This window comes from Marinobacter sp. 1-3A, assembly GCF_016597775.1.
Lineage (GTDB): Bacteria > Pseudomonadota > Gammaproteobacteria > Pseudomonadales > Oleiphilaceae > Marinobacter > Marinobacter xiaoshiensis.
This window is the reverse complement of record NZ_VCGZ01000010.1, coordinates 57,672-115,342: the sequence shown is the minus strand read 5'-3', so window position 1 is coordinate 115,342 and position 57,671 is coordinate 57,672. Positions and strand designations below refer to the sequence as shown.

Annotated in this window: 53 protein-coding genes and 1 pseudogene (2 of these 54 cut by a window edge); 31 read left to right on the top strand and 23 right to left on the bottom strand. The window is 52.8% G+C overall.

Features of this window, described 5'->3' with window-relative positions; all coding sequences use genetic code 11:
- A protein-coding gene (locus tag FE848_RS15215; protein WP_200204707.1) for a phage portal protein crosses the window boundary here: on the top strand, positions 1–894 show its 3' portion. 96 nt of this gene lie to the left of the window's left edge; the window shows 894 of its 990 coding nt (coding positions 97–990); its start codon lies off the left edge, out of view; it ends in the stop codon at positions 892–894.
- A 1,256-nt stretch (positions 895–2,150) separates the two neighbouring features.
- Here FE848_RS15215 and FE848_RS15210 read toward each other — a convergent pair.
- From FE848_RS15210 to FE848_RS15200, 3 genes are all read right to left on the bottom strand, one after another.
- A complete protein-coding gene (locus FE848_RS15210) occupies positions 2,151–2,525 on the bottom strand; it encodes a DUF4870 family protein (RefSeq protein WP_227715383.1) in 375 nt (124 codons plus the stop codon).
- 291 nt (positions 2,526–2,816) lie between these two features.
- Positions 2,817–3,527, bottom strand: a complete 711-nt coding sequence (locus FE848_RS15205; RefSeq protein WP_200204706.1) for a PspA/IM30 family protein — start codon at positions 3,525–3,527, stop codon at positions 2,817–2,819.
- 4 nt (positions 3,528–3,531) lie between these two features.
- A complete protein-coding gene (locus FE848_RS15200) occupies positions 3,532–3,801 on the bottom strand; it encodes a YiaA/YiaB family inner membrane protein (RefSeq protein ID WP_200204705.1) in 270 nt (89 codons plus the stop codon).
- Between the two features lie 154 nt (positions 3,802–3,955).
- On the opposite strand from FE848_RS15200, the gene FE848_RS15195 reads away from it, so the two are divergent.
- Positions 3,956–4,720: a helix-turn-helix domain-containing protein gene (locus FE848_RS15195; RefSeq protein WP_200204704.1), complete on the top strand. Its 765-nt coding sequence runs from the start codon at positions 3,956–3,958 to the stop codon at positions 4,718–4,720.
- A 45-nt stretch (positions 4,721–4,765) separates the two neighbouring features.
- On the opposite strand, the gene FE848_RS15190 is transcribed toward FE848_RS15195, so the two are convergent.
- Positions 4,766–5,515: a CLCA_X family protein gene (locus FE848_RS15190; RefSeq protein ID WP_200204703.1), complete on the bottom strand. Its 750-nt coding sequence runs from the start codon at positions 5,513–5,515 to the stop codon at positions 4,766–4,768.
- Positions 5,516–5,953: 438 nt separating this feature from the next.
- Between FE848_RS15190 and FE848_RS15185 the strand changes: the two genes are divergently transcribed.
- From FE848_RS15185 to FE848_RS15175, 3 genes are all read left to right on the top strand, one after another.
- Positions 5,954–6,961, top strand: a complete 1,008-nt coding sequence (locus tag FE848_RS15185) for a hypothetical protein (protein ID WP_200204702.1) — start codon at positions 5,954–5,956, stop codon at positions 6,959–6,961.
- 251 nt (positions 6,962–7,212) lie between these two features.
- Positions 7,213–7,854 (top strand): FadR/GntR family transcriptional regulator, encoded by a 642-nt coding sequence (locus tag FE848_RS15180; RefSeq protein ID WP_200204701.1) that lies wholly within the window; start codon positions 7,213–7,215, stop codon positions 7,852–7,854.
- A 64-nt stretch (positions 7,855–7,918) separates the two neighbouring features.
- Entirely contained in the window at positions 7,919–9,658 is a 1,740-nt protein-coding gene (locus tag FE848_RS15175) for an N-acyl-D-amino-acid deacylase family protein (RefSeq protein ID WP_200204700.1), read from the top strand.
- On the opposite strand, the gene FE848_RS15170 is transcribed toward FE848_RS15175, so the two are convergent.
- Positions 9,642–10,691: a helix-turn-helix domain-containing protein gene (locus FE848_RS15170; protein ID WP_200204699.1), complete on the bottom strand. Its 1,050-nt coding sequence runs from the start codon at positions 10,689–10,691 to the stop codon at positions 9,642–9,644. The two genes, FE848_RS15175 and FE848_RS15170, sit on opposite strands and share 17 nt — an antisense overlap.
- Before the next feature lie 146 nt (positions 10,692–10,837).
- On the opposite strand from FE848_RS15170, the gene FE848_RS15165 reads away from it, so the two are divergent.
- From FE848_RS15165 to FE848_RS15145, 5 genes are all read left to right on the top strand, one after another.
- Positions 10,838–12,451, top strand: a complete 1,614-nt coding sequence (locus tag FE848_RS15165) for an FAD-dependent oxidoreductase (protein ID WP_200204698.1) — start codon at positions 10,838–10,840, stop codon at positions 12,449–12,451.
- A gap of 53 nt (positions 12,452–12,504) precedes the next feature.
- The gene (locus tag FE848_RS15160; protein WP_200204697.1) at positions 12,505–14,160 is read left to right on the top strand and encodes an acetolactate synthase large subunit; all 1,656 of its coding nucleotides are present in this window, start codon (positions 12,505–12,507) and stop codon (positions 14,158–14,160) included.
- Positions 14,088–15,785, top strand: a complete 1,698-nt coding sequence (locus FE848_RS15155; RefSeq protein WP_200204696.1) for a GMC family oxidoreductase — start codon at positions 14,088–14,090, stop codon at positions 15,783–15,785. Before FE848_RS15160 ends, FE848_RS15155 begins: the two co-directional genes overlap by 73 nt.
- Before the next feature lie 149 nt (positions 15,786–15,934).
- The gene (locus tag FE848_RS15150) at positions 15,935–17,440 is read left to right on the top strand and encodes a flavin-containing monooxygenase (RefSeq protein ID WP_200204695.1); all 1,506 of its coding nucleotides are present in this window, start codon (positions 15,935–15,937) and stop codon (positions 17,438–17,440) included.
- A 30-nt stretch (positions 17,441–17,470) separates the two neighbouring features.
- Positions 17,471–18,268: an alpha/beta hydrolase gene (locus tag FE848_RS15145; protein WP_200204694.1), complete on the top strand. Its 798-nt coding sequence runs from the start codon at positions 17,471–17,473 to the stop codon at positions 18,266–18,268.
- Positions 18,269–18,360: 92 nt separating this feature from the next.
- On the opposite strand, the gene FE848_RS15140 is transcribed toward FE848_RS15145, so the two are convergent.
- The 8 genes from FE848_RS15140 to FE848_RS15105 form a co-directional block, all read right to left on the bottom strand.
- Positions 18,361–18,609 carry a PcfJ domain-containing protein gene (locus tag FE848_RS15140; protein ID WP_320159520.1) on the bottom strand — a complete coding sequence of 83 codons (249 nt, stop codon included), beginning with the start codon at positions 18,607–18,609 and terminating at the stop codon, positions 18,361–18,363.
- Between the two features lie 374 nt (positions 18,610–18,983).
- Positions 18,984–19,436, bottom strand: a complete 453-nt coding sequence (locus FE848_RS15135) for a DUF302 domain-containing protein (RefSeq protein ID WP_200204692.1) — start codon at positions 19,434–19,436, stop codon at positions 18,984–18,986.
- Between the two features lie 99 nt (positions 19,437–19,535).
- A complete protein-coding gene (locus FE848_RS15130) occupies positions 19,536–20,807 on the bottom strand; it encodes a TRAP transporter large permease (protein ID WP_200204691.1) in 1,272 nt (423 codons plus the stop codon).
- The gene (locus tag FE848_RS15125; RefSeq protein ID WP_200204690.1) at positions 20,807–21,370 is read right to left on the bottom strand and encodes a TRAP transporter small permease; all 564 of its coding nucleotides are present in this window, start codon (positions 21,368–21,370) and stop codon (positions 20,807–20,809) included. The genes FE848_RS15130 and FE848_RS15125 overlap by 1 nt, the downstream gene beginning before the upstream one ends.
- A gap of 80 nt (positions 21,371–21,450) precedes the next feature.
- Positions 21,451–22,440, bottom strand: coding sequence for a TRAP transporter substrate-binding protein DctP (gene dctP, locus FE848_RS15120; protein WP_200204689.1), 990 nt, complete (start codon positions 22,438–22,440; stop codon positions 21,451–21,453).
- 47 nt (positions 22,441–22,487) lie between these two features.
- Positions 22,488–23,435, bottom strand: coding sequence for a hydroxymethylglutaryl-CoA lyase (locus FE848_RS15115; RefSeq protein ID WP_310966236.1), 948 nt, complete (start codon positions 23,433–23,435; stop codon positions 22,488–22,490).
- 11 nt (positions 23,436–23,446) lie between these two features.
- Positions 23,447–24,676, bottom strand: coding sequence for a CaiB/BaiF CoA transferase family protein (locus FE848_RS15110; protein WP_200204687.1), 1,230 nt, complete (start codon positions 24,674–24,676; stop codon positions 23,447–23,449).
- Positions 24,677–24,797: 121 nt separating this feature from the next.
- Positions 24,798–25,685 carry a LysR family transcriptional regulator gene (locus tag FE848_RS15105; protein WP_200204686.1) on the bottom strand — a complete coding sequence of 296 codons (888 nt, stop codon included), beginning with the start codon at positions 25,683–25,685 and terminating at the stop codon, positions 24,798–24,800.
- 193 nt (positions 25,686–25,878) lie between these two features.
- On the opposite strand from FE848_RS15105, the gene sstT reads away from it, so the two are divergent.
- From sstT to FE848_RS15075, 8 genes are all read left to right on the top strand, one after another.
- On the top strand, positions 25,879–27,102 hold the full coding sequence (gene sstT, locus FE848_RS15100; RefSeq protein ID WP_200204685.1) for a serine/threonine transporter SstT: 1,224 nt from the start codon (positions 25,879–25,881) through the stop codon (positions 27,100–27,102).
- 54 nt (positions 27,103–27,156) lie between these two features.
- Positions 27,157–28,089 carry an ROK family protein gene (locus tag FE848_RS15095; RefSeq protein ID WP_200204684.1) on the top strand — a complete coding sequence of 311 codons (933 nt, stop codon included), beginning with the start codon at positions 27,157–27,159 and terminating at the stop codon, positions 28,087–28,089.
- 98 nt (positions 28,090–28,187) lie between these two features.
- On the top strand, positions 28,188–28,436 hold the full coding sequence (locus tag FE848_RS18790; protein WP_227714938.1) for a hypothetical protein: 249 nt from the start codon (positions 28,188–28,190) through the stop codon (positions 28,434–28,436).
- 10 nt (positions 28,437–28,446) lie between these two features.
- On the top strand, positions 28,447–28,764 hold the full coding sequence (locus tag FE848_RS18785) for a sensor histidine kinase (protein ID WP_227715382.1): 318 nt from the start codon (positions 28,447–28,449) through the stop codon (positions 28,762–28,764).
- Complete coding sequence (locus FE848_RS18780) at positions 28,739–29,233, top strand: ATP-binding protein (protein WP_227715381.1); 495 nt, start codon at positions 28,739–28,741, stop codon at positions 29,231–29,233. The genes FE848_RS18785 and FE848_RS18780 overlap by 26 nt, the downstream gene beginning before the upstream one ends.
- Before the next feature lie 338 nt (positions 29,234–29,571).
- Positions 29,572–30,651, top strand: a complete 1,080-nt coding sequence (locus tag FE848_RS15085) for a hypothetical protein (RefSeq protein WP_200204683.1) — start codon at positions 29,572–29,574, stop codon at positions 30,649–30,651.
- A gap of 75 nt (positions 30,652–30,726) precedes the next feature.
- Positions 30,727–31,626 (top strand): DMT family transporter, encoded by a 900-nt coding sequence (locus FE848_RS15080; RefSeq protein WP_200204682.1) that lies wholly within the window; start codon positions 30,727–30,729, stop codon positions 31,624–31,626.
- Entirely contained in the window at positions 31,619–32,431 is an 813-nt protein-coding gene (locus FE848_RS15075; protein ID WP_200204681.1) for a thioesterase family protein, read from the top strand. Before FE848_RS15080 ends, FE848_RS15075 begins: the two co-directional genes overlap by 8 nt.
- Before the next feature lie 41 nt (positions 32,432–32,472).
- Here the strand turns inward: FE848_RS15075 and FE848_RS15070 are convergent, their stop codons facing one another.
- Positions 32,473–33,486 carry a c-type cytochrome gene (locus tag FE848_RS15070; protein WP_200204680.1) on the bottom strand — a complete coding sequence of 338 codons (1,014 nt, stop codon included), beginning with the start codon at positions 33,484–33,486 and terminating at the stop codon, positions 32,473–32,475.
- A gap of 15 nt (positions 33,487–33,501) precedes the next feature.
- Positions 33,502–34,143 (bottom strand): c-type cytochrome, encoded by a 642-nt coding sequence (locus FE848_RS15065; RefSeq protein WP_200204679.1) that lies wholly within the window; start codon positions 34,141–34,143, stop codon positions 33,502–33,504.
- Positions 34,144–34,443: 300 nt separating this feature from the next.
- Between FE848_RS15065 and FE848_RS15060 the strand changes: the two genes are divergently transcribed.
- Entirely contained in the window at positions 34,444–36,003 is a 1,560-nt protein-coding gene (locus FE848_RS15060; RefSeq protein ID WP_200204678.1) for a DUF4139 domain-containing protein, read from the top strand.
- A 56-nt stretch (positions 36,004–36,059) separates the two neighbouring features.
- Here FE848_RS15060 and FE848_RS15055 read toward each other — a convergent pair whose 3' ends face one another.
- From FE848_RS15055 to FE848_RS15040, 4 genes are all read right to left on the bottom strand, one after another.
- Complete coding sequence (locus tag FE848_RS15055; RefSeq protein ID WP_200204677.1) at positions 36,060–37,619, bottom strand: FGGY-family carbohydrate kinase; 1,560 nt, start codon at positions 37,617–37,619, stop codon at positions 36,060–36,062.
- Positions 37,609–39,246: a glycerol-3-phosphate dehydrogenase/oxidase gene (locus FE848_RS15050; protein ID WP_200204676.1), complete on the bottom strand. Its 1,638-nt coding sequence runs from the start codon at positions 39,244–39,246 to the stop codon at positions 37,609–37,611. The genes FE848_RS15055 and FE848_RS15050 overlap by 11 nt, the downstream gene beginning before the upstream one ends.
- A gap of 14 nt (positions 39,247–39,260) precedes the next feature.
- Positions 39,261–40,877 carry an FAD-binding oxidoreductase gene (locus FE848_RS15045; RefSeq protein ID WP_200204675.1) on the bottom strand — a complete coding sequence of 539 codons (1,617 nt, stop codon included), beginning with the start codon at positions 40,875–40,877 and terminating at the stop codon, positions 39,261–39,263.
- Between the two features lie 123 nt (positions 40,878–41,000).
- On the bottom strand, positions 41,001–41,654 hold the full coding sequence (locus FE848_RS15040) for a type II secretion system protein N (RefSeq protein WP_200204674.1): 654 nt from the start codon (positions 41,652–41,654) through the stop codon (positions 41,001–41,003).
- A 256-nt stretch (positions 41,655–41,910) separates the two neighbouring features.
- Here FE848_RS15040 and gspE point away from each other — a divergent pair, with 256 nt between their 5' ends.
- From gspE to gorA, 11 genes are all read left to right on the top strand, one after another.
- The gene (gspE, locus tag FE848_RS15035; protein ID WP_200204673.1) at positions 41,911–43,419 is read left to right on the top strand and encodes a type II secretion system ATPase GspE; all 1,509 of its coding nucleotides are present in this window, start codon (positions 41,911–41,913) and stop codon (positions 43,417–43,419) included.
- 3 nt (positions 43,420–43,422) lie between these two features.
- Positions 43,423–44,634, top strand: a complete 1,212-nt coding sequence (gspF, locus tag FE848_RS15030; RefSeq protein WP_200204672.1) for a type II secretion system inner membrane protein GspF — start codon at positions 43,423–43,425, stop codon at positions 44,632–44,634.
- A gap of 84 nt (positions 44,635–44,718) precedes the next feature.
- Positions 44,719–45,165 (top strand): type II secretion system major pseudopilin GspG, encoded by a 447-nt coding sequence (gspG, locus tag FE848_RS15025; protein ID WP_200204671.1) that lies wholly within the window; start codon positions 44,719–44,721, stop codon positions 45,163–45,165.
- A gap of 3 nt (positions 45,166–45,168) precedes the next feature.
- Positions 45,169–45,708, top strand: coding sequence for a type II secretion system minor pseudopilin GspH (gspH, locus tag FE848_RS15020; RefSeq protein ID WP_200204670.1), 540 nt, complete (start codon positions 45,169–45,171; stop codon positions 45,706–45,708).
- Positions 45,705–46,106, top strand: coding sequence for a type II secretion system minor pseudopilin GspI (gene gspI / locus FE848_RS15015; RefSeq protein ID WP_200204669.1), 402 nt, complete (start codon positions 45,705–45,707; stop codon positions 46,104–46,106). Before gspH ends, gspI begins: the two co-directional genes overlap by 4 nt.
- Positions 46,103–46,828 carry a type II secretion system minor pseudopilin GspJ gene (gene gspJ / locus FE848_RS15010; protein ID WP_200204668.1) on the top strand — a complete coding sequence of 242 codons (726 nt, stop codon included), beginning with the start codon at positions 46,103–46,105 and terminating at the stop codon, positions 46,826–46,828. The genes gspI and gspJ overlap by 4 nt, the downstream gene beginning before the upstream one ends.
- A gap of 6 nt (positions 46,829–46,834) precedes the next feature.
- Positions 46,835–47,845, top strand: coding sequence for a type II secretion system minor pseudopilin GspK (gspK, locus tag FE848_RS15005; RefSeq protein ID WP_227715380.1), 1,011 nt, complete (start codon positions 46,835–46,837; stop codon positions 47,843–47,845).
- A 2-nt stretch (positions 47,846–47,847) separates the two neighbouring features.
- Entirely contained in the window at positions 47,848–49,152 is a 1,305-nt protein-coding gene (gene gspL / locus FE848_RS15000) for a type II secretion system protein GspL (protein WP_200204667.1), read from the top strand.
- A 4-nt stretch (positions 49,153–49,156) separates the two neighbouring features.
- A complete protein-coding gene (gene gspM, locus FE848_RS14995) occupies positions 49,157–49,687 on the top strand; it encodes a type II secretion system protein GspM (protein WP_200204666.1) in 531 nt (176 codons plus the stop codon).
- Positions 49,688–49,742: 55 nt separating this feature from the next.
- Positions 49,743–50,405, top strand: a complete 663-nt coding sequence (locus FE848_RS14990) for a GNAT family N-acetyltransferase (RefSeq protein ID WP_200204665.1) — start codon at positions 49,743–49,745, stop codon at positions 50,403–50,405.
- Between the two features lie 26 nt (positions 50,406–50,431).
- Positions 50,432–51,793, top strand: a complete 1,362-nt coding sequence (gorA, locus tag FE848_RS14985) for a glutathione-disulfide reductase (RefSeq protein ID WP_200204664.1) — start codon at positions 50,432–50,434, stop codon at positions 51,791–51,793.
- A gap of 54 nt (positions 51,794–51,847) precedes the next feature.
- Here the strand turns inward: gorA and FE848_RS14980 are convergent, their stop codons facing one another.
- The 3 genes from FE848_RS14980 to FE848_RS18775 all read right to left on the bottom strand — a co-directional run bounded on the left by FE848_RS14980 (position 51,848) and on the right by FE848_RS18775 (position 57,004).
- Positions 51,848–53,791, bottom strand: a complete 1,944-nt coding sequence (locus FE848_RS14980) for a response regulator (protein ID WP_200204663.1) — start codon at positions 53,789–53,791, stop codon at positions 51,848–51,850.
- On the bottom strand, positions 53,784–54,728 hold the full coding sequence (locus FE848_RS14975) for an ABC transporter substrate-binding protein (RefSeq protein ID WP_227715379.1): 945 nt from the start codon (positions 54,726–54,728) through the stop codon (positions 53,784–53,786). Before FE848_RS14975 ends, FE848_RS14980 begins: the two co-directional genes overlap by 8 nt.
- 71 nt (positions 54,729–54,799) lie before the next feature.
- The gene (locus FE848_RS18775; RefSeq protein WP_200204662.1) at positions 54,800–57,004 is read right to left on the bottom strand and encodes a TonB-dependent receptor plug domain-containing protein; all 2,205 of its coding nucleotides are present in this window, start codon (positions 57,002–57,004) and stop codon (positions 54,800–54,802) included.
- A gap of 167 nt (positions 57,005–57,171) precedes the next feature.
- Between FE848_RS18775 and FE848_RS14965 the strand changes: the two are divergent.
- Positions 57,172–57,585 (top strand): annotated as a pseudogene (locus FE848_RS14965) (J domain-containing protein); the annotation flags it as partial.
- A 12-nt stretch (positions 57,586–57,597) separates the two neighbouring features.
- Here FE848_RS14965 and FE848_RS14960 read toward each other — a convergent pair.
- Positions 57,598–57,671, bottom strand: the 3' portion of a protein-coding gene (locus FE848_RS14960) for a bile acid:sodium symporter family protein (protein WP_200204783.1). It continues 925 nt past the right edge of the window; the window shows 74 of its 999 coding nt (coding positions 926–999); its start codon lies off the right edge, out of view — the gene reads right to left on this strand; it ends in the stop codon at positions 57,598–57,600.

The following is a 57,671-nucleotide window of genomic DNA, read 5'->3' as shown; positions in this document are numbered from 1 at the left end:
CAGGACTATTACGAACCACCGGTTGACCTGAGTGCTCTGGCAAAATCATATCGGGCTACTGCGCACCACGGCAGCGCGCTGCAGGTTAAGCGCAACATATTGGTGAAATCCTTCCAGCCCACTAAGTATCTCAGCCGTCAGGACTTTGCCCGCATGGCACTGGATTACCTGGTGTTCGGCAACCTTTACGGCGAGATGATTACCAACAGGCTGGGTGGATTGGTAAAAATCAAACCTGTACTAGCTAAGTATTGTCGCCGTGGAATCAAGCCAGAAACCTATTGGTGGGTGCATGGGTGGCTTCAGGCAGAGGAGTTTTCACAGGGCAGCATCATCCACCTGATGGAGCCCGACCTGGACCAGGAACTTTATGGGGTGCCTGATTACATCGGTTCGTTGCAGTCGGCCTGGCTGAATGAAAGCGCAACACTGTTCCGGCGCAAGTACTACCAGAACGGAAGCCATGCCGGATTCATCATGTACATGACCGATGCCGCGCAACAGCAGGGCGACATCGATGAACTGCGAACAGCTTTGCGCAACAGCAAAGGCCCGGGCAATTTCAAGAACCTTTTCATGTATGCACCGAACGGGAAAAAGGATGGTTTGCAGGTAATACCGGTCAGTGAGGTCGCCGCCAAAGATGAATTCTGGAGCATCAAGAACGCGACACGCGACGACCAGCTGGCAGGCCACCGTGTCCCACCACAACTGATGGGAATTATCCCAACCAATAGCAGCGGCTTCGGTGATGCTGAAAAGGCCGCGCGGGTGTTCGCTGCTAACGAACTGGAACCCTTGCAGGAGCGTATGCTTGAAATGAACGATATCGCCGGCAAAGAGGTGCTGAAGTTCAAGCCTTATTCTCTGGGGGAGGTTGCTCCAGAATCTTAGTTACTGAATAGCGTCAGCCTTTGCCCGCCTCGTGCGGGCTTTTTTGTGCCTGCAGATTGCTGCCCCAGACTCCAAAGCCCGGACACAGATCATGTCTTTGGCTGGCAACCCCTGGGTGGGGGGGGCATCGACCATGCCAGCGCGAACTCCCCCCCGCCTCCGGTGCTCGTCTACATATGTGTCTTTATCAAAGCAGAAGATAAAACGGGAATATGCGGTTCCAGCCGGTCAGATCCTTGGTTTTACGGGCAAATCTTCCAGAGATCTAGGGGGGTGCGCGGAAAAGTGTAATAACTGTAATCGGTCTTTTTTTGAATCGTAGGCTTATGATTTTTAACGGAAAGTGTGGTTACAGTCAAAACGTAATCTACAGTAATCAAAATGTCACGTTGTTGATTTATAAGGCTTTTAAAAGTGCCACTTGTGACAGTAGGCAAGTGTAATCGATTACAGTTATATAGTTAAAAGTGTAATTTAATATTTATATATAAAACATAAGGTTAGGTTAACTTATTACACTTATTGCAGTTATTACACTTTTCCGAAGCCCTCCCGGATTCTGAGCCAGACCGCCACGCACACACGCCCGCACACGCGTATGTCCCTTAAAAGATCTGAGCTTTTATAAACAGGAAACGCACATCCTTGGCTTCGTGACAATATGATGTGGAGGTAAGTGGCGCTGCTGGAAGAGGGATGGCTATTGCGGCTTTTCGATGTCGACAACGCTACCGTATGTTATTGATATTTCAAGGGCTGAATGTGCGCTTGTGAGCGGTGGGGAATTGCCGAGTAAAGCTGTAAGCTGTTGACTTGGGTGAGTTATCTTGGATCAGTGATGTGGCGCTGCAACTCCGCGTACGCCGGTTCGATTCCGACCCGCGCCTCCATTATTTCCCTTTGTTTTCAGTCGCTTAGCATTTTTCGGTCAGAGCCGGCGTATTAATGGCGAAATCGATTCATGTCGAAGGGTTGATCCTAGCTCGCCATTTAAATTAGGTTACAGTTCCTGATCAGCTTCACTACCGCATCCTCAAAGCCTCCAGCAGCAGTTGCAGAACTCTGTGGGCTATTCTGAACCACTTACTGCTAAATAGAGTGCGTATCCGAATGGACGATGGGATTGCCGCCGTAGTTAGGTGTTGACCACTACAATTGGAGTAGCTTCTCCGGGGTGGCCGCGGCGGGGTATTTGGCGGGGACTGAACCACTGACTCTTCGGGAATCAGTGGTTTTTTCAGGTCGGCTATTTCGTTTTAGATGGAGCTGCCTTCATTAAGGCGCAGGAGGCCTTTAACAACTCGGTAGATGTACCAGATAATGGGAACGAGGAACAGAATTGCGCCAATACCAAACGTGACTGTTGTCAGAATTATGCACAGTACGCTCCACAGGAACATCCACCAAAAAGTGCGAATCTGCCAGCTATTGTGGGATTTAACGACAGGGTCAGTTAATGAACCGCTTTTAACATGGTTCATAATCACCCCGACTATGCCTGTGATGCCGATAAAGATGCTGACAGCCTGCAGAATATAAACAATCAGTGCAAATTGCTTCTCGGACTCATTGATGCCGGTGGATGCCTGGGCTGTTTGAGTGCCGGCGCTTGTAACATTGGTACTTTCCATTTCGCTTCCTTTTTCAGTTGTGCTCTTTGTGAGCGTTTTGGTTCCGATCAAAAACTGGTCCCTGGGTGCCAATAAAGCCGGCCTACTTAAATCTTGTCCACATGTAGCCAAAACTGATTATTTTTCATTAAAATCAAGGGTTGTTCAAGATTAATAATCTGTCACTCAGTGTATGGGCAAGCGTCAGTTCTTTCATGCAAAGCTGTGTAATTTTTGTTATATTTTACAAGCGGGTGAGGTTGTGACTTTCTGCGGCGTCAGGCCGCCAATCGGAAGCCTGGCTCGATTCGTTCATGCTTGAGACTGGCTGTTGTCAGCCTGGGCAGCCCTTAATCGCTCCAGAACTTTCGCTCCATCGCTCACTCCGTTGTCGATGCCGGCGGCTTTCAAGCGGGCATCCAGGTCACCGTGCTGTTGTTCCTGGTCCAGCTTAGTCAAAGCGTCCTCTACGTCTTCCGCCTCGGTTTGACGGGCACGTATTCGATTGGCTGAAACGTTCAAGTCTTCCATGTGGCTGTGTAATCCGGTTGCGTGGCCCCGAAGCTGGCGGGTGACCTGTTCGGCGTGTCGGTTGGCTTTCGCCAGACGCATCTCACTGTAGAAGTGTTTCAGCGCACGGCCGGAATCCCTTAATTGGCGGCGCAGTTCGCTTTCCTGTTGCTGTAGCTTTGCGCGCTGTTGCTGCTGGCGTTGCAGTAGGGTTTCATCCTCTGCAATCAGGTTGGCTAGATCCAGCGCCAAGGTTTCTTCGTTTTGCGCCAATGCCTGGCTGGCTTGCTGTTCCCGTTTGTTAATAGCAGCTTGCAGGCCGGCGTTGTCGCGTTCCAGTCGCGTTTTCTCAGCCATCAGGTGCGCCAGCTCCCGCTTTGATCGGGCAATGGCTTGCTCGGCGTCCCGCAGTTCCTGTTCAAAGATACGCATGTCGTTAGCGTCCACCAACTTTGCGACCGGTTCGTGGGCCGATGCTCTGAATAGTGTGTTCAGTTTGCGCCAAATGCTCATGGTGTTACTCCCCGTATTCTTTTAGCAGCTGATGGGTTCTAGCCTCGGAAATGCGGTTCGCAATTCGGTGTTGCTCGTGTTCATCACGCAGGGTTTTCGACAAGGTGATGGTGGTGCTTACTAGAAAAAGAGCGCTGATCGCCATGTAGCCTTTTATCACGATATCAACGGGCGCAAGCACCACACCCGCGGCGGCGGCAAACAGTGCAATCGCAAACGAAACCTTTACAAAAAATACCCAGGAGTTTGAGTTGCTCTTCAGTTCGCTATCCATGATTTCTTCCTCTTTGGGTTTGTTGTTGGGACAGCCGAACTGTGCGCTATCGCTGGATACGCCGCGAGTGATTCCCAAAAAGTATCAGTGGTGTATATCTAAAGTATCGTTTGATGATACTTTTGTTGGCTGGAACTCAAAGAGAGGTGATTCCATGGCGCAAACCAGTGCCATTGTCGGTGAGCTTAAACGACAGCTACGGTCTCACGGCCTGACCTATCAGGACGTAGCTAATGCTCTGGATCTCTCAGAGGCGAGTGTTAAGCGCTTGTTTTCCGAGAAGCAGTTTTCCCTCAAGCGTCTCGACCAGATTTGTGCGCTGATGGGGATTGAGATCAGTGATGTTGTGCGCAAGCTGTCGCCAGAGCTTGAAGTCGAGCAACTGAGTCTGGAACAAGAGCAGGAACTGGTGTCGGATGTGCGACTGTTACTGGTGGCAGTCTGCGCCATGAACCGGTGGCAGTTTCAGGAGATCCATCAGGTTTACGATGTGTCTGAAACCGATTTGATTGGCTATCTCGCCAAGCTGGATCGTATGGGGGTACTGGAGTTGCTACCCGGTAACCGATTCAAGTTGTTGCTCAGTCATGATTTCGCCTGGCAGCCGGGCGGGCCTATACAGCGCTTTTTCGAGGCTGAAGTGCAGCAGGATTTTCTGAAGTGCCGGTTTAATCACCCCGGTGAATTGAGACTGTTTGTGAGTGGCATGCTGTCCGCTCAGTCCAACGAGGTGGTTCAGCAGAAGCTCAAACGCTTGGCTCTGGAGTTTAGGCACTGCCATGAGGAAGATCTTGCACTGCCCTTGGAGCATCGTTTCGGGGTGAGCCTGTTCATGGCCATGCGCCCATGGGAGATTGAGTCTTTTGACAGTTTCCGACGCTCCGAGGCGCGTAAGGACTACCCACCGTTTAGCCGTTGAGGACAGAGTGGGTAAATGCACTAGCGTGGTCGGGCCATGCGCGCTCTATCCCGCTTTCGCCTGTTCCCGATACAAGGCCGCACCCAGGGCAGAAAAATAGTCTTGAAATGCGTCGTTGATACGCTGGCGATGCACGTCATTTGGATAAAGGCCTGCACTAGCTTCATCGGAGTAAACAGTACCGCGCACCAGGAAAGAATTGTTGGGAGTGCTGTCTTCGATGAACGCCTCAAAAGCCCGGGCGCAAAGCTCTTCTGGCTTTGCGTAGTACAGCACCCTTAGTTGCTTGTCGGCTTCCTTGGATGCCTGAAACAGGGGGCTAGGTGCTGTTCCGTCTTCAGTCAGCAGAATTGTTTTAAGACAGGTGCACAGCAGGCTGTTTAGCGGGTGTTCTTTCTGCTTGGCGCTACCGAGCCAGCCGCTGGAGGCAAACGCAAACTTACCTAAACCCTGAAAGGCTCTATTCCCCATGTAATGATCAAACGCATGGAACCACTCATGCGCCAGGCTGCCGGCGCCGGCGTTCTTTGCGAGTGCCAGCTGACGGGTTGCTGGAATGTAGTGGGCGGATACCCCAGGCCGACCACCAATACCGTATTGCATGCCAAGAGATCCACGAAGTGATATCAGGCTCTCGGGCCCCTGCAGAATTGTCATAAGATCACACAGAGCTCGGTAAAACCGATCAGCAGCTCGATCCCGCTCTGCGGGTGTCACCCAGCGACCGACCTCTATGCTTCGGAAATCGAACCGGCGTCGAACCGTAGCAAAGGAAATGGGGTGAGACATCGTCATGAGTTTCCTCCACGCTTGAGCGAGCGACTTATGGTCGCCAAGAACTGTGACGGGCATATTACACCTAGTTACTGTTTTTATATACAGTACTCTGGTTTGGTTTCTCCGTCGGGTCAATTCTGAAAATGAAAATCCCTGTAAATTTTAGAGAGAGTGGGCGTAATGATCGAAAACCTTAAAACCGATCTAATAGTGCGTGTCCCCGCCATCCCGCTCGAGGTCAGTTAAGGCAGGTTGAAAGAAGCAAGTTTATAAAAAACAACCAGTTAAATGACAAACTTTTACAGAGTCTCCCTTTTCCCTCGAGTTAATCTGGCGCATGATCGTGCTCATAATTAGCCATATGAATCATGCGGCATCGGATCCCGGAGGCCACAGTTAGCATCCTGGCTGAAATATAACCTTCAAGTGAAAACACAAGCAAAGAGGAGTGGATGAGTGAGAACGGTTTTTTTACTTTCAATGTGTTTGTTGCTGGCTGGTTGCGCGAGCACAAAATCAATTTTGGGGGTTCACCCGGGCGTTGTTGAAAATGAGGATGGAGCAACAAAAATATATGACTTGGATAATATCGCTTTCTTGGCTCACAGCGATTCTTTTTGGCATCAGCTTTATTTGATTAAAGACGGCGACTCAGAATTTCGGCCCGATATTTTGGCCGATGTTTTTATTGACGTATCAGTTGATGAAAAGCGATGGGTAAATATCAATGAATTTGAAGGAATATCAGTAAGAAGCGCTATAATTGAAGATCTTAAAGAAAAACGTAAATCCCGGGAGTCATTGTTAGATAATGCCGTATTCGTTATCGAGGGATTCGCAGAGTTCAGTGATTACGATTTCGAAAGCGAGAGTTATAGCCTTGAAGAAGTTCGAGTGCCAAACACCGATGCGCTTACTTATTCAACCTACCGTGATAACGCAGGGTCCCTGCGTCGGTATAGAACGTTTTTCCAAGGCGCGCCGACGCCACCCATAATTGAACCGGTAAGGGATATGGTTCTCTTGAACCATACGACCTATCGGTCTTCCGATAGGTTTCTTTCAAAGCTATCCGTAAATGCCTCCGGGGTTGCCTATAAATTTCCACCGAATGAAGCCGAGCAGTTAAAGAGCTTTTTCTCCGATGATAGCCTTAAGGTTAGTATCGTTTCGGAGCTTGTTAGTTATTCCGATTACGCGATTCATAAGAAAGACTATGTAGTGTTTGAGCATAATGTGCTTTGCTATATATTTCACAACGATCAGCGTTTGCAAACGATATACTACGAGAACAGCGATATAAATAACCGCAGTAGAGAAATCTGCAAGAAGGAAGTTGACAGGCTGCTCAGTGGCGAGCCGCTTGAGGAAGCGAACATCCGTCCTTCGTTCTCTGTGTTCCCCGAAGGGGCAATCACCGATCGGGGGGAGCGTGTGCGCTATAATCTTGATAAATACTTTTGAGGCGACCAGCTCTTTAGGTTGCCCGGTACCCCCCCCCCCACTAAAAGTGGGGGGTGCATCTACACAAACCCCGCGTGGTTCAGAGTAGCCCTGCTTACTAATTGAAGGACAACCTGCTTTTAGTCCGGCTAGAGGCAATACCGTTTGCCACAATCATTCCCCAGATCAAGGTAGCGGCAACCGCTAGCGTTATTGCAATCGGCCGATCAACAAAGGCCGTTAGGTCCCCGTTGGCCTTAATGATTGAGCGCATGAAGTTCCTCTCAATGATGGGGCCAAGGATCACGGCCAGTATTAAGGGCCCGACCGGGAAATCATTTAATGTTTCTCGCCCCATATTGAGAGAGGCGCTTGCACGCTTGCGTGAGGATAACCTGGTTATCTCCCGTCGTGGGTCAGGCAGCTTTGTAATTAATCGCCCAGATAGTGCAGTGTTAGAGTTTGCGCGCATAGCCAGCATTGCAGATATCCAGCGGTGTTTTGAATTTCGTACCAATGTAGAGTCCAGCGCGGCCTCCCTGGCTGCAATTAGAAGAACGGATGAGCAGCTAAAGCGCATATGGGAAAAGTACGAAGCCATCAATCAGGCAAATAGCAAGCATTACCTGGCAACGAACGAAGACTTCGAGCTTCATCTGGCGATTACTGAGGCATCGAGCAATCACTATTACGCTACTGTTCTCAAGTCCCTCCATGAAAGTATCAAGGAAGGCATGAATATAACGCGAGGCCTGTCGTTGCTTGCGCCAGAGAAGCGTTTGAGAATAGTCCAGGACGAACATCTGGCTATAGTAAATGCTATTGCCGAAAAGGATGAACATAAGGCAGGGGAGAGCATGCGCGAACACTTGGAGAATGCTCGACGGAGAATGTTTGAAGGAGTTACCGAGTAAAACTCTCAGTTATCCTGATAAGATCGAATACCTACAATAACAAGATCCAAAAAGAGATAACGCGATGACCCCGTACGACTTTATCATCGAAGGCGGCCGGTACTTCGACGGCACTGGCGCACCATCTTCCATTCGCAATCTGGCGGTCAAAGATGGCCGTATTGCAAAAGTGACTGCAGACCCTATTCCCCATGATCAGGCAACCCGCGTAATCGATGCCAATGGCAAATGGGTTACGCCGGGATTTCTGGATACTCATACCCATTACGATGCCGAATTGCTGGTGAGCCCGAGCCTTTCTGAATCGGTTCGTCATGGCGTAACGACGGTGCTGGTGGGTAGTTGCTCGCTAAGCATGATCTGCAGTGATTATGAGGATGCCTCAGACATTTTTACCCGCGTTGAAACCGTGCCGAGGGAACGGGTGCTGCCGATCCTGAAAGAGCACAAAACCTGGACGACCCCAAAACAGTGGGTAGAGCACATCAAGCAGATGCCCCTTGGCCCGAATGTTGTCAGCTTGCTGGGCCACAGCGACATGCGAGTTGGGGTGATGGGATTAAGCCGAGCCACAGATTTGGCCGTCCAGCCCACCGAAGAAGAAATGCGGACCATGGAGCGTTTGCTGAAAGAGGCGCTTGATGAAGGGTTTCTCGGCCTGTCGACCATGTGCCTTAAGTGGGACAAGGTGGATGGTGATCGGGAGTGGTCAAAGAGCTTGCCCAGCACTTACGCCAAGTGGGGTGAGGTCGCACGTTTAAACAAGTTGGTGCGCCAGTATAATCGGGTGCATCAAGGCGCGCCGAATGCTGCTACGCCCTTGCAGATTCTGCAATATGTGCGGGAGTGTGTGGGGTTGTTACGGCGGCCGTTAAAAACCACCTTGATCAGCCAGATGGATTTGAAAGGCAGCGCCGCGCTAACAACTCTCACCAAGCTAACATCCATGTTTACCAATGCCTTGCGGGGAGACTTCCGCTGGCAGGTGCTGCCTACACCTTTCACGGTTTACGCAGACGGTATTGATGTTGTGTTCTTTGAAGAGTTTGGAGCCGGGGAAATGGCTCTGGATTTGAAAGATGCGGTCGAGCGAAATGACTTGCTGAAAAGCGAGGAATACCGTCGTAATTTCCGGAAGTTCTATGGTGAAAAACTGAGCCCTCGGGTTTGGCAGAGGGATTTCGGTGATGCCATGATCATCGATTGCCCTGATGAATCACTGATCGGTAAGAACTTTGAAGAAGTAGCAAAGGCGCGCGGTATTCATGTGGTGGATTTGTTTCTCGACCTGGTGGTGGAGTTCGGTAAGAAAATACGCTGGTACACCACTGTCGGAAACCACCGAAAACAGGTTCTCAAACAGCTGGTTAAAGACCCCACTACACTTATTACCTTCAGCGATGCCGGTGCCCATATCCGTAATATGGCGTTCTACAACCTGCCGTTGCGCATGTTGAAGCTGGTCCAGGAGTCCATCGACGAGGGCGATCCGGTAATGACCATGGAGCAGGCTGTTCACCGTTTGACAGGCGATCAAGCCGATTGGTTTGGTATAGAAGCCGGTAAGATCCGGGTAGGTGACCGAGCCGATCTGGTGGTGCTGGATCCCTCAGGCTTTGACCAGAATCTGGAAGACGTGTCCTGGGGCGAAATGGAAAACTTCGATCTTCAAAGACTGGTTAACCGTAACCCGGGTATTGTGAAAACCGTTATGATCAATGGAAAACTGGCGGTGGATGATGAGCAGTTCTTGCCGGAGTTTGGTCGCGAGATGGGCTACGGTACGTTTATTCCCGCCCGTTAACCGGGTCTGCAGGCACTTCGAAATCCACAGAGCCAGATCGGGCTTGTTTGCGCCAAGCCCGCGGCGAGCATCCTTTCCATGTTTTAAAAGCCCGGCTAAATGGCGCCAGGTCCGTATAGCCCAGGCTCATTGCGAGCTGGGACAGATCAATGTCTGTGTTTTTCAGGTACTGGCAAGCCAGGCGCTGGCGGTTAACCCTCAGGCGCTCGCCAAAACTGGTGTTCTCGGATTTCAAGCGGTTCTGCAAACTTCGTGGATGGCTGCCCAATACACGGGCAACGGTATCCAGGCTGCATTCGGCAGTGGGGAGCAGGGCTGTGATGGTTCTGTCTACTTGTGAGCGCAGGCCAGTTACCTTGAGTTGGGGCTGGCTCTTTTGCCACTGCTGACTGATACGCTGGCGCACATCGTTTGTGGCCAGAACGGGCAGATGCAGGATTGATGCAGGAAATTGAACGCGGTTTTCGAGCCCACCAAATTGCAGGTTCGGGCCGAAGAAGGCCCGGTATGCCTCGAAATTTCCGTTATCGCGTGCGGTCAATTCCACTTCTTCCGGCCGCGGGGCTCCCGCATTCAGTTGCTTTGTGCCACTGACCAGCAGCGCCAAACTGAGTGCCATCAGTTGGTGGCAGTCCGTACGGGCTTCAAACGCGAATGCCATCCGCATTTCCAACACCGGCCCACTGATATCCACATCAATCTGGACGCCGTGAGCGTGAAAGGCGAGATTTCTCAGCAGAATGCGCACTGCATCTGCAATAGTGGACTGCATGCACATCAATGATCCCAGTGCGCCCACTGCTTCCAAGCCCTGACGATACCCAAGCCGGGCGCCAAATTCCGGTGCACAGCATCGTTCTGCAGCCAGGGCCAACAGCGCTGCCAGGCTCGTGTAAGGAATATACAGATCGGTATCTTTCAGGACCGCTGGGCTCAGGCCGACCTCCCGCATCAAGCGGTAGGGGTGCTCGCCATAACTACGCACCAGTTCGGGAAAGCCCACTAACGCACCGCTGCGTGCAAAATATTGCATGACGCCTGTCCTGAAAATGACTTATGTTCGTGTATTGTCAAATTGTGATTCGCCTTTGGTCAAGTAAATAAGGTTGATCTGTTCTAATCTGGTTATCCTAACGGCCAACCAAGGTTGATGTTCTACTTGCCCCAAGGAGATTCTTTATGGCCAGCCATGTTACTGCAGACACGCTTGTTATTGGCGGAGGTATAGCCGGTATCGTCACCGCGCTGGAGCTCCTTCGGGCGGGCAAAACCGTCACGCTGGTAGACAGGGATACACCAGAGCGTTTGGGCGGGCTGGCGTTGTGGGCGTTTGGCGGCATGGCTCTGGTCGGCACACCATTGCAACGAAAAATGGGTATTCCGGATAATCCCGAGCGTGCCCTCAAAGACTGGATCAGCTTTGGTGAGCTGGACACCAGCGACGAGCACTCCCTGGCCTGGGCTCGTTACTATGTGGAGAATTCCTGCAGCGAGGTCTACGACTGGCTGAAAGCCGAAGGCATCAAGTTTTTGCCTGCAGTGAACTGGGTTGAGCGGGGTCGACTAGGCGAAGGGAATAGTGTGCCGCGCTATCACATAGTGTTTGGAACTTCCCGAGAGCTCACCCGAACTCTGATTTCGGCTATGGAGGATGCCGCCGAGGGAAATCGCCTCACGGTATTGCATCAGCACAGTATCAGTTCGTTGGAGAGCAGTGATGGTCGCGTTACCGGAGCCATTGGCAGCAATGATAAAACCGGTGAGCCGATCCATTTAACGGCGCAGACGGTAGTGGTGGCTACTGGCGGAATCAACGGCAACCACCAGCAAACCCGTGCTAACTGGCCGAAAGATCGGCCCATGCCAAAAACCATGCTGAACGGTGCCCACCCATACGCTGATGGCAAGCTGCACCACGAAGTGGCCAACAAACTGGGTGGAAATATCGTTAATGCGGGTGAAATGTGGAACTACGCCGCCGGCTTTCCCCATCCGTATCCCCATTTTAAAGGCCACGGCTTATCGACCATTCCTTGCAAATCTGCCTTGTGGCTTGATCACAAAGGCAAGCGAATCGGCCCGGAGCCGCTGGTGACCGGCTTTGACACCCATTGGCTTTGCCAACGTGTTGCCGAGCAGGAAAAACCCTGGACCTGGCACCTGTTGAACTGGCGTATTGCCGCCAAGGAATTCGCCATCTCCGGAGCCGAACACAATCACAGAATACGCGACAAGCAGTTGATTCGTTTTGTGTTCGAGACCCTGACCGGCAACCATAACCTGGTCAAACAAATGGCCCGTGAAAGTGATGATTTCCTGGTTGCTGACACACTCGAAGAGCTGACAGGAAAAATGAATGCGCTGACCCGCTCCCACGATGTCGATCCGGCCACACTGCAGGCTACGGCTGATGCTTTCGATGCGAATTTTGCCGCGGGCAGCAAGCTGGAAAATGACGATCAGATTCGCCGTATTCTTCATGCCCGCCAGTGGGGGCCGGATAAATTGCGTACCTGCAAGCCTGCGCCACTGCAAAAGAAAGGTGCCGGGCCGTTTATCGCCGTGCGCATGCAATTGATTACCCGCAAAAGCCTTGGTGGCTTGCGTACTGACCTGCAATCCCGCGCCCTTGGCCCAGACAACCAACCGATATCAGGGCTCTACTGTGTGGGTGAAGCCGCCGGTTTCGGTGGCGGCGGCTGTAACGGCAAGCGGTCTCTGGAAGGCACTTTTTTGCCTGGTTGTATTTTGACTGCCAGAGCAGCAGCGCGGTCGATCGTTTCGAGCACCTAATCCAGGTAAAGAAGCTAGCCGAATACTGATAGAAAATAACAAGGAGAATAAAGATGAACGGTGCGCAAGCCCTGATGAAAACCCTGGTGGACGCGGGTATCGAAGTCTGTTTTAGCAACCCTGGTACCAGCGAAATGCACTTTGTGGCAGCGCTGGATGATGAACCAAAAATGCGCGCCGTGCTGGCACTGTTTGAAGGCGTGGCAACTGGTGCGGCTGATGGTTACGCCCGGATGGCTGACAAGCCAGCAGTGACACTTCTGCACTTGGGCTGCGGATTAGGCAACGGCTTGGCCAACTTGCACAATGCGCGCAAAGGCAAGGTGCCGGTGGTAAACATTGTTGGTGATCACGCGATCGACCATGTGAAATACGATGCGCAGCTCCAGTCGGATATCGAAACCGTTGCCCGTAATGTGTCACCGGGTTTTGTCCGCACATCTCAAACCACGGCCGAATTGTGCAAAGATGCCGTCGATGCCATAACGACAGCCCGCGGACTGCCCGGCCAGGTGGCTACGCTGATCCTGCCCGCAGATGTTTCGTGGGGAGAGGGTGGTAGCCCCTCGGTTGTGCCCAAACAAGTTGAGTCTCCAACTGCCGGCGATAGCGCCATTCAAGCTGCGGTTGATGCCGTTCGCTCCGGAAAAAAGACAGCGCTGCTGCTGGGTGGCCGAGCTCTGCGGGAACCGGCTCTCATGGCAGCCGCTAAAATCGCCGCCGCTAAAGGTGTGAAGCTTTTGGCAGAAACCTTTCCGACACGCATAGAGCGCGGCGAAGGCCTGCCTCCGGTTGAAAGAGTTGCCTATCTGGCGGAACTGGCAGGCGTGCAACTGGCCGACATTGATCACCTGATACTGGTGGACAGCAAAGCGCCCGTTTCCTTCTTTGCCTATCCCGGGAAAAAGAGTTATCTCGTACCGGATAGTTGCACCGTTCACACCTTGTCCAGCCCCGAACAGGACGCCCGGGGCAGCCTTGAAAAGCTAGCCGCGGCACTGGGAGCTGACAAAGCTCAGCCCGAATTGCAGCAGCTACAGCGCCCATCGGCACCCCGTGGTCGCCTTTCCGCGCCGAAAGTCTGTAAAGCAGTTGGCCACTACCTCCCAGAGAACGCCATTATTATCGATGAGGCCATCACCTCCGGGTTAATGTTGAATGCCATGACCGCAGGTTCGCCTCGTCATGACATGATTGCCCTTACCGGAGGGGCCATTGGCCAGGGCCTGCCCAACGCTGTCGGCGCCGCGATTGCCTGTCCGGAACGCCCGGTGATTGCATTGATCGGCGACGGCACGGCTATGTATACCATTCAAGCCCTGTGGACCATGGCCCGTGAGCAGTTGAATGTCACCACCATTATTTTCAACAATGCGTCTTACTCGGTGCTGAATATAGAGCTGGAGCGTGTAGGCGCTGAAGAGGTGGGCGACAAGGCCAAATCCCAGTTGGATCTGAATGGCCCTGTGCTGAACTTCGCCCAATTGGCCCAAGGTATGGGAGTTCACGGCGTGCGGGTTGACACCGCCGAGGCCTTCAATCATGCCCTTGACTACGCCCTGTCACAGCCGGGCCCCCACTTGATCGAGGCCATGGTGCCGGAATCCCTGAGTGGCTTGAAAAGAAAAATCCTACCTTGGGTGTTGCGTTCGTTACCGAGCTTGCCTGTGTCGGTAACCCGTACCCTGAAAAACAAGATCGCACCCTGATACCGGGAGCCGCCATGTACGACTACATCATCATCGGCGCCGGATCTGCCGGCTGTGTATTGGCCAACAGACTGTCAGCAGATCCGGGAAACCGGGTTTGCCTTCTGGAGGCTGGCCCCAGCGACCGCACACACTGGATACGCAACTGTAACCCCCTGAACATGCTGATGTTGATGAATAGCCGCACCTACAACTGGCGTTATCACACCGAGCCTGAAGCACGCACCGGCAACCGCCCGTTTTTCTGGCCACGGGGGCGCGCACTGGGCGGGTCCAGTTCAATCAATGCCATGATTTACACCCGGGGCCATCCGGAGGATTACAACCACTGGGCATCATTGGGTAATCGCGGCTGGGATTACCAGAGTGTATTACCCTGGTTCTGCCATTCGGAGCGGCAAGGGCGTGGAGCGAACGACTGGCATGGCGATCAGGGGACCATGGATGTTGTGGATACCAACTACCATTTTCCTGTTAGCGAGGCTTTTGTGAAGGCCTGTGGTGAAGCTGGCCAGGCCGTCAAAAAGGATTTCAATGATGCAGAGCAGGAAGGCTGTGGTTTTTTCCAGGTAACACAGACCCCTTCGGGGCAGCGGGCCAACAGCGCTTACTCGTTTCTGGATGAAGCCGCGGGCCGGCCCAACCTCACGGTTTTGACGGGCGTGCATGTTACCCGGATCTGCTTTGAGGGCAGGGTTGCGACTGGCGTTGAAATTGGCCGCAACGGGCCCAAGGGGCCTCGCGAAATCCTGAACGCGGCCAAAGAGGTTATTCTCAGCGCGGGCGTTATCAACTCACCGCAGCTGCTAAAACTCTCCGGTGTTGGCCCGGCCGGGGAACTGGAAGCCCACGGCATCCCCTTGGTCCATGATCTGCAAGGTGTTGGTGAGAATTTGCAGGATCATCCCGATGTCATCATTCGCTGCCGGGACAAAACCGGCACCTCGCTGGCGGTGGCTCCAACTCGCAACAGCATGGCGTTTTTCATGCGGATGCTCAGGCAGAAAAATTTCGTGTTTACCCCCACGGACTGCGGTGGCTTCGTGCGCTCGCAGCCCAGCGAGCCAATCCCGGATCTGCAGTTGCAGTTTGCCGCCATACGCATGCAGCCCCATGGGCGTGGCCTGTTTACATCCATGCTTGCGGGCTTCGTGCTGCACATCTGCCACCTGCGTCCGGAAAGCCGTGGGCGTGTTTTGTTGCGCAGTTCCGATCCTTTTGCAGCTCCGGTTATTCAGGCCAACTACTTTGATCAGAAAAAGGAGCTTGATGCGTTGGTGCGGGGCATTCGCTTGGGCCGAAGCATTCTGTCCCAGCCCGCCATGAAACCTTTCCATGGCGGTGAGGAAAGCCCGGGGCCGGAGATCCAGAGCGATGAGGAATTGACCCAGTGGGTGAGGGACCATGTGGAGACGGTCTACCACACTGCTGGCACCTGTAACATGGGTAAGGGTGTCATGGCTGTAGTGGATGCTGAGCTGCGGGTACATGGAGTGGAACGGCTGAGGGTTATCGATTCCTCTGTGATGCCCACTATCACCGGCAGCAATATTCATGCACCTACGGTGATGATTGCCGAGAAGGGCGCGCACAGCATTCTTAATCCGTCGGCAATTGGGCTGTGAGCGACTCCCGGTTAATCTGTGATTTGCCACTATGGCGACAGACTGTCGTGTTATATCAAAAATCTGTCTTGTTTTGTCGATATTGTCGCAACTGCCTTTGAGAGAATCAGAGTTACCATTGGTTGACGAATAACAAAAAGGAAACTCAGGTGGCCATTGAACACTACGACATTATTATTATCGGTGCCGGGCTCTCCGGCATTGGCACGGCATGCCACATTGCGCGGGAACACCCCGGAAAGTCCCTGGCGATACTGGAGCGCCGGGAAAATGTGGGAGGCACCTGGGATTTGTTCCGTTACCCAGGTATACGCTCCGATTCTGACATGGCCAGCTTCGGATTTAACTTCAAGCCTTGGCATTCCGATAACGTATTGGCCCAAGGCGGCGATATTCGCGAGTACGTACGTGAAACGGCAGAAGAGTTCGGGTTGTACGACAAGATCAAATTTGGCCTGAAACTCAAAAACTCTAACTGGTCGACCAAAGACCAAAAGTGGGTTCTTTCTTCCGTGAAGGAAGCAACGGGCGAAGAGAAGGTGGTGAGCTGTAACTTCCTGGTTAACTGTGCCGGGTATTACAACTTCGATCAGGGCTACCGTCCGGATTTTCCAAAGGAAGAAGTCTTTAAAGGGGATATCGTTCACCCTCAGAGTTTGCCGGAAGGTTTCGACTATAGTGGCAAAAAAGTGGTGGTTATCGGCAGTGGCGCTACAGCCATAACACTGGTGCCCGCCATGGCGGATAAAGCTGCAAAAGTCACCATGGTGCAACGCTCACCCAGCTACATTATGTCCCTGCCGAACACCGATAAAATATCCATGGTGTTGAACAGGTTTTTGCCAAAAGCCTGGGTATTCAAGCTCGCCCGCCGGCGCAACATTCTATTCCAGCGTGCTCTATATCTCGCCTGCCAGCGCTGGCCTAAACCGATGCGCAAGATGTTTTTGTCGCATATGTACAAACATGCCCCAAACGTTGATAAACGCCACCTTACACCTGAGTACATGCCTTGGGATCAACGCTTGTGCGCTGCGCCCGATGGCGACTTTTTTGAAAGTTTGCGTTCGGGCAAGGCGGACATCGTAACCGACCATATAGATCATTTTGATGAAACAGGTATCGTGTTGAAATCCGGCCAGCATATCGACGCAGATATTGTTGTTGCTGCGACTGGCCTGGAGGTTCAGTTGATGGGGGGATCGACACTCAGCATCGACAACGAGGAGGTGAATCTGCCCAGAAAAATGGCTTACAAAGGTATCCTTATTCAGGATGTACCAAACTACGGGTGGATTTTCGGGTATACCAACGCGCCCTGGACCCTAAAGTGCGATATTGGCGGGCGCTACTTGTGCCGATTGCTTGCTCACATGGATAAAACAGGAGTGTCTGTTGCAACCGCAGTAGACACAGGAAATAACGCGACCGATGCCAGTGTGCTGGATGGGTTTGCACCCGGGTATATCGTGCGGGCAATCGATAAAATGCCTCGGCAGGGTAAGGCAGATCCCTGGAGGATAACCATGCACTACGGCAAGGATAAAAAAATGCTGGTTAACGACCCTGTGGATGATGGGAATATGCAGTTTGAAACTGCGGCTTCCGCTTCAGCCCGGGAGTCAGATGTTCTTCAGCAGGCCAGAACAGCTTAAAGCCAAACTGCGATAGAAAAGGGAAGGGTTATGAACAGGGGACGCAGTGGCAAACCGCCGGTAATGCTGATTCATGGAATGTGGAGCAATGAAGAGACATTGCGAGATGTGAACGAAGCATTTGTGTATCAGGGATACACTGTGGATTCTCTGCGCCTGCCATACCATTTTCCCAAAAAAGAGCATACAGCGGCCAGTCGTTCGAAACTGGCTAAAACACGCGTGCAGGAGTACGTCGCATATATTGTAGAGCAGGTAAAGCGTCTCGACTCCCCGCCAATTCTGGTGGGACATTCAATGGGCGCACTCTTGGCCCAGTTGGTGGCCGCCCAGGTACCCTGCCAACGACTGGTTCTTTTATCCTCCGCGCCCCCGGCAGGTATAAATGGCCTGAGTTGGTCAGCAATTCGCACTTTGGGCCGCAATCTGTTTCGTTTTCCTTTGTGGAATAGTGTTACGGAAGTCGGGCTTGCCAACGTGGAGTATGGTATCGCCAATGCCCAAAGCCGCTCTGTGCAGAAGGAAATCTACGAAAGCTGTACATACGAATCTGGCATGGCTACATTTCAGATCAGCGTCGGGTCTTTGTTGAGAAGCAGGTCTGCAACACATGTGAACACACAGAATATCAAATGCCCGGTTCTCATTGTGGGTGGCACTGCGGATCGAATCACCCCCATCAATATCCAGCGTAGCATCGCCAAACGTTTCGGTGCACAGGCGTCACTAGTGGAAATAGAGAGTTGCTGCCACTGGACCGTGGGAGGGGCCTACTTCCCAATGATTCGTACTGAGATATTCAAATGGCTGAAGGTCCAGCAGGGGTAGCTTTTCCCGGTGAATTTTATGCCTTTAAATGTGTGATTCCCGGAAGGCTCAATTCTATCGGTGATTGAAGGATCGGCTGGTTTATTTGCGCCCTAAAGCTCAACCCAGCGCCTCACGATATCCATAGCGGCTTGCGAAGGGTTAGCATTTCGGCTCCCGCGTACTTCACCAACAACCCAGGTGTTATTTCGCTGCTCGAGAGAAATAGTCAGCCGCTGCGGCGCTGTCATGCGGTAGATAAACACCTCTCCCTGTGCAATAAACGTATCGTAGCTGCCCGTGCAATGATGCATTGTGGAACCTTCATCCAACAGCTCTAACCGCGATGTGAGTGGTTCAATGCCTTCGATGGCGGGTAAGGGAGCGTTGGGTAATCCCCATGTTCCTGCTCAAGTGCCGCAGCACGGGCGGCCCGTTTTTGCTCAGACCCCATGCTGTTAAAGCGCTGGACCAAACGGTCGTGCAGCTCTTGCAGTGCCGGTCTGGAACGCAGCTGTTCCAGCCTTTGTACAATTCCGGCGGCCGTGTTCAGGCTGTCTCAGTGCCTTAATGATATCCTCTAGTTCCCAGGGAATTCCGGCTGAACCAACGGAGCGGCATGGCAGAGTGCCAACTCTGAACAATTAACTGAATTGGGTATTTCAGGATGGTGCTGAGGTCGAACACTACCTGATGTTCAGAATTGACAGGATCGTCAAGGGTTGGCTCAGCCATGCTAAGGCGTTAATGTCATCTTCACAAAACCAGCCAATGCCCCGCGAAGCTTTTCAGCTACCGCGCATTCAGGAACGTCATGGCGCTTGGCCAAATAGGTTGGATCGTTGTAGCCCAACCATACCTGTCCTGATTCGTCCTCCCAAACCAGCGCCTTGAGAGGCAGATCGATCGCGACAGTCTGCGCGCATTTCATGAATGGGGTTCCGCCCTGTGCATTGCCAAAAATCAGCAACTCAGTAGGCCTGAGCGCCATACCTGCTTTTTCTGCCCCTGCCGCATGATCTATGCGCGCGAAAACGTTCAAGCCTTTGCTTTTAACAACGTCTTCGAACTTGTTCATGGTTGCTTGAGCGCTGTAAGGGCTCTTAACCGTAATCAGGCCATCCGCTGCTTGGGCTTGGGAGAAAGCCACAACCAGGAACAGTGCAACAACGTACTTGAATGTCTTCATGATCTACCTCGATGACGATGTTCGTTCATGTGTGTGCATTTAGTACGATCTACTGTCGCACGTGGTTTTCAATTCAGACTATCACTTGGCCCGTCCTCGCTATAGATAAAAGGGCAAGTAAAGCGCCACGATAGGGAAGAAGTAAACAATCAGCAGGCAGCCGAACATCATGATGATAAATGGCCACACGCCTCGCACCACATCCATCACTCTGCCCCCGGCGACAGCCTGTATTACGAACAGGTTTAGCCCTACGGGAGGGGTTATCAAAGCGCATTCGATCATGATCACGAAAATGATGCCGAACCAGATGGGGTCTATGCCAAGTGGTGCCAATGAAGGGTAGAGCACCGGCATCATGATCAACAGCATAGAGATGGACTCCAGGAAGAATCCCATCACCAGTAATACCAGGCACACCGCCAGGATGAACAGGCCAGCACTGCCAATGTGCATGGTGACGAACATCGAGATGTCTTGCGGGATTTGGTAGAGGGTAATGGCCTTACCAAACACTTTGGCACCCGCCATGATGATGAATATGGTGATCGTGGTTTTCATGGTGTCGATGCAGGCTTTCTTAAAGCGCTCCCAGTTCATTGTTTTCAATGCGAGAACAATGATCAACGAGAGAGCCACGCCGATGGCTGCGGATTCTGTCGGCGTGAACACGCCTGCATAGATTCCACCAATAATAATGACGGCCAGAATGATGATGGGCAGAGCCCGCCAGGTGGCTGCAAGACGTTCACTTTTAGTGGCCTTGGGCACTGGTGTGCAGGCCTTGCCAAGCGTCGCGTACAGGAAGCTGAAAATGATAAAACTGCCGGCCATAATCAGGCCCGGAATAATACCGGCCAGGAACAGGTCAACAATGGATTCCTCGGTAATAACACCGTACACGATCATCGGGATCGACGGCGGAATAAGTATGCCGAGCGTGCCGCCCGCGGCAATCAAGCCCAACACAAAGGGGCGGTGGTATCCGCGATCGGTCATCTCTTTGATGGCAACACTGCCAATGGTTGCGGCAGTGGCAACAGACGACCCGGAAATTGCCGAAAAAATAGTGCACGAGGCGATGGTGGCGATTCCCAAACCGCCGGGCCAATGCCCAACCCAGGTTTGAACGGCGTTGAACAAGTCTTTACCAACGCCACCTTGCAGCAGGATGTTAGACATCAAGAGGAAGAGCGGTACAGACAGCAAAATAAAGCTGTCGAATGAGGAATACATGGCCATGGGCACCATTAAAGGTGACATGTCGGCCAGTAGCAGCATGCCAAGCCCAAGCCCACCCAGTACAAATCCAACCGGTACTCCGGAAAGCAACAACATCAACAGGGCGAATATAATCAGAGCAACAGTCATCAGACGTGAACCTCTTCAGCAGGCTGAATATGCCCTGTTAGTACAAGCGCAGCCTCTGTGAGACATTGAATAAAAAGAAGGCCAAAACCCACTGGAATGGCACTTTTTGTGATCCACATCGGCATACCTAACATGGAGGCTGAGGCGGCATTAATGGCGATTGCATCCTTCACGATGTACACGCCGTACCAGGTTACCCAGCCCGAAAACAACGCAACGATAAGCAACGACCACAGTTCTGCAACAGCTCGCATACGAGGGCCAAAGCGGCCGATCAACATGTCGATGCGGATCAGCGCCTGGTGCTGAAGTAGCCAGCTTGCGCCCAGGCAGGAAGCCCAGATCTGACATAGCAGTGACAGGTCTTCTACCCAGATAGTGGGGGACAGGAAGACGTAACGGGCAATGACTTCATAGGTGATCATGGCCGCAATCACTACAAACAAGGCTGCAGCGAGTCGCCCGCAAAGGGTAACGACTGCATGATTTATACGCACCCAGGCGGAGGGATGGCTCGCGCGCCAGGCCTGCGGGTCTTTTGATGTGGCGTTGTTAGTTGACATGGATAATCCCGACAACAGAAAAACAAACAATAACGGACGCCTGCAAAGCAAGCGTCCGTATACGGGAGAAAGTATTCAGATCAGAGCGCGTTTGCGGCTTCGATCACTTGCTCACCCAAAGGGCCGGCGTTTTCGATGAAGCTCTTCAGCACAGGGCGGGTTGCCTCCTGCCACTTGGCGATGTCTTCCGGGGTGAGATCAATCACGTTCATTTCGTTTCTGGCTTCTGCAATGGCATCGGCTTCAAGGGATTGAATCTTGTCGCGCAGTTGCTTTTCGACCTTTAGCGCTGCGTTTTGCAGAATGGTCCGCTCAGTGTCAGTCAAACCCTGCCAGGTTTTCTCGTTAATGAGCGTCATGAATTCGATGTTGGCGTGGTTGGTCAGGGTGAGGTGATCCATAACCTGATACAGCTTGCGTGGGCCAACAGCGGTTACGCCGGTCATGCCTGCATCAACGGTTCCGCGCTGGTACGCCAGGAACTGCTCAGAGCCTGCCATCACAGTCGGTGCAGCGCCGACCGATTTGGCGAATTCACCAAGGGTTTTACCAAATACACGCACCTTCATGCCTTTCATGTCGTCTGGCTGCTGAATGGGCTTTTTCTTGGAGAGTAGCGCAACGCCACCATAAGCCTGCCACCACAGAGGGCGAGCGCCGGTTTTGATGATTTCATCGTCCAGCAGGGTACGTACAGGGCTGCCAGGCTCAGTGGCTTTAACAACCTTCTCGTTTGTAGGGAACATGAACGGTACGTAGAACACATCCACTGCAGGAATGGTGCCCGCCATTTGGGTAACGCTGATAACGCCCATTTCAATGGCGCCAGAGCTCACGGCGTTGTGAACTTCTTTATCCTTATAGAGCTGTGCAGCCGGGAAAATCTGGATCTTTATATCACCATTACTGCTGCTTTCAACTTCGTTTTTGAAGTCGACCAGGTTCTGGCCCAAGTGATGTTTCAGGGGCAGTTGCAGTGTTACTTTCAGAGTGGTTGCTGCAAGTGCAGGCATGGCTGCGCCAAGGGAGCAGGCCAACACGCCTGAGCAGAGAAGGTGTTTTAATTTCATGTTAGATCCTTATTATTGGCTGTTTTTGGTTTTTTAAGGTGGCCTGATCAGCTGCGGCCGTTTTGCATCAATTCTTTTACAGACTGTGGGAGCGGTCGAGTGTCGCTACGTTTTCCGGCTTTGCGAACCTGACCGGGAAGATCATGGTTAACGATTTCTTCCAGGCGTTGCGATTGTAGCAACAAACCATCGAGATCTACGCCGGTATCCAGCCCCATTTCACTGAGCATGTGTACCAGATCTTCGGTGCAAATGTTGCCCGTCGCACCCGGAGCGAATGGGCAGCCGCCGAGCCCGCCGAGCGACGCATCGAACTGGTTAACCCCGGCAGCGAGCGCTGCATACACGTTCGCAAGCCCAAGGCCGCGGGTGTTATGAAAGTGCAGTGTCAGCTCCAGTTCTGGCCAGCGCTTGCGAACTTCCTCGCACAGTGATTGCACCTGATTGGGTACTGCCATGCCGGTTGTGTCGGCGAGGGTCAGGCTATGAAGGCCGCGTTCCAGGTACGCATCCACAAATCGCAGTATGCGTTCCTGTGACTGTTGGCCTTCAAAGGGACAGCCAAAGGTGGTGGCCAATGAGCCGTTCAGGCGCATGGGTGTGCCCGATACCATCTCCGCAATATCTTTGAATTGCTGCAACGACTGATCGCAGGTCATGCGCATATTCGCCAGGTTATGGCTTTCGCTGACCGACATAACAAGGTTGATTTCATCCACACCCAACTCTAGCGCACGGGCACAGCCTTTTTGGTTGGGCACGAGGGCAACGTAGCGGGTCGGGGTGTCCTTTCGGATGGCTTGGATGACCTCGGCGGCATCGCTCAGATTGGGGACGGCGCGCGGTGAAACAAACGAGGTAACCTCGATTTTGTTCAAGCCAAGGCCCGCAAGGGCATTGATCAGCTCAACCTTGGTTTCGGTTGGCACGAAATCCGGCTCGCTTTGAAAACCGTCGCGCGTCACCACCTCATTGATGAGTACCCGTTTTGGGATATCAGTAAACATCAGATCACTTCCTTGGCTTTCAGCGCCTGAATATCGTCATCGGAGTAGCCCAGGCTAGCGAGAATTTCGCTGTTATGTTCGCCAAGACTTGGGCCTACCCAGCGGGTTGCTCCGGGTGTGCCGCTCAGTTTTGGCACTATGCCCGGCAACGAAATCTCGCCGCCACCGGGTAGGGGGCGCTCGATAATCATTTCTCTGGCGCGGAAATGAGGGTCTTCAAAAATCTCGGCGGCGGTGTTGATTCCGCTGGAGGGAACAGCAGCGTTTTCCAGAACGGCCAGGGCGTCTGCAAGGTTATGCTGGGAGGTCCAGGCTTCTATGGCTTCATCCAGCTCATCACTGCGCTTCGCTCGGCCATCGTTATGGGTCAGCTCGGGATCATCTGCCAGGTCCGGGCGGTCAATAGCGTTCATTAGCCGTTTGAAGATGCTGTCGCTGTTGGCGGCAATGACTATGTATCGATTGTCCCGGCTGCGATACGTGCTGGAGGGAGCAATGCCGGGCATGCTGGCACCAGTGCGCTCCCGAACAAAACCAAACATACCGTACTCCGGGATCAGGCTTTCCATAACGCCGAAAACCGCCTCATACAGAGCCACGTCAACGAACTGACCCTTACCACCGTTAACCTTCAAGTGGTGCATTGCCATCATTGCGCCGATCACGCCATACAGGGAGGCCAGAGTGTCGCCAATGCTGATGCCGGCACGAACCGGTGGGCGGTCCGGATAGCCCGCAAGATGACGCATACCACCAATTGATTCGGCAATCGCTGCAAAGCCCGGGCGTGCTGCATAGGGGCCGTCCTGGCCATAGCCAGATACCCGAATCATGATCAGCGCAGGATTAATAGCCGACAACTGCTCCCAGCCCAGATTCCACTTTTCCAGTGTGCCAGGACGAAAGTTCTCGATAACGATGTCGCACTCTTCCACAAGCTTGTGAATGACGGCCTGGGCTTCGGGATCTTTGAGGTTGAGCGTAAGCGACTTTTTGTTACGGCTCTGGGAGTACCACCACAGCGACGTGTCGTTGTGCATTTTGCGCCAACGCCTTAGTGGGTCGCCTGTACCCGGTGGTTCCACCTTGATGACATCGGCACCGAACTGGGCAAGGATGCTGGCGGCATAGGGACCGGCAATCAGTGACCCCAGTTCAAGCACGCGAACGCCTTCCAGGGGCTGCGGTGTTTTCTCCTGATCCCCTGGGCAGGAAGATTCCTTGGTCATGTTCATCTCACATTGAATGGCATTGTTATCGTGTTGTTTTACAAAATAATGAGCCGGGAGGGAGAAATAACAAAATGGTTAAATGTGAGCCTGCCATCTCGAAATACGATGGCAGAAATCCTCAGCTGGGTGTGAGGTGTTCGAGCAAGCGTAAGGTCGCTTGCGACAAGGAGTGCTGGTTGCTGGTGCATAGCTTCAGGTTGCGGCTTGCCCAGCTGTCATTAAGGGGGATGGCCTTAACGCGGTGGGTGGTCACATAAGGCTGTGCAATATCTTGGGGCATGATGCCAATGCCGAGATCCTGTTCGACCATGCGCAGCAGTGCTTCATAGCTGGTGACCTGTATACGCATACGAAAGGTTTTTTCGGCTGCGGCTGCGGCCTGCAATAGCTTGTTATTAATAGCACTGCCTGTATGTAGACCAACGTAGTCGTATTGCAGCGTATCGATAAAGCTCAGGTTTTGGGCCTGGCTGAGGGGATGCTGGTTGGCGGTAATCAGGGCCAGCCGGTCGGATTGATATGGGTAAATGGTCAGGTTTTCCGTGTTGCCAAGCACCTCGGTAAAAATGCCGATGTCTGCCTGGTTTTGCGCCACGGTTTCAATAATTTCTGAACTGATACGTTCTTCCAGTTGAATCTGGATAAAGGGGTGCTGGTCCAGAAACGCTTTCAACTGGCTGGGCAAGAACTGAGTGATGGCTGAAATATTGGCGACGATTCTGACTTCGCCCCGCACACCCTGGGAGTATTCATGCATTCGCGCATGAACCTCTTCAAGCTGATGCAGTACACCTCTTGATAGCTGAGCCAGTGCTTTTCCAGCTTGGGTGCCGCCAACGCCCCGGTTTGTGCGCACCAGCAATTGAGTGTTCAGGCTGGTTTCGAGTTCACTGATGCGTTTACTGATTGCTGAGGCAGCGATGAATTCCTGTTCTGCCACAGCGGCTATCGTGCCCGTTTCCAGAACTCGCACAAACAGCCGCAATGATGTGGGGTCCAAATGCATACAACAAACGCTCCGGAGCAAATGACTCCATTGATTCTAGGGGGTTGGTCTGAAAAAGGAAGTGGCTTTCAGTTATGCTCCTGGTTCCGCAATCATTCTGCCCAGGACAGCTTCCATTTACCGGGCAGGCTTTCAATGCGTTACTATAGGCCGCCAATATATTCATCCATTGCAAAAGCAACGCGAGGTTTTCATGTTTTCAGCACTGAGTGCGGTTTTCCGCCCATTAATGCGATTGGGGCTTGTTGCCCAAATTGCCTTGGGGATTGTCGCAGGTGTGCTGTTGGTGATGATATCGCCTGAGGCTGCGGGTTCAGTCGCGTTGCTTGGCCAGCTGTTTGTGAAAGCCTTGAAAGCCGTAGCCCCGGTGTTGGTTTTTGTTTTGGTAGCTGCTGCCATAGCCGGCCACAAACAGGGGCAACCCACCCACATACGCGGAGTGTTGCTTCTTTATGTAATCGGAACACTTGCGGCAGCAGTAGTCGCTGTGGTCGCCAGTTTTCTGATTCCCACCCAGCTATCGCTGGATTTGAGTGGAGTTAGCGGCAATCCTCCCTCGAATATTGGGGAAATCCTGAAAAACCTTGTGCTCAGCGCGGTAAACAACCCGGTCAGAGCACTAATGGAATCCAATTTCATTGCCATACTGGTCTGGGCGGTTGGGCTAGGCTTTATGATGCGCACCGCCAGTGATACCACCCGCCAAGGCCTTGAGGACTTGTCCGAGGCAGTCTCCGGGATTGTTCGTGGCGTGATCCGCCTTGCGCCCCTGGGTATTTTTGGGTTGGTTGCCAATACACTTGCAGAGTCTGGCATCAGTGCTTTGCTGGGTTATGGTCAGCTCCTGGCTGTTATTGTTGGCTGTATGTTGTTTGTGGTATTGGTTACTAACCCGCTTATCGTGTTCTGGCAGATTCGCAGCAATCCCTATCCTTTAGTATTTGAGTGCCTGCGCGGTAGTGCGATTACGGCATTTTTTACGCGCAGTTCCGCTGCTAACATCCCCGTTAATCTGGAGCTTTCGGAGCGCCTGAAGCTGGATCCCGATACCTACACAATTTCTATCCCTCTCGGCGCTACGGTAAATATGGCGGGCGCGGCTATCACTATTTCTGTGATTACTCTTGCTACGGCACACACGTTAGGAATCCCTGTGGATTTCGGAACGGCGCTGTTGCTCTGCGTAGTGTCGGCATTGGCGGCTTGTGGCGTTTCGGGCGTTGCTGGCGGGTCGCTTCTGTTGATTCCCCTGGCGACCAGTCTGTTTGGTATTCCTGCAGAAGTGGCCATGCAAGCGGTGGCGATTGGCTTTGTTATCAGCGTTGTTCAGGATTCAGCCGAGACTGCATTGAACTCGTCTACCGATGTCTTGTTCACGGCAGCGGCCTGCCGCCGGGCGGAGTCGAAGCCGGATTAGCTTTCCTATGGATTATTTTAGCTGTGACGATCAACCGAAATCTGGCCGTCGATCATGAGCAGTGATTGGCTCATTGGAATTGATCTTGGTGGCACCAAGACTGAAGTAATCCTCATGAGCCAACAGGTTGGCGGATCCCGGCTTGATTACAGTGAGCATTTCAGAAAGCGTGTGCCCACTCCCCAGGGGGATTATCACGCCACGCTTCAGACCATACATTCATTGGTGTTGGAGGCTGAATCACAGGCCGGGGCCAGCGGTTTGCCCGTGGGCATTGGTATTCCCGGTAGTGTTTCTGGCATCACTGGTAGAATCAAGAACGGTAACTCCACCTGGCTTAACGGGCAGCCTATGCAGGATGACTTGCGGACACTGTTGCAAAGGCCTGTAACTCTCTCCAACGATGCGAACTGTCTGGCGTTGTCTGAGGCCACAGATGGTGCGGGTAAAGACTATGACGTAGTGTTTGCCGCCATACTCGGCACAGGCTGCGGTTCAGGCATAAGTGTAAATGGTCGGGTTCTTAGCGGTCCAAACGGCGTTGCAGGTGAATGGGGGCACAACCCGTTACCCTGGACTGCGCAGCATGAGCTTAAGCTGCGCCCATGCTTCTGTGGCCGCAATGGATGCAATGAAACATTCCTCTCGGGCACCGGGCTATCAATGACCCACAAGCTCACCACTTACAAGGCTCTGCCAGCCAAGGAAATTGCTGAAAATGCCCGCCAGGGTGACAGAGCTGCAGCTGAATCCCTGAACCAGTACATGGAGCATCTGGCCCGTGGTTTTGGAGCAGTTATTAACCTGCTGGACCCAGACATTATCGTACTGGGTGGTGGCATGAGTAACGTCGAACAGATCTACCAGGAACTGCCCCGGCGATTGCCAGAGCACGTGTTTGGTGGGGAGTGCGGAACACCGATAGTTCGAGCTGCCCATGGAGATTCCAGTGGGGTTAGGGGGGCAGCTTGGTTGTCAAAGGTCTGAAGTATCGCCGCCCAGAGATGATTCCATCCTAGAAATTTAACTCCAGCCCCGCATATCAAGGCAACTTGCGGGCAGGCTTCCTGGCCTGTAATCCGGCGATGGCAAAGATTTGTGGTTACGAAAACCCGGAGGATCTGCAGCAGCGAGTAATACGCCTCAGGGAACAGCTTTTCTGCAGCGCCAGTGAGTTCGACACCCTCCGGCAGGAGTTGCTTGACCACGGCAGCCTGAGTGCGCGGGAAACCCGGTTACGGCGAGCAGATTCAACCCCGGTGCATGTGGCAATTACCTTGCTTAGGCGGCCTGACTTGGGGCCGGAAGTAGTTGAAGCCTTTGTTGCCGACTGAAGAAAGCCGAATGGTTCAGCAGGTTCACCGCGCGCTAGAGGGCGCAGAGGATTTGCTGGCAGACCTGCTGGATATATCGAAGCTTGATCAGCAAGCCATGGTGCCTGACTGGGTTATGACCGATGTTGCGGCTCTGGTTGAAGGGTTAGGGGAGGAATTCGAAGCGATTGCAGCCAATGCCGGGTTAGATTTTCGCATTCGTAAAATACCAGCCATGGTTAAAACTGATCAGAGAATGCTGACCAGAGTATTAAGAATACCTACTCAGCAACGCCTTTCGATATACTCCGAAAGGTCGGATTTTGCTTGCGCTGAGATCAAGGCCTAACGCCCTTCGGATTGAGGTGTGGGATACCGGAGTGGGCATTGAGGAAAGTAAGCTGGAAGAGATTTTTACTGAATTTCATCAGCTTTTGCCACAGGGCACCGGTGGCCGGCAGGGAGCAGGGCTTGGGCTGGCCATAGTGGATCGAATGGTTCGAGTACTCGAATGCAAAATGGATGTTGTTTCCCGCCCAGGGCGAGGTTCTCGATTTGCGTTGACGCTTCCGATGGAAAAGATGTGCGAGCCGCAATTGTCGAAACCGAGTATCAATACCGCGCAAGTTTTTGCCAAAGGGTTTGCGGGAGCAAAAATTCTGGTAATCGATAACGACCTTTCGGTGCTGGAAAGCATGAAGCTTCTGCTGGAGCGCTGGGGTTGTTCCGTTATCACTGCACCTGGCGGTGAGGCCGCAATTGCTTATCTTGAGCAGACAGATGAACACCCCGTCGCTATTCTGGCTGAACGAGCTTAATAGCATCGGTTTGAGTCTTATTAGGCAGGTGGCAGTCTGCCCCCCTTGGATTGATTTCCGGAAACCCGAACGCTTGTCTGGTTGACACTGTCACCCGGTCTTTGTGCGGTTGGTTGGCAACATAGGCCATTCATCGTGATTTCGCGGAGGTCCGATGGTTGAGGGCGTCAATTAAAGCTACATTAATAACGGGGCTGGAGCGCTCCACCACTAAAGGTTTTAGGGATCCCGTTAGAGCTTATCAGTTTGTTGGTTTGGCGCTTTAGGGAAAGTCAGCGGCGTTGCTGCACACAATTCTCCAATGTGTGAGTTTCCGTGCATTTGTAGAGGGTTTTCCTTTGAGAGGTTTGTTCCTGCTGATTGGGCTGATGATTTGTGTGTCTCCAATCAAGGCTATTGAGCCAAGCCCAAGGAATGCCTCGGGCCTTGGCGAGGCGTATGGGTTTGTGCTCGGACAAAATCTCACATTGCAACGAATTGCAGATGACTATCCCGACCTTGCACGCGAGGCTTTGCTGGCCAAACTTGAGTTTCAGAGAACATTTGGTGACATCCACGCAAATCTGGAGCCGAAACTGGTCGAGTTTTTAGGCGAGGAAGTGTTTAAAGCATTCAGGGCCAAACTCGAAAATCAGCTAATGGATATGGCCCAGGGTGAGGAGATTAGACGGATTCTCGCCGAGAACTTTCTGGAAGAAGTGCGCAACAGGGCAAGGGGTGATATCTATAGCCCGACTCTTGAGTATCTTCTTGCTGTCCGTTTTTCAGAGAATCCTGTAAGTGAATATTCAAGCGGCTTTCGGCAAACCTTCCAGACTGACGGCTCCGGCAAGTCTCGCGGTTTAGTGCTTCGCATTCAGTTACCAAAATCATGGCAGGAAAAGGAAGCTGATCGCCCGCACATTGTCCGCAAATGGCAAAGTGAAGCTGGCACCGGTATGGAGTTGGTCATCCTTCATGTTCGTGAGACAGATGGTGTCCATATTAGCCGTTCTGATGTTGCTGAAATGCTGCAGCCAGGCGAAGTTGATGCGCTGGTTCCGGCAGACGGGGTTCTCTATGACTATGGCATGGTGACCATAGAAGGCTTGCCGGGTTACTTCATAGATTTTGGCCAACTCGCTGAGCGAGCGGGCACCGTTATGTTTCAGCAGATGCGCCAATACGCGTTTTTTTACAAGGATAGGGCAGTTTCTGTTCAGTGCTCGGTCGGCGCACTTGAGAGTGACCATGAATTAGTCGAAGGTAGGTTCGCACGGGTTAAGCCGCTGTGTGCGCAGATATTTAATTCGGTGGTTATACCCGAGCTCTATCTAGCCCCGGAAAAACAGCGCGGTAAAATCGAAAGTGTGATGATGCCGACTAAGCCCTTGGATTACCGATCGAAATCAAGCAGTATTGCCTCTCTAAGCAATTGAAGCTGCCTACCTGTTAGCCTGCAACAATTACCTTTATTCAAAAGCTTGAAATTCTGCATACGGAATCCTGAGCAAATGAACCCACACATATTGGCAGCCATTCTGGCTGCCGTTTTTATGGGCACCATCGGGGCGATTTCCATCTACGCCGATGTCAGCGCTGAAACGGTAACCTTCTATCGCCTGTTCATTGGCGCCGTTTTGATGGCTGGCTTTCTTCTGTTTACTGGCCAGAAAGATAAGATGTTTACATGGCCAGGCCTGAAGGTTTTGGTAACAGGCGGGTTCCTTGCGGGGTTTGTGGTTTTTTATATTGTAGCGATGAGCTATACGACTATGGCGAACGCTGTAATGTTGCTGTACCTGGCACCTGTAACCGCGTCTATTACTGCGCACTTCTTTATGGGCGAACGGCTAACAGGTTCCAGCACAGCATTGATCGGGGTGGCGTTGTTTGGCTTCGCGATGATGATGGAGTTTAACTTCAATCTCTCGGGGCGAATGGAGGAAGCAGTGGGTCTCTTTTACGCTCTGTGCGCCATGCTTTGTTATGCAGCCTTTATCGTGACCAACCGGTTGATTCCTGATCAGGTGCATGTGCTGACACGCAGTGGCTATCAGATGCTGGTAGGTGCTTTGTGTATGCTGCCTTTTATGCTGCAACAGGGTGAAAGCATTGTTGGCATGCAGTGGGGGTGGCTTGTTACAGCGGGTGTTGTCCCAGGATTTCTGGCTATTATGTTAGCCGTTGTAGCCTTGAAAGCACTCCCAACGGCTACTTATGGAACCTTGGCATACCTGGAGCCCATAACCGTGGTGGCGCTCGGGTGGTTTCTGTTTGGCCAAAGCCTGAACACGCTGCAGATGTCTGGCTGCGCGTTAATTATCGTCTCGGGCGTTATTCAGGCAGTGTTGTCGCAAAGAGACGCTAATTTTCAGCAGCCTATTTTAACAACAAGGACCAATCATGATTGAAGCGCTATTTCGGCGTGAAGGAGACTTTTTCGTTCCAACGCCTTCGAGTCGGGGCCCCTGGAGCCGACACCACCTGCATGGCGGGCCAGTGGTGGGATTGATGGCACATGCCATGGAGCATGCGTCGGATAACGCGAGCTTGAATTTAACGAGGCTTACTGTGGATCTGCTAAGGCCTGCACCGGATGCACCTCTAACGGTGACCACCCGGTTGGTTCGTGGCGGCTCGCGGCTTCAAATACTTGAGGCATCATTACTTGCTGGCGACACCAAGGTTGCTCGCGCAAGTGCCCTTTTTCTGGAGCACTCTCAGGTCGCCGTTCCGGAATACGGTCGCTTTTCGCCATCAGAATACGAACCTCCTGCAGGACCGGTTGAGGCAAACATATCGGAGGCAGCAGGTTGGACAAATCAATACAGTCCGGTGGGGCTCCATAGCACCGCCAAAGCTGTTCTCATCGATGGTGTTAAGGCTCAAGGTCAAGGCATTGCATGGATGAAGCTGCCGGTGCCTGTTGTGGAAGGCATCGAAACAAGCCCTGGCGTTATGGCTGCTACGCTTTGTGATTTTGGTAACGGTGTAGGTCAGTTGGGCTTGGGTGGTGATGTTGGCTGCATCAATGCTGATGCCACACTCTATCTTCATCGAATGCCAGTGGGGGAGTGGTTGGGGTTGGATGCTCGCAGCCGAATGCAAGATACAGCTGTTGGCCTTGTTGAAACCACTCTGTTCGACAGCCACGGCCCTGTGGGCAAAGTCATGCAGGCCATCATCCCCATGAGAATGCCTGGAGCTGAGGGCTAGCTTAAAGAGGCTGGCATACAGGGCCAGCCTCTTTATTTCTATTACTCAAACGTTCTTGAGCGAATTGAATCGGGTTTCAGGAAGGGTTTCTCACCTGTGTTTCTGTGATCCCCGAGCACGTGACCGTCAGTTTCCCTGGTCTGTCCGTACATTGAATGTTTATGGAAACGTGCCTCGGTATTTTTCAGGGTTTCTGCCACATCTCCGGTGTAACGGGGGTCCTGTGGGCGCTCCTGATTGCTCATGTAGTAAGCTATATCCCAGGATTCCTGATCGCTAAGGCTATTAGGCTGCCCTAAAGGCATGTTGTTCTTGATGAACCCGGCCGCAGTGAATATCCGCACAATTCCGGCTCCCCAGTTGTTAGACATATCACCCCAGGTTGCCGGAAAAACAGTCTCATTCCCCACGCGTAGCCCTTCACCATCGTTGCCATGGCAAACGGAGCACTTTTCTTCAAAGGCCGCTTCACCGCGAGCATAGCTTAGTTCTTCAGGGCGATCTGGTGCGGGGAACCCGCGGCCATAGATGGGCTGTTCCGGGTACATGGCGACGCCCTTGGCCAACCACTGGTGGTAAGCGGATATGGCAAGCATATTGTCGCTGCCATACTCTGGCGGCTTGCCGTTCATGGAGTATGTGAAGCAGCCCGCAATTCGCTCTTCCAGGTTATTTACATGATCATTTTTACCACGGAAGTTCGGTAGCGTTACGGCTGCAGGCCACACAGGGGCGCTGAAGGGCATGCGGCCTTCACCTAAATGGCAACTGGAGCAGTTCATGTTGTTGAATACGTTCTCGCCACGCAGCTGTTGGGTGTTGGTGAACAGGTCGTAGCCGCGCCGGATAACACGCTTTAACTCCGGATGCAGTTTGGCGCTTTCGAGATCTTCCATCGTGGGCGGAATGTGCACCAGCTCGTTGCCCTTCGGGGCCGGGTAACCGAGTTCTGTCAGTGTGTCGATATACTGTTGGGTAGTTGTGTCTTTTGCAGATGCATTTACCGAAAGCAACAGGGTTCCAGACAGGGCGGCGTAACTCAATGTGCGAATCATGATGTCGGAATCCTCTTAGTTGCCCGCAGGGCTTTGGCTTGCGAGCCAAACGGCTACTGCGTGAATATCATCATCGCTCATCCGGCGGGCGATGGAGCCCATCAGGTCTTGCGTGTCATTCTTTCTGTTGCCTGCTTTCCAGGCTTGTAGCTGGGCTTCAATGTAACCGGCGTGTTGACCGGAGATGCCGGGGAAATCACCCCCGGCACCCTGGCTGTCCGGGCCATGACAGCTTTTGCACGAGACAATGTAAGCAGACCAATCACCACGTTCTGCAAGCTGCTGGCCACGGTTGAGGATTGCTTCATCTGCACCATCACTGCCTTTACCTTGAGTTGCCGGGAGGCTGGCATAGTACGCGGCCACATCTTCGATCTGCTGCTCATCCAGCATACTGGCGAACGGTATCATGCTGGCATTGCTTCGGGCGCCGGATTTGTAGTCATGCAACTGCTTGGAAATGTAAGTTGCGCTCAACCCGGCCAAGCGTGGCCAGGATTCACCGCCTGCGATGTTCATGCCGCCGCCATCGGCCTGGTGGCAGGCCATGCACATGGCCGCAGATGCTGCGCCTCGCTCGGCGTCTGCTTCCGCAAACACCCAGGCCGAGCAGCTAGACAACCCCAATGCTGTCAGCAGTATCGGAATTTTTTTCATGGTCAATTAGCCTATTGGTAAGCACTATCTGAGGATGGTGTATTTCTATGAATTTAGCCAAGATGCCTGTGATGAAAGAAATTATCTTGATAATTGTCAAAATAAAATGACTTGTATGCTGACAGGAGTGGGAGTCGAGCCCTACGAACAAATGTATTGATGCCGCCAGTATTACCTTTCCGGAATATGTATTTTGAGTAAGGTAGGGCCGCCTTCGATGCCAAAGGCGTGTGTATCATGTACTTTAACCGGTAGTGTCATTTCCGCATTAACCTGCTGCAACCCGAAAGGTAACCTTGAATGAGAAAGCACAGCCTACTTGCAATCGCCATTGCGTTAGCGCCGTTAAGTGCTCAGGCAGACATCACCGCCGCAACTCTGTATCCATCCCACGCCGAGCTCACCTGGCTGGAGAGCGAGCAGGTAAGTTCAGGTGTAGGCATTATCGAAATCGATGGCTTGCCGGTTAGCCTGCAGGATCAGAGCCTTCAGGTAGTGCTTGAGGGAATTACCGGAGCCCGGATACAGCAGGTACAGATTAGCCGTGTGGAGCAGGCAGAGTTTGTGGCCGGTGAGACCCGCAGGCTCCGGGATGAGCTGGATATTGTTAATGCACGGATTCAGGCGCAAGAGGATTTGATAAAAGCCTGGAACCAACAGGTAACCCTTGCCAGCAAAGCCGCAGAACTGCCCCATGAGTTGAAGGCTTCCGAATTGAACGAGATGGCCGCTGCGTTGAAGGATACAACCCAGGGAGCATTGTCGGAGATCAGGGCTATTCGATCGGAAATGACTGGCGACGTAGCCTTGAGGGACCGTTTGATGCGGGATCTTGCTCAAATCAAGCAAGGTGCCAAGGCCACCAAGAAAGTGCGTGTGCATTACCAGGCACCGGTGACTGGTGAGCTTCAGGTAAAGCTCAAGTTTCAAACATTGGAGGCCAGCTGGCGCAGCGAATTCACTGCACGCCTCAAATCCGAGCTGGAAGGTAAGGCTGGTGGCGAAATGGCCCTGGAACATCTTGCAGTGGTGCAGCAATCAACAGGCACCAATTGGGAGGGTGTAGAGCTGCACCTTGCAACTGCCAATGTCCGCAGGGGAACCGCGATGCCACCACTATATTCCTGGGTCGTCAGCCCGGAGCCGCCTGAGGTATACAACACCAAGTCTTTAGCGCGCTCAGCAGATATGCAGGCTGAAATGGTAATGGCTAGCCCGGCTGTTGTGGAACGCCAGAGTACCTTCACTCAAAGTTATCGGCTGTCCCAGCCGGTGGACATTCCAAGTGGCAATTCCGGGCAGCGTTTGACGGTAGCGGAGCACCGCATTCCTGCTGAGGTTGCCACATGGGTCGCACCGGTAATGAACACGACCGGCTACCTGCATGCTACGGGCATATTCAAATCAGAGGCTCCGATTCCCGCAGGGCGAGTTACTCTTTACAGGGATGGCCAGAGCGTGGGAGAAAGCTATCTGCCGGAACTGACGGATGGCGAGGAGCTAACCTTGGGGTTCGGCGTGGATGAAGGCATCCGGGTAGCGGTAGTGAATGAGCTTGAGCGCACAGGCGAGGAAGGGGTGTGGAAGAGTGAAAATGTTCAGCGCCGGCAAAATCGTTTTGAGATCACCAACCATCACTCCAAAGCGGTAAATGTCCGGGTATTTGATCGGATTCCTGTATCCCAGAAAGACATCCTGACCGTTAAGCCCCTTGAGATAAGCGAGCCTGTTCAGCGGAATGTTGATGATAAAAAAGGCGTTTTGGCGTGGGATCGTGAGGTACCCGCAGGTGGAACCGTCAACCTGAAGTCCGGGTTCGAGATTCGTGTTCCTGAGGGAACCGAGCTGCCACGGCTTTGATACCTGAATTCCAAGGGCTCCTGCAGGCATGCCCTTGGAGTTAATGTGAATCTAATTTACTTCGGGTAGCCAGTGATATCCCGGATCTTCTGGTACAGCGGTTGCAGTTGCGGATACATGCGCAGGTAAACCTCGGAGTATAGCTTTTCGTAAAGGTTGCGTGCTTCGGGGTTGGGATGAAACACGTCCCCAACTCTAGTCATTGCGGCGACCGCTGTTTCAAAATCCGGGTGCAGGCCAAGGCCAACTGCGGCATCTATGGCCGCTCCCAACCCCGAGGTTTCATAGGTGTGGGGGCGCTCTGCGGGTAAGCCGAAAACGTCTGCCGTGAGTTGCATGGCTGCATCGCTCTGGGAGCCACCGCCGGCCACTCGAAGCTTGGTGATTTTGATACCGCTGCGCTTTTCAATTTTCTCTTTGCCTTCCCGGAGAGCGTAAGCCAGGCCTTCCAGGATCGCTCTGTAGATGTGCGAGCGGGTGTGAACATCACCAAACCCGATAATAGACCCTTTTGCTTCCGGCCCCGGTTGGCGCACGCCAGGTGACCAGTAGGGCTGCAACATCAGGCCCATGGAGCCGGCAGGCACGGACTTAACCAGCTCATCAAACAGTTCTTCAGGCTCTATGCCTCGCTTTTCGGCAATCTCCCGTTCCCTCAAACCGAATTCCCGCTTGAACCAGCTAACCATCCAGAATCCCCGATATATCATTACCTCGGTGGAATAGTGCCCGGGTCTTGCGGAAGGATAGGGCGGCATCAATTTAACCGGTTCCACATACCGCTTGTTGGTGGCATTGATGGTGGCGGTTGTTCCATAGCTCATGCAGCCAACATCAGGTGTTAGGCCACCGGAACCAAGGATTTCACAGGCCTTGTCAGACGCAGCCGCAATTACCGGCAAACCTTCCGGAAGTCCCAGATGAATGGCTGCTTCTGCAGTGAGGTGGCCGAGAGTGGCGCCGGGGTTTACCAAATCTGGCAGCATGGACCTTTTGACGGGCATTACATCCCACTTGAAATCCCGTTTGGCGGCCCATCGGTGCCTTTTGTAATCAAAGGGCAGGTAACCCACCTGGCTGCCGGTAGAATCTTTAAATTCGCCTGTTAAACGGTAATTCAGGTATCCGGATAACAGAAGGAAGTGTCGGGTCTTTTTCCAGATTTCCGGTTGGTTCTGGGAAATCCAGTTCGCTTGTGTATTCTCTCGGAACCGTTTAACCGTGTCTTCAAGCCGCGCCAGTTTGAATATCCACCCCCAAGGACCTTTTACCGGGCCGTCAACCCGAGCATGGCGCTGATCCAGCCAGATAATTGCTGGCCGTAGCGGTTTGCCATGCTCGTCGAGGTTAATCACGGTGCCGCGCTGGGTGGTTACCGCGATTCCTGCCACTTGGTCGGGTGTTACATTTGTAGATGCCCAAAGTTCAACACAGGCTTTGCCAAGACTTTCCCAAAAGTACTCTGGATGCTGTTCCGCCCAGCCCGGCTGAACTGAGAAGTATGGCTCAATCTCTTGTCGACCCTTGGCAATCAGGTTGCCTTTGGTATCGAAGAGCAGGGCGCGAATGCTTTGAGTGCCGTTATCAATGGCTAAAATCAGTGGGTCAGGCTGCATGCTTTGGCTCCGGCCGTCCCGGGAGGGAGTAGGCCTCACTCCAAAGTGCCAGATACCTGGCTTCTTCGGCATGCCAATGTTCGTCATCCCAGTTAAGAGCGCTCTGGCAATGTTGTTTCAGTGCTGGTAACAGCGCTTTGCCGCCTTCGGGGACTATCAGCCCAAGCCGGGTGCGGCGCAGCATAAGATCGTCCAGGTGTTTGACATCTTCCTGCAAGCAGGCCCATGTAACCTCGGCCCACAACAGTTCGCCCGGGATTGAGGTTAGGCCACTACTATTACTTACAGGGACAGCGGGGCCGGCTTTAAGTACGGAGGCCAGATCTGCACCATAAAAACCGGTGAGGCGTTGCCAATTTTGATGGGTGATGCCCCCGGGCTTGTGAGCCACTGGCGTTGGTCTGAATACCGCATCTTTCTCGGGGCGCAGTTTCTCGTTACCGCCGAGGCCTCTTGTGAGAGCTTCTCTTGCGATCAAGCGGAAGGTGGTGAGTTTGCCGCCCGCGATACTTATAAGGCCTTTGCCCTCACGGAACTCATGCTCCCGGCTTTCTTTGGACGGTGCTTTTGACTGGGCATTCCCGATAGCAGGTTTTGGCGCTGCGGTAACGACCGGCCTTACACCAGCCCAGGTTGAGATCACATCGTCTTTTGAAATACCGGCACCGGGAAACAGGCTGTTGGAAATACGCAAAAGGTAATCAACTTCCTCAGCTGAAATGCGCGGTTCTCTATCCAGGCTGTCTGTATGGTCTAGATCAGTTGTGCCCAACACTGTAGTGCCTGCCCAAGGGAAGGCAAAAACAGGGCGTTTGTCATCCGGGTGGAGCAAGGAAACAGTGCAGGAAATGGGCAGAGTTTTCCATGGGAGGACAAGATGGCTGCCACGAAGGGGACGAATCGTCATCGGCTGCTCGCCGTTGTCGGATTGCTGCAGTCGGTCTGCCCACACACCGGTGGCGTTGATAACCACAGGTGTATCAACCGCAAAGGTGTTCGCATCGTCTTCAGCTTTAAGTTCAAGCCCACTGACTTTTCCATTCGTGCGGAGTACTTGCACGGCCTTAACGTAGTTGAGGCACCATGCGCCGTCCTGGCGGGCTTCTGAAATTACTCGTTGTACAAGCCTGGCGTCGTCTGTGACAGCATCAGTAAAGCCACTGGCGCCTGACATTTTTTGCATATTCAGGCCGGGCACCCACTGCATGGTTTCACCCGGGGTCAGCAAATGGCGGGATTTGGAATGGGCTATCCAGTCATAAACACGAAGCAGTATCTGAAACAGCCGGGGCCCGGGAAACTGGCGCTGAAAGTGGGGCATGATAAAGCGCAGGGGATCAATCAGCCCCGGCGCTTCTGTCATCAACCGCTGGCGTTCGGTTACAGCATCGCGAGTCAGACCGTATTGGCCGCTGCCAAGATACCTCAGGCCACCGTGAACCATTTTTGAGGATCGGCTGGAGGTGCCCCATGCAAAATCTTTTTGTTCAACCAGCAAGGTTTTCAGGCCGCTGCCTGCAGCCTCCCGTGCTATGCCTGCACCCGTAATGCCGCCCCCAATCACTACCACATCAAAGGCTTGGGGGCTACTCTTAAGTTCGCGTAGCAATGCGTCTCGACGGTTCATCGGGGGCGCTCCGCTCATTCGATCAAGGTTTTCGGGTTGAGCATGCCTTCGGGGTCGAAGGTGTTGCATAAAGACCGAATCGCCAGCATTCCAAGTTCACCTTTTTCAATCGGCAGGAAGGGCGCGTGGTCTTTGCCAACTCCGTGCTGATGGCTGATGGTGCCACGGTTGCGCACGATAAGTTCAGAGGTGGTGTTCTTCAGGTGTTTCCAGCGGGCCAGAGTTTCGTCGTAGCTGTCTGCAACCCGGAATACGTAGGTTGTGTAAATGCTGCAGCCCTGTCCATAAAAGTGCGACAAATGAGTGAATACATGAGCCCTTTCGTTTTTGCTTTCTTCCCGGCTCTGCAAACTGGTGCGAAGGCTGTTTTCCATCAGGCCTAGCAGATTGTCTACGTTTTCCCAGTCGGTCGCTGTTTCAAGCGTGTCCACCGCGTAGCCCAGCTGCCATAGTGCCTCTCTGAGGTAGGGCATGGTAAAACGCTTTTCCGACCATTTCTTGCCAAGCCGGGTACCGGTGTACACACCTTTGTACTCCGAGCAGATGCGTTTTGCCTCCTGTTTGGCGCTGGCACATTGATGTTTGCTGCCAGTCAGCCCGAAGGTCATCATGCATTTGCCTTCAGCAGCTCCGCGCAGGGACAGAACTTTTTCCATCACGCCGATAAGGTGAGGGTGCCCGGCCAGTGCAAGTTGAGTTTCTGTTTCAATTGCATTGCTGAGGCGCAGCATGGAAAGCTGTGTGCGGTTTTGAACCAGCTTGCGACATGCGGTGCGCGCTTTGTCCCAATCCGGGAAAAACACAACGTGAAAGCTTTCCTGTTCTGCCAGGCGGCTAACCCGAACCTTCACCTCAGTAATCAACCCAACCCGACCTTCGGAACCCAGGATCATCTCGCGAATGTCCGGCCCGGCACTTGAGGCTGGAATGGATGGAATGTCGAGCGTGCCTTTCAGTGTTTCAACTCGAGCGCCTGCAAACAGCTGTTCAATTCTGCCATAGCGCAGGGATTGCTGGCCGCTTGAGCGGGTAGCTACCCAACCGCCTACGGTAGAGAGTTCGAACGACTGGGGGAAGTGGCCAAGAGTGTAGCCGTGAGCGCGCAGTTGCGACTCAACCAGTGGGCCTGGAGTGCCAGCACCGAACGTTGCAATCTGGCTTTCCCGGTCAAGATCCATAAGGCGGTTCATTCTGCCCATGTCTACAGTAAGTACGGGCTTGTCGCCAGCTAGCGGGTTGATGTGCCCGGCAACGCTGGTACCACCACCGTATGGGATAACATCGATTTTGTTGGCTTGTGCATACTGGAGCAGCTTCTGTACGTCCAGACTGCTTTCAGGGCGGGCAACGCCATCGGGGAAAACCTTGAATTCGCCACTGCGCATGGCTAACCAGTCATCAAGACTCTGGCCACGGGAATAGCGAACACGAGTATCGGGGGTGGTGTCGATCAAGGCGTCAACGGTGGCATCAGCCGGAAGACGTGAGTCAGGAACCTTGGCGCAGACAGACTCAAGGGTGGCTTCACTCAGAGGTTGGCTTGCCCCTATGCGCTCTGAAAGAAAGCCCTGGCCCTGTGCGGGAAGCTCCAGGCTGAATTGTTCATCGCCCCAACCGTTCCAACGTCGCATCAACATACACTCCCGTTATCAATTGAATAGCGTTCATTCTATCGAGTTATCGGGCGGGTACACTGTCCCATGGCGACATTGGTTGTGTCATTTGCCGCCATGAACACTAACACTGGAAATCTGCTAGCCGTTGGTGCGCAGACGTTCTCTGAGTTGCTCAAGGCGTTTGCGGATTTCTTCCCGGCGAGGCTGATCATTAGCTGCAGGCGTCGCTGGGGTGGGCAGGCTGGAAGTGCTTGGTGTCTCGGCTGGACCTTCAGCTTGGTCAAGGTCGTCCGCACCGGCGGAGAAGGTCATACCGGAACGATCGTCAGGCTCTGGAAAATAAAGGTTTTCCAGTTTTCCGCCGCGATCCAGAATTACGCGGTTTGGATGAACAGAGCGAAGTTTGGCGTTGCCGGGCAATTCATCGCCCACAAGAAAAACATCTGTTTTGCTTTTGTCATTCTCGATGAGGGCGCTGCCCGGGAATTCGCCGTCGGCTGCCAGAACCCCCCGGAGAAAGATTCTCAGATTGGTTTCTGGCAAATCCTCAGTGCTTTCTTCAGCTTCGATCTGGCCGATTTGCGCTGTGCCAAACAGTTCCAAAGATGCTAGCGGTAATTTGGGTGTATTACGCTTATCTTCCAGAGGTTGTGAGACAGCCGTTTTCCCCTGTGGGGCAATGTTGCTTTGGGTTTGCCAGAACCCATAGCTCTGCCATGCGGTAACGCCCACCATGGCCAACCCTGCGACAATGGCCAGTGCGGGTGGAACCTTTGGGTTTATAGAGAGCATTGATTGTCCTGAATGCACGTTCGCAAGCTGCCAAATACCGTTGATCATTAAAGGCAGGCTGAGAACCACTGCCGTGAAAACGCTGAAAGTACCACAGGTTATCAGAATAGCGTCTTTTATTGGGAGTATAGTGTACAGGGTTATTCAGCAGGCCTATATCCTGTGGTAGCCTTCTCTGATCCTATAAAACAGAAAGGGTTTCAGAGTGTGCGCGTGCGCACAAAACCCCGATTGCCCGATAATAACGAGGACAACCTTGACCACAGAAACCGAACTTCAGCCGCAGGATGCTCCGCTGGGTCGTCTGCCCTTTACCTTTGCAAAGCGCAACGGCGTAATTCTGACGCGCTCAGAAGAAGGCAACCCGGTTATTCTGGTCAGGCCCGGTGCTCCTCACTCTGCATTGGCAGAAGCCAACCGCATCAGCGGCGGCCGTGCCCGGTTTACGACCATCGATCCAAATCACTTTGATCATGCGCTGAATGCCGCGTATCAGAACGACTCTGCCGAAGCCATGCAAATGGTAGAGGGGATTGGTGATGATATGGATTTGGCGTCCCTTGCCGATTCGGTACCGGAAACGGAAGACCTTCTGGAGCAAGAAGACGACGCACCGATAATCCGTCTGATCAACGCGATTCTCACTGAGGCCGTAAAAAGCAGTGCCTCGGACGTGCACATTGAAACCTATGAGAAACGCCTGGTGGTTCGGTTTCGTGTAGATGGTGTTTTACGGGAGGTTGTACAGCCAAAGCGGGCATTGGCACCTTTACTGGTTTCCCGGATCAAGGTTATGGCAAAGCTGGATATCGCCGAAAAGCGGGTACCGCAGGACGGACGGATTGCTCTGAGGGTAGCAGGCCGTGAAGTCGATATTCGCGTATCCACAATGCCTTCATCCAGTGGTGAGCGGGTTGTGTTGCGATTGCTGGACAAGCAGGCGGGCGCTATTCACCTGGAATCTCTGGGCATGGCCCCGGATGATTTGAAAATCCTGCGTAAGCTGATTCACCGGCCATACGGCATTTTGCTGGTTACAGGGCCGACGGGTTCGGGCAAATCCACAACGCTCTATGCCTCATTGCAGGAAATAAATGATCGTAGTCGCAATATCCTGACGGTTGAGGACCCTATTGAGTATAACCTGCCGGGCATTGGACAAACCCAGGTAAACCCGAAGGTTGAAATGACCTTTGCACGAGGTTTGCGAGCGATTCTCCGTCAAGACCCGGATGTGGTAATGATTGGTGAAATCCGGGATCTCGAAACGGCTGAAATTGCCGTCCAGGCCAGCCTCACTGGCCACCTTGTGCTATCCACACTGCACACCAATACTGCGGTAGGCGCCATTACACGCCTCATGGATATGGGCATTGAGCCCTTCCTGATTTCATCAAGTCTGGTTGGAATCGTGGCTCAGCGCCTTGTAAGAGTCCTGTGCAAAGAGTGTCGCGAGGCCTACACACCAACTGAAGAGCATTGTGCATTCTTGCAGCAGGACTTTTCGAGACCTCCAACCATATACCGGGCTAAAGGGTGCGAGGAATGTAATCACCTGGGTTACCGCGGGCGGATTGGTATTTATGAAGTGGTAGAAATAACTGAGGAGATCAGCGCCTTGATTCACAAGCGTGCGGGTGAGTTGGATCTGGAGCGCGAAGCCCGTATTAAAGGCCCGAGTATTCACTCAGACGGTGTCCGGAAGATCCTGGAAGGTATTACCACGGTGGAAGAGGTGCTCCGTGTAACGCACCGGGGCCAGTAAGCCATGCCTGCCTACGAATACAAGGCCCTGGATGCAAAGGGCAAACAAAGACAGGGAGTAGTCGAGGCCGATGCACCACGTGCTGTGCGCCAGCAACTCAGGGAAAAGGGCCTTACACCACTTGCGGTTGAGCCGGCCGTACAGAAGCGCACCCCGACTAACCCCTTAAGCAGTGGAGGTTCGTTAGCCGCTGCAGATCTTGCACTGGTCACACGCCAATTGGCAACCTTGATCCAGTCTGGTATCCCTATTGAACAGGCGCTATCGGCTGCGGCTCAGCAAACCGCAAAGCCACGTATCCGCAGCATGCTCATCGCCATCCGTGCGAAAGTCATGGAAGGCTATACGTTGGCAGATAGCCTTGGAGAATTTCCGAAAGCCTTCCCGCGCCTTTACCGCTCAACCGTTGCAGCCGGGGAGCATGCAGGGCATCTGGATCTTGTACTTAACCGGCTGGCGGATTACACCGAGAACCGTCAGGAAGCGCGTCAGAAAATCCAGCTGGCAGCAATCTATCCAATTATTCTGAGTTTTGTGGCGATTGCCATTGTGGTGTTCCTGCTGACATATGTGGTGCCGGATATCATTGATGTGTTTCTCAAGCAGGGCCAAGAATTGCCAGCTCTTACACAAGCTATGTTGGCTATGTCGGAATTTCTTACCAGTTACGGTGTCTATGTCTTTGTTCTTTTGGTTTTAGCGATTATGGCGTTCCGTTTCGCATTAACCAAAGCGGCATTCCGGATGCGTTTTCATAAACGCCTGCTGCATTTGCCGTTGTTTTCCGGCATGGTTCGCGGGGTAAACACAGCCCGATATGCGAGTACACTTAGCATCCTGACAACCAGTGGTGTGCCTCTGGTGGATGCCATGAGAATTGCGGGCGAGGTGCTGTCCAATGATTATTTACGACAGCAGCTACGGGAAGCAGCCCGCAAAGTTAGTGAGGGCGGTTCCTTGCATCGGGCATTGGATCAGTCCGGCTATTTTCCGCCGATGATGTTGCACATGATTGCGAGTGGAGAAGCCAGCGGTGAGTTGGATAGCATGTTGGAGCGCACCGCCAATATGCAGGAAAAGACACTGCAAGCCAAAATTGCCGCCATCGTTGGGCTTTTTGAGCCCATGATGCTGTTGATTATGGGCGTGGTCGTTCTGATCATTGTGATGGCCATAATGCTACCCATACTGAATATGAGTAATCTTGTCGGATAGTGCTGAAACTTGACAATTAATATATATAAACCAACGCTTTAACTAGCCTTTTTAAACCAAAATAAAGAGAGTGACGTAAAGACGATGAAACAACTGAATAAACTAACATCCAGCCGGGGTTTCACCCTTATCGAAATCATGGTTGTCATGGTCATTCTTGGCCTGTTGGTGGCCGTTGTGGCGCCGAACATTATGGGCCGGAGTGACCAGGCGAAGGTGACTATTGCTGAAACCCAGCTGAAGAACCTTGCGGGAGCGTTGGACATGTACCGACTGGACAACAGCCATTATCCCTCCACACAACAGGGCCTGGATGCATTGGTATCTCGCCCGAGCGGTAGCCCTGAACCTAAGAACTGGAACCCCGATGGCTATATGAAAAGTGTACCCATGGATCCGTGGGGCAACGAATTTCAGTACGTGAGCCCGGGCAGGGATGGCGCCTACGACCTCTACTCCAAAGGATCTGATGGTCAGGACGGCGGTGACGGCGACGCTGCAGACATCAGCGTATCGAATATCGGCAATTAATTGATGAGGCGCACAGGGCCAGTAAACAACGACAGCGGTTTTACGCTGATTGAGATACTTGTTGTCCTGGTTCTTGTGGGCCTGCTTGCTGCTCTGGCGGTTTTTACCATGGGAGGGAACTCCCAGCAGCGTGAGCTTCAAAATGAAGTGCGGGAGCTATACCTGTTAATGCAGACCGCATCAGAACAGGCAGTGTTGAATAATCTCGAGCATGGTTTGCTCTTTGAAGAAAACGGTTATCAGTTTGTTGCGTTTCAGGATGAATCCGGCGACTGGAAAGCTACAGGGGAGCGTATATTCCGAGCCAGAGACTTCCCGGATTGGTTGGTTGCCACCCGGTTTATCGAGAGTGACGCACCGAGGCTGGCGTCCGTTGAGGACAAACTAAGGCCCGATCTGGTGTTTTTCTCCAGTGGCGAAACCACGCCTTTTGAACTTGAGTTCACCATTGGTAGCCAGACGGACTACACCCACATTTTGGCATCGGATGGCATTTCTCCCATCGAGTGGCGCAAACCCGGCGATGAGGGTAGCGACCGATGAGGCCTCACACCCATGCCAAGCTCCCGAATTCCGGCAAAGGCTTCACTCTCATTGAAGTGATGATCGCACTGCTGGTGTTCGGCCTGATCGCAACCGCTTCAGCGGAGGTGGCCAGTCAGTACATCTCCAGCTATGAGCGCATCCGGGACAAAACCCTTGCCGGGTGGCTAGCCGACAATCGCATGAACGAAATTCGCTTGGATAAAAGCCTGCCAGGCATATCCGAGAACTCTAAAGATAGAGACTACGGCCCTTACCGCTGGCAAGTGACCACGAAAGTCATGGCCACCGCCGAACCTAAAATGCGCCGTGTAGAAGTTGAAGTTGCTCGTTACCGGGACGGTAGTTCAAAGTCTTACCCGGTCCATACGCTCTCTGCTTTCGTAGGTCAAAAATGAGAGACGTTAAGGGCCTGCGGGGCTTTACGCTTCTTGAGGTGATGGTAGCCATAAGCATCACTGCGGTTATCGGCATCGGCGTCTGGCAGGTTTTAAATAATGTGATCGCTTCCCGAGATCGCGTGGATGAGCTTTCCGAAAGCTTCGATGGCCTGCAGCGGGCCATGCTCCTTATGGAGCGGGATATCATGCAGATTGTTAACCGATCCGCACGAGATATCTACGGTGATTTCAAGCCGGCATTAACGAGTCGCGAAGATGATTTTTCCCTTATGCTGACCCGGCACGGTTGGCGTAATCCCCTCGGGATAAGGCGCAGTAGCTTGCAGCGGGTTGGCTGGGAATATACAGGCAGTGAACTGCGGCGGCGTTATTGGCCTATTGTGGACCAGGGTCAGGAGGACAACAGCCAGGACCTCCTGCTTCTGGATGGCGTTACCGCCTTTGATTTGCGGTTTATGAACGATCAGAACAGCTGGGAGCCGGAATGGCCCCCGGAACAAGCCATGGCTTCGTTAAGCCCCGGTACACGTCCGGAAATAGCCTTTCCTCTAGCGATAGAAATCACCCTGGAGCACGAGCGTTTTGGTGAGATCGTGCGAACCTTTGTGCTGCCCGACTTCGATCTTGAAGGTGCTCAGGGTCTTCTGGACCAGTTGAAGCAGGCGAACGACAAAGCAGCTGAAGAAGAAGCTGCGGGCACGTCGGGGCAAGGGGGGTAGAATGTTATGACTATGCACTCCTATGATTCGGGCCCGAACACCCAGCAGGGTGTTGCGCTGATTATGGTCCTGCTCGCCATGGCCCTGGTGGTCATACTGGCATCCGGAATGAGCCAGCAACAAAATGTGCGGGTATTCAAAGCCGGCCATTACCTGGCACAGCAACAAGGCCAGAGTATTGCCTTGGGTGCGGAAGCATTCGCCAGGCAGATTCTGGTGAGGGATTTTGAAGAAGATAAAGAAGATAACCTGATGGTCGACAGCCTGGATGAATTCTGGGCCAAGAACGCCGCTATCCTGCCCCTCGATAACAATGGCGTAGCAGAGGTGCAGATAGACGACCTTGGAGGACGGATTAACCTGAATGATCTGGTTATTGGTAAGGGGCAGGTGGATCCGATAACCAAAGACCGCCTTGCCCGTTTGCTTGTGGCGCTGGGCATTACAGGCATTTCTGCGGATGCCCTGGTTGACTGGGTAGATCCTGACGACCAGACAATCAGTGCCTATGGCGCAGAAGACGGGCAATACCTTATGGCAGAGCCAGGTTACCGTGCGGCAAACCAGCCTTTTGTGAGCGTGTCTGAACTTCGCTTGATAGAAGGTATGACTGAAGAAATCTATGTCGCTTTGCGCCCCCATGTTACGGCCTTGCCGGTGAATGGGTTGGGCATCAATGTGAACACGGCAACGGCCGAAGTATTGATGTCGCTGTATGATGAATTGTCGTCTGCTCAGGCTGAGTCTATTGTTGAAAAGCGTGAAGAAAAGCGATTTGAAAATCTTCAGGATTTTCTCGCACTCCCGGAGCTTGCCGCATCTGGCCTGAAGCCCGTGGGATTGGGTTTGCAAACCCGTTTTTTTGAAGTTGTTTCACGGATTACCTACGATAACCGTGTTGTAAATATGGTGAGTACAGTTTTCCGTAATCAGGAAGGGATTGTCCGGACGGTTCACAGGGATACCGGACAGAAGAACCGAATTACCAAAGAACCCTACACCATCTCGGAAGGATAACCATGTCTTACCGCCTTTACGTGCGACCCTTAGCGCCCTTTGCGGACTCTGGAGAAAATCCGGAAGAACGCCTCTTCAACTGGGTACTTTATGATGCCGGTGGTGATGCACAGGCACAGGGTAGCCGTGATTTTCGTAGTACCATTGAACATACGTTGAGTCAGAACGGGCTTGACGATGTTTTGCTTGTGGGGCTCATTCCAGGTGATGAAGCCCTGTTTTGTTTGGCGGATATTCCTGCCAAGCAAAGCCGGTTTATTAACCAGGCCCTGCCTTATGCGGTAGAAGAGCAGATAGCCCAGGATATAGACAGTGTGCATCTGGCGCTGGGCATGCACACACAAGAGGGGTACAGGGTCGCAGCGATTGATCGGGACAGAATGGCCCAATGGCTGGAACTTTTCAGGGGCTGGCCCCACACCAGGCTCGATGCCATATACCCCGATGCCGCATTGCTCCCGGTTACAGAAGAAGGATGGTCTATTTGCCTTGATGGAGAGTCGGCAATGATGGCCAGCTTCCGTGGGGAGTGGCTGAGCATGCAGTCGGCCAACCTTGGAATGTTTGCACAGACCCTGGCAATGCCACCTTCTGAAGACGTGGTTGCTGAAGTCCCCGTGGTCATCTATGGCACTGATACTGAATTTGACGAACAGCAGGCTGTGCTCGGTGAAATCATGGTGCCAGGGCGACTGTCCGTTCGCCGTGAATCGCTGGAACTGATGCCATTGGAGTTGCTTGCCCACGCTCACCATCACCACTTGTGTCGCCCCATCAACCTGTGCCAGCGTGATTTCTCGGTAAAAGGCGGCAAAGCAAGTCCGTTGAAGCCCTGGAAGCCCCTGATTGCAGTCGCGGCAGTCTGGTTTGTTGTGCAGTTGGCTTTGGAAGCCGGAATGGGCTTTTACTACCAGAAACAAGCTGACCAAATGCGGCAGCAGGCCATGTCGGTATACAGGAGTGCATTTCCTCAGGACCGAAGAACCCACGCGGGTAATGTAAAGCGGGTAATTGAAGGCCAGTTACGCATGGCGGGCTCAGACGGCCCGGGTGCTGACTTTGTCACTCTGATGAAGTACACCGGCCAGCAATACTCCAATGTTGCAGGCACAGGTACGGTGACGTTTAATTCCATTAACTACAGTCAGTCTCGAGGGGAATTGGTGGTTGATGTGCGGGCAGATAGCTACGATCGCTTGAGCACACTCAGAAATGGCCTTGCGAGTCAGGGACTGGATGCCAAAATAGGCTCAGTGGTGAACGAATCCAGTGGCGCCCGTGGCCGCCTCACAGTATCCGGAGGCTAAGGCCATGCTAACGAAACTGAAAGAACAGCCCGCCGTCGGAAAACTGATTGCACAGTACGATCAACTTCCCAAGCGTGATCAGCAGGCGCTTGTGGTTCTGGCGATTGCTGTGTTTCTCGGGATTCTGTATTTCGCAATTTGGAGTCCGGTTACCAGCTTTCACGATAAAGCGGCTGCCAGTAAAGAGAATGCTTCCGAATTGGTCGCCTGGATTCAAGCCAATGAGCCAGTTATCCGACGCTTGGGCAGCAGTGGCAGTAAACCGGCAGCAACCTCCGGAGATGTACCGGCCGACGGCCGCGCACTGATGGGCTTGGTAACCCGCTCGGCTAGGGATTCCGGCCTTACGCTGCAGCGCTTTGAACCTAGCGGTGACAGCGCCATTCGGGTTTGGTTGGAAGCCGCTCCTTACTCAGACGTTGCGGCATGGCTAGAAATTCTCAATGGCAAACACGGGGTTGTGATAGACCAGGCTGCGCTGGATCGTGGTAACGAGCCAGGCAAGGTGTCTGTTCGCCTGACATTGGCAATCTGATTCTGAATAACTTGGTTCCGGAGTGGTCTCGCCGGACAGGGGCAGGAGCAAAAATATGAGTGGCGATAACAAAAAAGAGTCGGATCCGGTTATTGTTCGGTTAGACATCAGTGCTTTGAATGAAGCCAGATCGATTCTGTATGATGCCTACCGGGATGAGCCAACGTTCCAATACCTGTTTAATCATCGTAAACCCGGTTATAAGCAGCGCGTTCGGGCAACCGTTCGTGAGCTGGTTGATTTGTACTTTGATCTGAATCAGGAATCGGTCGGCGTGATGGTTAATGATACCTTGGTCGCTGTGGCGTTTATCGGCGATCCGGATCTGAGGTTGAATCTGGCGAACCAGTTTAGCTGGCGAATTCGCATGGTTCTGACTGCAGGTTTTGCCTCTACTCGCAGATACCTGCACTATCACGAAAGGATACGTGCAATGTTACCTCAGCCACTGGCTCATCAGTTGCCATTGATGGGGGTTAACCCCAAGTACCAGAATCGTGGGTACGGGCGGCTCTTGCTACAAGCCGTTCAACGTTTGTGCGCAGAAAATCCTCGTGGAACAGGCTTGGTCCTCGATACGGGAAACAGTCGTTATCTGCCGTTTTATGAATCTGAAGGCTTCCGCAGCCTTGGAAAACTCCGTGTTGGAGGTTTTGAGGATCACATACTGTTCCGCGAGATCCATCCGGAAGCCAAGGTTGCCGCTAACCAAAATTAACGCCGTAATATGCAACAGGAGACAACGTGTCTGACAGCCTGGATTATGATCTGATTGTGATTGGTGCCGGTTCCGGCGGAGTGCGCCTTGCGCGTATGTCTGCCGGGCTTGGAGCGCGAGTAGCTGTAGTTGAGTCCCGTTATCTTGGCGGCACCTGCGTTAACGTTGGTTGCGTGCCTAAAAAGCTGTTTGTATATGGGGCTCATGTTCGCGACGACCTTGAGGATGCAGCAGGTTATGGCTGGGATATCCCGATGGACGGCGTCAGCTTTGACTGGCCAACACTTGTCGCCAACAAAAATGCTGAAATTGAAAGACTCAACGGAATTTATGGCCGCCTGCTTGAGAACGCTGGCGTTACCATCATTGAAGGCACCGCATCTATCAAGGATCCGAATACGGTTGTCGTAGGTGATAAGGAATACTCAGCCAAGCACATAACTGTTGCAACGGGCAGCTGGCCAGTTGTTCCTGATATTCCAGGTAAGGACAGCATTCTTACATCGAATGAAATGTTCTATTTGCCGCAACTGCCCAAACAGGCTGTTGTTTGGGGCGGTGGCTACATTGCAGTTGAGTTCGCCGGTATTCTTGCAGGCCTTGGTGTGGAGACAACGCTCCTTTATCGGGGCGATCTGTTCCTTCGAGGGTTTGACAACGATGTTCGCAAATTTACTGAACAGGAAATGCGCAAGAAGGGCATTCGGCTCGAGTTTGGCGTAACAATTGAATCTGTTGAGCCTGAAAACTCCCACTACCGAGTCAAACTCAGTAATGGCGAGGTCATGGAGACTGGTCTTGTGATGGCGGCAACGGGCAGAAGGGCGCTGGTTGATGGCTTGGGCCTTACTGAGTTGGGCGTCGAACTTAATGCCTCTGGGCATGTGGTTGTAGACGATTACTTCCAAACCTCTGTGCCCTCAATAACCGCTCTGGGCGATGTGATTGGTACGCCACAGTTAACGCCGGTAGCGCTTGCACAGGCTATGGTTCTGTCCCGCAGAATGTTCGGAGACGGAAAGGGCGAGATGGATTACACCGCAATCCCGACTGCGGTTTTCTGCCAGCCAAATATCGGCACAGTGGGTCTGACAGAGGAAGAGGCGCGCGAAGCAGGGCATACCTTGAGAATCTACCGCTCAGAGTTCCGCCCCATGAAATACACACTCAGTGGCCGTGAAGAGCGCTGCCTGATGAAACTGGTTGTTGATGACGCAACAGATCGGGTTCTGGGGGCACACATGGTGGGGGCAGATGCAGGTGAAATCACTCAGGGGCTTGCCGTAGCCATCAAGGCTGGCGCAACCAAAGCCCAGTTTGATTCAACAATTGGCATTCACCCAACCTCCGCAGAAGAATTCGTCACCATGCGGGAGCCAGTCGCCTGATAGATACCATGGGCCCAGGGACGGGCTTATATACCGATTGTTTTTTCGGGCTGCTCACAGCAGTGTTACCCAGCGCCCCAGCACTTCCCGAAGATTTTCCTTCCGTACAGGTTTGGACAGGTAGTCGTCCATGCCACTTTCATGGCAGTTTTGTTTCGTGCCGGGCAGAACATCTGCGGTTAGTGCAATTACTGGCGTTCTGCCAACACCGTTAGCAGTCTCCCATTCCCGGATATAGCGTGTCGTTTCATAGCCATCCATGACTGGCATCTGGCAGTCCATGAGGATGACATCAAAGCCTTGGTGGCTGGCATGAACTTTTTCCAATGCTTCCTGCCCGTTGGTGACGGCTTCCGTATCAAATCCAAGACGATTTAACAGTGCTACCGCCACCCGCTGGTTTACCGGGTTATCCTCAACGACCAAGGCACGCCTGGAAAGAGGTGTCTCCACATGTAATACAGATTCAGGTTCAATTGATAAGGTTGCTGTAGAGGCGACTTCAAGAGGTAACTCAAATCGAAATGACGAGCCTTCCCCATGATGTGATTCCACCTGGATATGACCACCGAGTAGCTCCACCAGCCTTTGAACAAGAGACAGCCCAATACCGGCGCCACCGAAACTTCGGGCATCTCCACCCTCGAGTTGTTGGAAAGTACTGAACATGTCTGTAACGCGGCCGTTGGGAATACCGCTTCCCGAATCGCTAACGGAACAGTTGATAATGATGCAGCCGTCCTCAACTCCAAAGCACCCTAGCTGTACGTTAACAAAACCGTCGGTGGTGAATTTGATTGCGTTATCAAGCAGGCACGCGAGAATCTGACGAATCCGGGGTGCATCCCCTTTTACCATAGGTGTTTCGGGCCAGTCCCCGTAAAAGTTAAGGGTTAATGCTAATCCCTGTTCTTCTGCCAAGTGGCGATACGATGCAACGCAATTTGTAACAAGCGTGTGCAGATTGAACGGCTGATGGTCTACCACGATACCGCCGCTATCCATATGGGAGTAATCAAGAATGTCGCTGATAACTGTTAAGAGGTCTTCCGTTGACTGCCTTGCGGTCTTCAAAAAATCACGCTGCCTCGGGCTCAGGGTTTCTTCCTGAACAAGATCTATCATGCCCAGGACTCCATTTAACGGAGTGCGAAGTTCATGGCTCATTGTTGCCAAAAACTCGGATTTTGCCTGGCTTGCGGTTTCCGCTTTTTCACGGGCCCGCTCAGATATCGCCAGTGTCTGATCTCTCGAAGCTTTCAATGATTCAAGATGCTCGGCCAGTTGGTTTAACTGCTGTTCAATCGCAACCAACTCCCGGGAATTTTTACGTCTGTTCACTTTGCTCAAGCGATAATCGCCCTCGATAAGGCGATTGATGCGTCCCGACACCTCAGTAATCGGGGAGAGAATCGTATTCAACGTATGCTTTATGATCAGAATGCTGAATAGCAATAAAGACAAGCCTACCGTTAGCGACGACCAGAGGATATCGTTTCGTCGTTCCATCAGGGCGTTGCTACTCACACCAACCATAACTGTGCCGACCCGCAGCGCTCCGGAACTGAGGCCAAACTCGGGCTCAAACCACAGCGTTGGGCGATCGGTTTCAAATTCCAGAGGGTTCTGCAGTATTTCTGCCTGATATATCTGAAATTCGCTCGACTTATCCCCGGGTTCGCTGTCAAGGGAGTTGACGTAACCGATCTGTTCGCCGGTCACGTCCACCACGCGAATCCAGTCTGCCCTGCTGTGCCGGATCGACTGGGAAAGTATTTCCTGCAGCGCCTGAGTGTTGCCGGATACAACGGCGTATTCCAGAGAAGGGGCCAAGGTATCAGCCAGGAGCTGATTGCTGTCTGAGAGGTCGCGCCTGGCGTCATCCAGACGGGCGGAAGTAAAAAAGCCCATGAAGGTAATGAACATCACGACGGAAGGGAGCGCACCTAGTAGTAGGAGCTTGCGAGCCAAAGGCGTGTTGATGGGCTGCTTACTCATCACCTTGTCCTCCATGGCTGTCTAAGCGTAGTTCTACGTTTTGGATGATCTGCTCTTGTGTAGCCAGTGGAATGTTCAGTGAGCGAGCAACCTGTTCGTTGATATCAACCCGAAATTGGGGAGGATAACCCGGGTCTGGAAACCTTCCGGTTTCGAAGAATGTCTGTAGATGCCCCCCTGCCATCTCTACCATGGCGGGGAAGGATGCGTAGCCAGAGGCAAGGGAACCCGCTTTGACATAAGCTTGGCTCGGACCTATCACAATTCTGTTTCGGCGATAGGCTGTAAGCAGAACGTGCTTCATGGTTCTGGTGTTATAGATTGTGCGGTCTGGCGCAGCCAGCAAAAAATCGCCATAGCTTAGCGCTCTGTTAAGTGTAGAGATGAGCTGTTTGTCATCATCCACTACGAAAAGTTGTGCCTCGAGGTTGTAAGCTGGAAGTTCATCAATGAGCGTATCGTATAGCTCTGCCGTACCAGCAGTCGCAATCAATGCGATACGCGTAGCTTGAGGGAGAATAGCTTTGCCAATAAGTGCTTGCCTGAGTAACGGAGCACCGTGGTAGATACCGGAAATCTGCCCTGATGAGCGGCGAGCGAAACCGCCCAGGAAATCTGGCTCTACGAGCAGAGCTAACACAGGGGCTTGACGGTTCACTTGTCGTATTCGTGAAAATGCACCAGGCCCCAAGGTGACAATTGGGCCGTCGTCAGTCTGCGCCGCTTGTTCGTCCGTAACAGGCACCAGTTGGTGCTGTCCGCCGAGTGTTTGTTCAAGGAGGCCTTGGATATGACTATCCAGAGCCAGGTTTCCAGAGCTGGCCAGATACACGGGTGAAGGGTCTTGGGCGAGGGCAGTAGGGGTGGCGGAGAAAATGGTGGTTGCTATCAGGGTGCAAAGCAACGCAGTTGCAGTCAGGGACTTTGCCGCCTGCATTGCTGCGCGTGTTATGACTTGCCCCTTTTGTTTCATACCATCCCAGGCCAGAAATCGTCCCTGATTAACGATCAGAAACGTATACCCGCTTCAACGAAGAGTTGATTGGGATCCGCAATATTGTTGGCGCTGCTCATATCCGGCTCTTCGTTTATGTAGTGTTGCATGGTGAGCGCAAGTTCCGCTGAGTAGCGCGGTTGAAAAAACCGCTTTGCCAAGCGGAAATCGATGCGCTCAAACCGGGAGCTCCGAAACTTGTCCGCCCAGTAGTATGCGGAAGAGCCCCTGATGCCAAATGGCAGATCCTGAATAAGTGCCAGGCTACCTGAGTGTCTGGCCGACATGCGGCCAAGCAAGTCAACATTGTATTCCTGGCGAGCTGGGTCGGGGTTGCCATTTTCATCACGAATGACCGGGCCTGTATACCAGCCATCCTGCTCAAGATAGCCATAACTTGCCCTGAATGTTGTTCCTGGGAACTCAAGTGACGCCTCAATTTCAACGCCCTCCTGATCCAGTGCCACGTTGTTATCAATGGTCCAATCCTTAAACTGGATAACGCCGCTAATCATATCCCGGAGTTCGTCCTTGAATAAGCGAACCTCCAGGGACAGTTGACCTGTTTCCATAGGAAACTGCCCGAAGTAGCTGATTTCTCTCGATACTATGGTCTCTTCTTTGAGCGTTTCCCCGAGTGTGACGTAGGAGTAGTGCTTCCATACATCAGTACTATTTACCCGGTACCCCTCGTATCCCGCATACTTTGCGGGCTCAACATTTCTAAGTGTATATCCATAATCCGGGTTTTGCTCAAACCCGTCGGGCGTGCGAACTGCTTTTGAGAAAACGAACCTGAGTGCGTGGTTATTGCCAAGGATGAAGTTCGCCGCAACCCGGGGTGAAAAATAACCTTCATCCGTTGTCGTTGTGCGCTCCCAATTGCCGCCACCATTCAAAGTGAGCCAGGTGGTCGGTGAGTATTCAAGATTACCAAACACCCTGGATTGGTGGTTGTTACCCCGGCCATTAAAGTAGGTTTCAGAACGATAGGTGTCTTCCCGGAAGCCAATGCCAGTTACCAGCTTAAGATCGTCAGTAAATAAAAGCGTGTCTTGTAGTTCCAGTTCAAACCGGGAGTCTTCTGAATCTGCGTTAACTTCCGCCGTTAACGGGATGCCTCCGGGGCTTCCGGGGAAACACAGGCCTTTGTTGGCCTTTAAAAAAAGGAGGGCACCATTGGCAAGGCAGTCCACGGCTGTTTCCGGTAGTTCAATGGGCCACTGCTGTCTGCGGTCATAGTTCTCGAAGCTCGCCAGAATATGAAAGAAGTGATTGTTTGAGGGTGTAAAGTTAAGCTGCGTCTGGAGGTAATAGTCCCGCAGATCAATATCTGGATGACCGACAGCTTCCAGTTCTCCGCTTCTGTCCTTGTCTTGCTCGTTTACTCCATCTACGACACCCAGTCGAATATCGGCGTTAAACCCGGAGTTTACCTTCAGGCGGGAAGAATAATTAAACGAGTTGATATTATGTCCGTCATGAAATGGCTCCGGATCAGGGCCTCCGCTTTGGTAATCAAAGCCATCAAATTTTCGCTTCTCAAAGGCAAGCCGCCAGTCGTAACTATCATTGGCATCACCAATCGAGGCAAAGGTGCGAACGTAGTTTCTGGAGCCCCGAATGGCTCGTATCTCGACACCAGAGGTGTCGGCGGGGTTTCTGGTGATAATGTTGATGGTGCCTAAAAAGGCGTTAATTCCATATGCTGCTGAGTTAGGCCCCCGGCTTACCTCTATTCGCTCGATGAGTTCCAGCGGCACCGGCATGGTTTGCCAGTCCATGTCAGACAGTGTTGCGCGATGCGCTGTCCGACCATCAACCAGGACCTGCATGCGCCGCTGTTCGTAATGAACCGTGCCGTGATATGTGGTGACAGGGGAGTTGCTGCCAACCTCAGCCACAACCATGCCGGGAACCAGCCGAAATACCTCAACAAGGTTCATAATGCCAAGATCACGGATCATTTCGCCTTCAATGACCGTCGTGGTGCCTGGAACCCGAGTTTTGGGTTGTCTGAGCCGGGTGGTTGTTAAAACTTCTGGAATCTCGTCGTTAAACCCGTAGAAGCCAGCCAATTGAGCATCACCATCCGGGGATTGGGCGGCAGTATCCATTGACACCAATGAAACGGCAGTCGTCAAAACCATTACCGCCACGTTTGTGCGGTAAAAAGCGGTGGGCCGAAAGGCGATTTTGTCGAAATTCGTAACGGACATGGGTGTCGTTCTATAATCTGCCGAGTAGAAGGTAAAACGTCGTTTTTTGTATGTTTTAGCTATCGTATTTGACTACACGATGATTGTCTCTCAAAAACGTAATGAATCGATAGGTTTGGAATATGCCTGATAAGAATTTAAGCCTGGTTGATCGTGATCTTGGTGCCTCGGAAGGGCAGGTCGTCCGTGAGGTTATGATCCAGATCAAGGCGCTTTTGAATGATCCGGCTAGAAGCCGGGATGCAGGCATATGGAAGGCTATTCTTCGTGAGCCACCTGCTGATCAGGCGCTGTTGCGGCGGGAGCTTGGCAGACAACTGGAGCCGCAGCTTCGGCCTATGGCCGAAAACGGCAGTCTTCCTCCCCCGGTTGTTATCTTTTTGGCGGAGTGGTTTGAATGGCAAAGTCTTCAGGAAATAGCAATCCAGGATGAGGAGCGCCGATACCCTGACCCGGAGCCGGGCCAGGAGCATATGGATGAAGACGCACCGCAAATGGTTAACTTCTGGCCGGCCGTTATAGGTTGGATCATCGGGCTTGTAGTGCTTGCCACAATATTTGGAGGTATGGGTGGCGGCTGAAGAGGCAGCCGCCTATTGTGATTCGCCTGGTAATTTCGACTCGGCAATTTTGTCACGATACTTTTGTGCCAGTATGGCGCCAATAA

Excerpts from the sequence above, each read along its gene's own strand:
- FE848_RS15210 (WP_227715383.1), bottom strand. The coding sequence starts at position 2,525 with ATGGAAAGTACCAATGTTACAAGCGCCGGCACTCAAACAGCCCAGGCA.
- FE848_RS15205 (WP_200204706.1), bottom strand. The coding sequence starts at position 3,527 with ATGAGCATTTGGCGCAAACTGAACACACTATTCAGAGCATCGGCCCAC.
- FE848_RS15200 (WP_200204705.1), bottom strand. The coding sequence starts at position 3,801 with ATGGATAGCGAACTGAAGAGCAACTCAAACTCCTGGGTATTTTTTGTA.
- FE848_RS15195 (WP_200204704.1), top strand. The coding sequence starts at position 3,956 with ATGGCGCAAACCAGTGCCATTGTCGGTGAGCTTAAACGACAGCTACGG.
- FE848_RS15190 (WP_200204703.1), bottom strand. The coding sequence starts at position 5,515 with ATGACGATGTCTCACCCCATTTCCTTTGCTACGGTTCGACGCCGGTTC.
- FE848_RS15180 (WP_200204701.1), top strand. The coding sequence starts at position 7,213 with ATGAAGTTCCTCTCAATGATGGGGCCAAGGATCACGGCCAGTATTAAG.
- FE848_RS15175 (WP_200204700.1), top strand. The coding sequence starts at position 7,919 with ATGACCCCGTACGACTTTATCATCGAAGGCGGCCGGTACTTCGACGGC.
- FE848_RS15170 (WP_200204699.1), bottom strand. The coding sequence starts at position 10,691 with ATGCAATATTTTGCACGCAGCGGTGCGTTAGTGGGCTTTCCCGAACTG.
- FE848_RS15165 (WP_200204698.1), top strand. The coding sequence starts at position 10,838 with ATGGCCAGCCATGTTACTGCAGACACGCTTGTTATTGGCGGAGGTATA.
- FE848_RS15160 (WP_200204697.1), top strand. The coding sequence starts at position 12,505 with ATGAACGGTGCGCAAGCCCTGATGAAAACCCTGGTGGACGCGGGTATC.
- FE848_RS15145 (WP_200204694.1), top strand. The coding sequence starts at position 17,471 with ATGAACAGGGGACGCAGTGGCAAACCGCCGGTAATGCTGATTCATGGA.
- FE848_RS15135 (WP_200204692.1), bottom strand. The coding sequence starts at position 19,436 with ATGAAGACATTCAAGTACGTTGTTGCACTGTTCCTGGTTGTGGCTTTC.
- FE848_RS15130 (WP_200204691.1), bottom strand. The coding sequence starts at position 20,807 with ATGACTGTTGCTCTGATTATATTCGCCCTGTTGATGTTGTTGCTTTCC.
- FE848_RS15125 (WP_200204690.1), bottom strand. The coding sequence starts at position 21,370 with ATGTCAACTAACAACGCCACATCAAAAGACCCGCAGGCCTGGCGCGCG.
- dctP (WP_200204689.1), bottom strand. The coding sequence starts at position 22,440 with ATGAAATTAAAACACCTTCTCTGCTCAGGCGTGTTGGCCTGCTCCCTT.
- FE848_RS15110 (WP_200204687.1), bottom strand. The coding sequence starts at position 24,676 with ATGACCAAGGAATCTTCCTGCCCAGGGGATCAGGAGAAAACACCGCAG.
- FE848_RS15105 (WP_200204686.1), bottom strand. The coding sequence starts at position 25,685 with ATGCATTTGGACCCCACATCATTGCGGCTGTTTGTGCGAGTTCTGGAA.
- sstT (WP_200204685.1), top strand. The coding sequence starts at position 25,879 with ATGTTTTCAGCACTGAGTGCGGTTTTCCGCCCATTAATGCGATTGGGG.
- FE848_RS15095 (WP_200204684.1), top strand. The coding sequence starts at position 27,157 with ATGAGCAGTGATTGGCTCATTGGAATTGATCTTGGTGGCACCAAGACT.
- FE848_RS18790 (WP_227714938.1), top strand. The coding sequence starts at position 28,188 with ATGGCAAAGATTTGTGGTTACGAAAACCCGGAGGATCTGCAGCAGCGA.
- FE848_RS18785 (WP_227715382.1), top strand. The coding sequence starts at position 28,447 with ATGGTTCAGCAGGTTCACCGCGCGCTAGAGGGCGCAGAGGATTTGCTG.
- FE848_RS15080 (WP_200204682.1), top strand. The coding sequence starts at position 30,727 with ATGAACCCACACATATTGGCAGCCATTCTGGCTGCCGTTTTTATGGGC.
- FE848_RS15075 (WP_200204681.1), top strand. The coding sequence starts at position 31,619 with ATGATTGAAGCGCTATTTCGGCGTGAAGGAGACTTTTTCGTTCCAACG.
- FE848_RS15070 (WP_200204680.1), bottom strand. The coding sequence starts at position 33,486 with ATGATTCGCACATTGAGTTACGCCGCCCTGTCTGGAACCCTGTTGCTT.
- FE848_RS15065 (WP_200204679.1), bottom strand. The coding sequence starts at position 34,143 with ATGAAAAAAATTCCGATACTGCTGACAGCATTGGGGTTGTCTAGCTGC.
- FE848_RS15060 (WP_200204678.1), top strand. The coding sequence starts at position 34,444 with ATGAGAAAGCACAGCCTACTTGCAATCGCCATTGCGTTAGCGCCGTTA.
- FE848_RS15055 (WP_200204677.1), bottom strand. The coding sequence starts at position 37,619 with ATGCAGCCTGACCCACTGATTTTAGCCATTGATAACGGCACTCAAAGC.
- FE848_RS15050 (WP_200204676.1), bottom strand. The coding sequence starts at position 39,246 with ATGAACCGTCGAGACGCATTGCTACGCGAACTTAAGAGTAGCCCCCAA.
- FE848_RS15045 (WP_200204675.1), bottom strand. The coding sequence starts at position 40,877 with ATGCGACGTTGGAACGGTTGGGGCGATGAACAATTCAGCCTGGAGCTT.
- FE848_RS15040 (WP_200204674.1), bottom strand. The coding sequence starts at position 41,654 with ATGCTCTCTATAAACCCAAAGGTTCCACCCGCACTGGCCATTGTCGCA.
- gspF (WP_200204672.1), top strand. The coding sequence starts at position 43,423 with ATGCCTGCCTACGAATACAAGGCCCTGGATGCAAAGGGCAAACAAAGA.
- gspG (WP_200204671.1), top strand. The coding sequence starts at position 44,719 with ATGAAACAACTGAATAAACTAACATCCAGCCGGGGTTTCACCCTTATC.
- gspH (WP_200204670.1), top strand. The coding sequence starts at position 45,169 with ATGAGGCGCACAGGGCCAGTAAACAACGACAGCGGTTTTACGCTGATT.
- gspI (WP_200204669.1), top strand. The coding sequence starts at position 45,705 with ATGAGGCCTCACACCCATGCCAAGCTCCCGAATTCCGGCAAAGGCTTC.
- gspJ (WP_200204668.1), top strand. The coding sequence starts at position 46,103 with ATGAGAGACGTTAAGGGCCTGCGGGGCTTTACGCTTCTTGAGGTGATG.
- gspK (WP_227715380.1), top strand. The coding sequence starts at position 46,835 with ATGACTATGCACTCCTATGATTCGGGCCCGAACACCCAGCAGGGTGTT.
- gspL (WP_200204667.1), top strand. The coding sequence starts at position 47,848 with ATGTCTTACCGCCTTTACGTGCGACCCTTAGCGCCCTTTGCGGACTCT.
- gspM (WP_200204666.1), top strand. The coding sequence starts at position 49,157 with ATGCTAACGAAACTGAAAGAACAGCCCGCCGTCGGAAAACTGATTGCA.
- FE848_RS14990 (WP_200204665.1), top strand. The coding sequence starts at position 49,743 with ATGAGTGGCGATAACAAAAAAGAGTCGGATCCGGTTATTGTTCGGTTA.
- FE848_RS14980 (WP_200204663.1), bottom strand. The coding sequence starts at position 53,791 with ATGAGTAAGCAGCCCATCAACACGCCTTTGGCTCGCAAGCTCCTACTA.
- FE848_RS14975 (WP_227715379.1), bottom strand. The coding sequence starts at position 54,728 with ATGCAGGCGGCAAAGTCCCTGACTGCAACTGCGTTGCTTTGCACCCTG.
- FE848_RS18775 (WP_200204662.1), bottom strand. The coding sequence starts at position 57,004 with ATGTCCGTTACGAATTTCGACAAAATCGCCTTTCGGCCCACCGCTTTT.